Source organism: Pseudomonas sp. RA_5y_Pfl1_P24, assembly GCF_963970945.1.
In the GTDB taxonomy this organism is placed as follows: domain Bacteria; phylum Pseudomonadota; class Gammaproteobacteria; order Pseudomonadales; family Pseudomonadaceae; genus Aquipseudomonas; species Aquipseudomonas tritici.
Window position 1 is genome coordinate 399,146 of the sequence record NZ_CAXAOJ010000001.1, and the last position, 56,338, is coordinate 455,483.

A 56,338-nucleotide genomic window follows, 5' to 3' on the forward strand; every position below is an offset into this window, starting at 1 on the left:
CTTGCCAACCACCGAGGGAATAACCACCCCGGGCAATCCACTATTACGCCAGTTGAAAGGCTGGATGCTCGCGCAGCGCAGCCACGCAGTGGTCGACAAAACTGCGCACACGCATCGGCGCATTGCGACCTTCGCGATACACCACGTGCACCGGCAGCGACGGCGGTTCGTAGTCCGGCAACACCTGTCGCAGTTGGCCCTTGAGCAGATGGTCGTGAACCGGATAGCTCAGGCAGCGAATCAGCCCCGCCCCGTGCACGGCCGCATTGATCGCGCCCTGCACCGTGGCGCAGCTCAGGCGCGCGCGGGTCTTGAGCTGATAGCCATGGAAATTCCAATACACCTGATCGGCACTGGCAATCAGCCGATGTTGCTTGAGGTCATCCGGGTGCAGGGGTTCGCCGTTGGCCGCAAGGTAATCGGGACTGGCGCAAAGGATAGGACGCACCCGGCCCACCGGCCGTGCAATCAACGATGAGCTGGGCTGTTCGCCGACGAGGATCGCCACATCCAGTCCCTCTTCATGCAGGTTCGGGTAATAGTCATGGTAGTGAGCGACGAGGCGCACCTCGGGGTAGCGGTCCATGTAGTCGGCCAACACTGGCGCCATCACATAGCGGCTGAACAGGAATGGCAAAAACACTCGCAGATTGCCCTCGGCCTGCACATGCAACCCTTTGGCCGAGGCTTCGGCGGCGTCCACGGCGGTGAGCAGGCGCACGCAGTCTGCCAGGTAGGCGCTGCCAGCGTCGGTCAGGCTAACGCCGCGCGTACTGCGCTCAAGCAACGGCACGCGCAAACGCGCTTCCAGGCGTGCAATCGCCCGCACCAGGGTGGGCCCCGACACCCGCGCATCCCGCGCCGCCGACGCCAGGCTCGGTTGTCCGGCCAGCGCGGCGAACAGTTGCATATCGCGATAACGCGCCATCAGCTGCGCCGTTTCATCGCCGGGTTAAGGGCGGCGTCCTGGCTCAGGCGATGGCTGAGAAAGTCGACAAAGGTGTTGATCTTGGCAGGCACGCGGCCGCTTCTCTGGAACACCACCTGAATGGGCAAGGGTGCCGGTTCGAAGGCTTCCAGGACAATTTCCAGCTCCCCGGCGGCCACCGAGGCTGCGACTTGATAGGACAGTACCCGCGTCATGCCCCAGCCCAGCCTCGCCAGGTTGATCGCGGCATTGTTCGCCGAGACGACCATGCGCGGCTCAATAGGCACCGTCAGCGGCTGATCCGCGTCGACAAAATTCCACTCGCTCACCAATTGGCTGGACGACGACGTGGCAATCTTGGCGTCACGCACGTGCGACGGATGCCGGGGCCGCCCGTGCCGGTCGAGATAGGCCGGCGATGCACACACCACCCGACGAACTTCGCCGACCTTGATCGCCTGTTGCCCCGGCTCGTGCAGATGGCCAATACGCACCGCCACATCGACGCCTTCGTCGGTCATGTTGACCACGCGGTCGACCAGCAAGGCGTTGATGTTGACCAAGGGAAACCGGTCGAGGTACTCCCCCAGCACCGGCGCCACATACAGCTCGCCAAATAGCACCGGCGCGGTCACCGTCAGGTGGCCACAGGGGATGGAATAACTGCCCGCCGCCGCTTCCTCGGCTTCATTGAGTTCCGCCAGGATGCGCCGACAATCTTCCAGGTAACGCTGGCCGGCTTCGGTCAGGTGCAGGCTGCGGGTGGTGCGTGCCAGCAGTTGAGTGCCGATGCGCGCCTCCATCGCGGCGATGGCCCGGGTCACGCTCGGGGGTGAGGTTTTCAGGCGGCGCGCGGCGGCGGCAAAGCCCTCCTCCTCGGCCACCGCCAGGAACACCTGCATTTCATGAAATCGATCCATCGGTGGCCCTCTTGAACGTTACTGTGACTGCAAACCTACCGCCGTGCGCGGCATGCCGACAAAGCCCGGCAACGCCTCGATGCTGGCGAGCCAGGCACGCACATGAGGGTAGTCGGCCAGCGATACATTGCCTTCCGGCGCATGGGACACGTAGGTGTAGAAAGCGATATCGGCAATGGTCGGTTGCTCGCTGGCCAGGAAGCGGCTTTGGCTCAGTTGTGCTTCGATCAACTTCAGCAAAGCGTGGGATTTGGTAATGGCAGTGACAGTGTCGACCTCAGCACCAAACACCAGGGCCAAGCGTGCTGTGGCGGGCCCGGCGTGAAGTTGACCGGCGGCAACCGAGAGCCAGCGCTGCACGCGGGCCTGCCCCAAAGGGTCGCTCGGCAGCCATTTTCCTTTGCCGTATTGGGTCGCCAGGTAGAACAGGATTGCATTGGAATCGGCCAACACAGTGCCGCTGTCGTCAATAGCTGGCACCTGGCCGAAGCTGTTGACCGTGGCAATAAAGTCGGGGGCTTTGTGGGCGCCTTGCTTGAGGTCCACGAGGATATAGTCGGTGGGCAGCCCCAGCAGGGACAGCATCAGCTCGACCCGGTGGGAGTGGCCGGACAACGGGAAACCATAGAGTTTGATCATGAGAAGCTCCAACAGCGTGGGGTATCGACGCCCCGCATGTTCCACCGCCGCCCCGACCGCAGGAATCACCAGGATTTACAATCCAGCATTTCATCCGGCGAAACAATCACGCGCCGGATAATGCCACGATCAGGTTGAACAAGGTGGTCTTCACCGCGCTGTCCAGCTCGGTCCAAGCCAAACCAGTAATGGCCTGAAAGGCGCCCAGCTCCATAGGCCGCGACACGCAATTGGACGGCAGCGCCCGTGCCGCCTGCTGCGGCAGCACCCCAACACCCAGCCCTGCGGAGACCAGCGCGAGCATGGTGGTAAATTCGCCCAGCTCAGAAGCGATCTCCAGGGGCATGCCCACGGCCTGGATAAATTCGTCGTAGAAACCCGGCGCATAGCGTCGCGCGAGAATGTACACCGGCACCCGAAGCAGATCGGTGGGGTGGATCGACGGCTTCAACGCCAAGGGATGATCCATCGGCAACGCCACACAAAAATGCTCGTGCAACACCGCACGGGTCTGTACGCCGGGGTGACTGGCGGGCAGGCGCATCAGGCCGAAGTCCAGCAGGCCGTTCTTCAGCGCGGCAGCCTGGTCGGGGCCGGGCATGTCCTTGAGCTCCAGCTCGATACGCGGGTATCGCCGGTGCACCGTGCGAATCAATTCCGGCAACAACTGCGGCAGCACCGACGACACAAACCCCAGGCGCACCCGGCCGATTTCGCCGCGATTGGACGCCCGCGCCGCGTCCGCCGCACGCGCAGCCTGATGCAAAGTGGCCTGGGCCTCAGGCAGAAACACGCGGCCCGCATCGGTCAGGGTCACCGAATGGCGATTGCGATCCAGCAGGCGTACGCCCAGGCCACTTTCCAGCAATTTGATCTGCATGCTCAACGCCGGTTGCACAATCGACAGCTGCGCCGCCGCCCTGCCGAAATGCAGCTCTTGGGCGAGCACCACAAAGGCGCGCAAGTGCTTTAGCTCCATCAAGCTTCCCCGGTTATCACAGATGTTGATCACCCGATCATAAATGAACATTGGACCCACTGCCTGTACTGGAGTGAACTGAGGCCAACCAAGCAGGACATCACCGGGTTTTGCTGATAACAATAAGCGCGCCAGGAGCAACCGCCCCATGCACAACGTTTTAGACCACTTTCGCCTCGATGGCCGGCTTGCGCTGGTCACTGGCTCCAGCGCCGGTATCGGCCTGGCGATCGCCCGCGGCCTGGCCCAGGCCGGTGCGCGGGTGGTGCTCAACGGGCGCAACCGCAGTACCTTGCGCGACGCCGCCGCACTGTTGACGCTGGAAGGCCTCGAGGTGCACACACAGGCCTTTGATGTGACCGACAGCGCGGCCATCCAGGCCGCCGTAGCGAACATCGAAGAACGCCTCGGCCCGCTGGATATCCTGGTGAACAACGCTGGCATGCAACGCCGTGGCTCGCTGGAAGACTACAGCGAGCAGCACTGGCGCGAACTGATCAGCACCAACCTCGACAGCGCCTTTTTGGTCGGCCAGGCCGTGGCGCGGGCAATGATCCCGCGCAAGCGTGGGCGCATCATTAATATCTGCTCGGTGCAAAGTGAGTTGGGCCGCCCGGGTATTGCGCCGTACGCGGCGAGCAAGGGCGCGCTGAAAATGCTCACCAAGGGCATGGCCATCGATTGGGGCCCCCATGGGCTGACGGTCAACGGGATCGGGCCTGGGTATTTCAAGACCGAGCTGAACGCCAATCTGGTCGCCAATCCGCAATTCAGCGACTGGCTGGTGCAACGCACACCCAGCCGCCGCTGGGGTGAGGTGGACGAGCTGGCCGGCGCCGCCGTATTCCTCGCCAGTGACGCCGCCAGCTTCGTCAACGGTCATATTCTTTACGTCGACGGTGGCATCACCGCGTCGCTGTAACCCTGGAGAATTGTATGCACGCCATTGTCTGCCATGCCTCGAAAGACTTGCGAGTCGACCGCCTGGACGAACCACAGCCCCTCGCCCCCGCCCAACTGCGGGTACGCATCGCCCGGGGCGGTATCTGCGGCTCCGATTTGCACTACTACCAGCACGGCGGCTTCGGCACCGTGCGTCTGCGCGAGCCGATGGTGCTCGGCCATGAAGTGTCGGCGGTAATCGACGCGGTGGGCAGCGATGCCGGGTCGTTCAAGGTCGGGCAACGCGTTGCGGTGTCCCCGTCGCGCCCCTGCGGCGGTTGCCGTTACTGTCATCAAGGTTTGCCCAACCATTGCCTGAACATGCGCTTCTACGGCAGCGCCATGCCTTTCCCGCATATCCAGGGCGCGTTTCGCCAAAGCCTGGTGATCGAGACCCATCAGGCCCATCTGCTGGCCGATGAAGTCAGCCTGGCCGAAGGGGCGTTGGCCGAACCCTTGTCTGTGGGTTTGCACGCGATCCAACGGGCCGGCGCGGTGTTCGGCAAGCGCGTGCTGGTGACCGGCTGCGGTCCGATCGGCAACCTGTTGATCGGTAGCCTGCGCGCTGCTGGCGCCGCTGAAATTGTCGCTGTGGACCTGTCCACCAGCGCCCTCGCCTGCGCTGAAAAAATGGGGGCCACGCGCACCCACAACCTCGCTGGCGGTGCCGATGCGCTGAAACGCTACACCACTGAAAAAGGCTATTTCGACGTCATGTTCGAAGTCTCCGGCAGCGCCCAGGCCCTGCGCAACGGCCTGGAATGCATCGCGCCGCGAGGCGTGCTGGTCACCGTGGGCTTGGGCGGCGACGTGTCGCTGCCGCTCAATCTGCTGGTGAGCCGCGAGATCGACCTGCGCGGCACCTTCCGCTTCCACCCGGAGTTCGCCCAGGCGGTGGACTTGCTCAACCGCCGGATCATCGACGTGCGCCCGGTAATCTCCCATACGGTGCCATTTGAGCAGGCGCTACAGGCGTTTGAACTGGCGGCGGACAAGACGCAGGCGATGAAGGTGGTGTTGGATTTCGGCGTGCCTGATCCGGGAATGCAGCCCTCCCAACAACACTGAGCCCCTGCTCCCACAGTGTTCAGTGGCGTTCCCCACGCCATCAGCGCTCTTGCAAACGATCGCGCAAGAACCGATGGCTTGGGGAAAACAACCGGCGATACGTCAACAGCACCGCCCCCACCGTGCCCAACGCCGACGAGGCCGCAATCAAGAACATAATCACGATCTGATACCGCACCGCATCCACCGGGCTCTCTCCCGCCAGCACCTGCCCGGTCATCATGCCGGGCAGGCTGACGATGCCCACCACGGTCATCTGGTTCAGCGTCGGGATCATCCCCGCGCGCACCGCCTGACGGATGGCTTCCTGCGCCGCTTCCCAGCGTGAGCCGCCGAGGGCCAGGATCATTTCAATGGTGTTGCGCCCTGAGGTCAGCTCCTGGGTCATGCGTTCGATACCCAGCGATACGCCAGTCAGGGTGTTGCCGAGGATCATGCCGAGAATCGGGATCGCATACTGCGGCTCGTACCACGGATGAATACGGATCACCGCAAAGAGGCCCACCGCCGTTACCAGCCACGAACTGCCCCACACCGACAGGATGCTGTCGACACGCTGCCCCCGATAAGTCCGCTGCCCACGCCCCGCTGCCGAGAGACCGGCGATCAGGGTCATGGCGCACATCAACGGCAGCACCACGTACCAGTAGGCAAACTCGAACACCCAGCCCAGCAGGTAACCGATGGCCAGCAGTTGCACCACGGTCCGCACCGCCGCCCATAGCAACTGGCGCTCCAGGCCCAGGCGCAACAGCAACGAGAGCGCACCGTTAATCAGGATCAGCGAGGCGGCGATGCCCATGTCCAGCGCGGTGAGGTTTTGATAGTTCATGCCTGTGTCACTGCGCTCAACACGCCAGCACTCATCTGCAAGTGGATGTCGCTCATGCGCCGGGCCTGGTCGAGGTCGTGGGACACCCAGATAGAGGCCCGTGTGGGATCGCCGGCAAACCACGCATCGATCAACGCTTCCACCTCGCGCGAGGAAGCTGGATCAAGGGCGGCGGTGGGTTCGTCGAGCAACAGCACTTCGGGGTTGAGTTGTAAGGTGCGGATCAGCGAAACCACCTGGGATTCACCACCCGACAGGTCGACGGCGCGCTTGGCCAGAAAATCCGGGGCCTTGCCGGCGTGCCCGAGCAGTGTGGTGACCGCCGCCAGATCGAAGCTACGCTTGCGCGAGGTCTTGAGGCTGAAGGGAAAGCGCAGGTTGTCTTCCACCGTGCCGTCGAGCAGCGCCGGGCGTTGGGACAGGTAGCTGATATGGCAGCGGTAGTGGGGAATCTGCGCATTGCCGATTGGCTGGCCGTTCCACAGGATCTGCCCGGACGTGGGCGCATCCAGCAACGCCAGCGCGCGCAGGAACACACTTTTTCCGGAACCGGACGCGCCGGTGATCGACACGCGGTCGCTGGCGGTCAAGCTGAAATCGGTAGGCTGGAGCAAGGGCACTTGGCGGCGCTCGTCCATGCGCATGAGGGCGCGGGTTTCGATCAGTGCGCTCATGGACGCGGGGTTCCTTTTAAATCCTGATGGACGCAATGGTGAGGCAGACGCACGAAGTTTTCATGAAAAAATTCAAACTATCGCCACCCACGTCGTTCACACCATCACGTGCAACGTTCAGTAGGAGGCAACATGCAATACCGACAACTGGGCCATTCCGGCTTGCTGGTGTCCGAAATCATCCTGGGCACCGTGCCTTTTGGGGGCCGCGCAGAGTTTGAAAAATGCGGATCGGTGGACGTGCCCCAGGCCAAGCGCATGTTCGATATCGCGTTCGACGCGGGTGTGAACATGGTCGACACCGCCGATCTCTACTCCCACGGGCTGGCCGAAGAAGTGGTCGGTAAAGCCCTGGGCGACAAGCGCCACGACATCCTCCTGGCCACCAAGGGCCGCAGCCCCGTTGACAAGAACCCGAACAACTCCGGTTCCTCGCGCTATCACTTAATCCGTGCGTGTGAGGCCAGTTTAAAACGCTTGGGTACCGACCATATCGACCTTTACCAATTGCACAATTGGGACGGTATGACGCCCATCGAGGAAACCCTCGAAGCGCTGCGGTTGCTGGTGGGCTCGGGCAAAATCCGCTACTTCGGCACCAGCAACTTCACCGCCTGGCAGATGATGAAAACCCTGGGCAAAGCCGAGCTGCATGGCATGCTCAAGCCCATCACCCAGCAGATCTACTACACCCCGGAATCCCGCGAAGCCGAGTATGAGCTGCTGCCACTGGCGCTGGATCAGTCAGTGGGCACCCTGGTATGGGGCCCGATGGGCGAGGGTTTGCTGACCGGTTCCACCCGTCGCGGGCAAAAACCGCCCGCTAACACCCGTCAGGGCAGCGATTGGCCGGAACCCTATGTGCACGACCAGGAGCGCGCCCTGGACATTATTGAAACCCTCGCTGCTGTCGGTGATGAACACGGTGTCTCAGTTGCCCGCACGTGCCTGGCATGGCTCAAGGATCGACCGGGGATCACCTCGCTGATTGTCGGCGCGCGCACCGAAGAGCACCTGCGTGACAACCTTGCGGCGACTGAACTGAAACTCACCGAAGAGCAGTCTTTGCGCATCGAGGCGGTGACGCGTCGCCAGCCGCTGTACCCGTACTGGCATCGTTTCACCGCCGGGATCGACCGCTTTGATCCGGCGGAACAGCCGTTTCTGGCGGAGCATCAGAAGACCCTGGATGCGCGCACCGACAAGTAGCGCGGGCAGGTGACACACCTCAGAGCAAAAACTGTGGGAGCGGACCTGCTCGCTTCCACCGTTTGATCAGCGTGCCCTCGGGAATTTGCAATCGCGCCTTACACTGCCTATATTTCCCGCCTGGCGCTCTCTACGCCACCTTCCGCGGAAAGGGCTGCGCCCAAGACCCTGCAACACCCTCTTTTGTCTACGACTCCCAACCTTAAAGCGGAAAAGGTTTGTGCAAGGAGCTCGTATGCCCCACCACGTCAACACCGATGGCCGCCTCAACCTTGGGCAGCAGCGCAAGCGTGCCAAGGAACTGCTGCCGCGCCTGAGAATCCAGGATCCCACCGCCACCTTGTCCCAGGCTCAATGGCAGATCGCCAAGCAGTTGGGTTTCAGCAGTTGGCCCAAGCTCAAGGCCCACGTCGATGCGATCGACTTCGCCGCTCGCCACCCCGACTTCGCGGCCAGCGATGAAGCCCGTACCACGCACTGGCGCTGCGGCAATGACATCGCGCATAGCCTGCAAATAGCGGGGTTCAAGGGACACTTTCAAATGCTCACTGACCCACTGTGCATGGGGCCGGTCCGCGACGTGCCCAGCGAAGCATTCCGCGCCCTGCGCAGCAGGTTTATCAGCCAGGCCTTCGCCCTCGACGAAACGGAGGTAGCGCGCCGTGTCGCCGATGAATACGACCAGCTGCAAGCCTTGACCAGCGCCGATCACTGCGTGCTGTGGTGCGAGGCGGATGCCTACGACCAACTGTTCCTGATCCGCGCACTCGCAGGTCTTGAGCAGGCGCCGCGCAAGTTGGAGCTGATCGAAGTCGACCGGATCCCAGGTGTCGAACGTTTTATCGGCATCGGCCAATTGGCACCCGATGTGCTGGCCTGGCTTTGGCCGCAACGGCGTTTGATCGACGATGACGCGGTGCAATTGGCCAAACAGGCCTGGTCGGCGTATTGCGAACCGTCACCCGAAACCTTGGCGGAACTGGCCCACGGCACACATGCCGCCTTGCCGTTGCTGGCGCCCGCACTGTTGCGCCAGTTGCAGGAGCTGCCGGGCATCCGGGACGGTTTATCGCTCACCGAACGCCTGTCCCTGACCTACATTGCCGAAGCCGGGCCGGTGCCGTTTGGTCGGGTGTTCGCCGAGTTGATGGCCAAGCGCGAGCCGCTGCCGTTCCTGGGGGACATGATGTTCCATGCGCTGATGCGGCCGTTGATTGATGGCAAGCATCCGTTATTGACCGAGACAGAACCGGACCGGGACTGGCCTCGACGCGAATTAACGCTGACGCCATTGGGGCATCAGGTGCTGAGCGGCGACAGTTATTGGCTCGACCACGCCAGCCATGCGCGCTGGGTCGGCGGTGTGTGCTTGAGACCTGGCCGCCCCCATTGGGCGATAGACGGCGCCATGCCGAGCTGGCGTGGCTGACACATCGGTCAATGAGGCCCCCACAATGGAAGCCATCCCAGGCAAGCCAGCTCCCATAGGTTGAATTGGGCGATATTTCAGTGCCGCAGCAACTTGCGCAGCGGCACGCCGTCCTTGAGCACCGGCGACTTGATCACGATGTAGCTGAAGTACTTGGAAATCCCGATATTCTTGTCCAGCAAACTCTCGACCACTTCCTGATAGTGCTGGATGCTGCGCGTCATGAAGCGCACAAGGTAGTCGTAGCCGCCGCTGATCAGGTGGCATTCAAGCACTTCGTCGACCAGGCGGATATTGGATTCGAACTTGGCGAAATCCTCGCGTTTGTGGTCGCTGAGGGTGATCTCCGTGAATACCGTGACCGAATCGGTGATCTTGGCCAGGTTCAAATGCGCCTTGTAGCTGGAAATAAACCCGGCCGACTCCAATCGCTTGACCCGTTGCAGGCAGGGGCTGGCAGACAGGCCCACGGCGTCGGCAAGGCTGACATTGGTCATCCGGCCGTCCTTTTGCAGTTCAACCAGAATGCTGATGTCGATCCGGTCCAGCTTGACTTGCCCTTCCATTGCGTACCTCTTGACTGCCGTTTGTAAGACAATCTTCTAGCAAAATCAGCGCCGTAAAGACAGCTGATGCTGCGCCACCAGATCCGCCATGCTGTTGATGCAATAGTCCGCCGCGCAAGGCGAAGGCTGTTTGGCCCGGTGGCGGCCGATCAAACAGCGGTCCAGCGCGTGCTCTGCGCCGACCGACGGACGTGTCACGTGCAGGATCGGCTGTTCATCAAAGGCTTGAGGATTGTGCCATTGCGGGTCGTCGGCCAGGGAAATGAAATCTTCCGGTGCAATCCCCAGGCGCTCGCACAGCTTACCGCGATCCTCGGCATCGCGGTCGCCACGCACCAGCAGGCGATAAAACTTGCGCAGGTACAGCATCGCCCCCGGCGCATCCTCGAACAGCGACCAATTGCCCGCCGAACGCGCAAAGCTCATGCCCTCCTCCCAACTGGCATGCAGGCCCCACTTTTCAGCCAGATGGCGATGGGCGAAACACAAGACGCCACTGAAGCCTAGCTCAGCAAACCGCGGATAGAGCGCGGCAACGACCGCGTCGAATTCGGCCAGCACGGTCTCCCGGGTTGGCTGCCCACCACGGCTGTCGAGCAGCGGTTGCAACGCCGCCCACACCCCCGAATCCCGATCCACCAGCACTTCATCGCAGTCAATCAGCAACGCCCGATAATCTGTCAGCCCCATGGTGGGTCAAGCCTCCCTTGATGCATTTCGCCCCTAGCGGGCACAGCCTCAGTTCAAGACCCGTGCCAAGGCCGCGTCGAGAATCTGCAAGGCTTCGTCGACCTGCGCTTCGGTGGTCACCAACGGCGCGAGGAAGCGCAGTACGTTGCGGTGTACGCCGCACTTGATCACCAGCAAACCACCGGCGCGGGCGGCGTCGATCACCCGTTGATTGAGGTCGGCATCCGGGGTGCGCTCAGGGTCATTCTTGATGAACTCGATGGCCAGCATAAAACCGGTGCCGCGTACGTCGCCGATGTTCGCGAAGCGCGCCTGCAAACCGAGCAAACCCTGACGCAAACGCTCGCCCAGCACTTGGCTGCGTGCCAGCAACTGCTCGTGTTCAAACGCTTCGATGACCGCCAGCGCCGCCGCACAGGCCAGGGCGTTACCGCCATAGGTACCACCGAGGCCGCCGGGCAGCGGCGCATCCATGATATGCGCTTTGCCGACCACGCCGGACAACGGCAAGCCACCGGCCAGGCTCTTGGCCACGGTGACCAGGTCGGGCCTGATGCCGGCGTGCTGGAAACCGAACCAGGTGCCGGTGCGACCGAAGCCGGTCTGGATCTCGTCGAGGATCAACACAATGCCGTGCTTGTCGGCCAACGCGCGCAGCGCCTGCAGAAACTCCGGCGGCGCCGTGAGGAAACCGCCGTCGCCCTGCACGGGTTCAATTATGATCGCCGCGACACGCTCCGGTGCGACCTGGGTTGCCAGCAACTCATCCAGCGCCTTGAGCGCGACCTCGCTGGTCACCCCGCGATAAGCGTTCGGGTAGGGGGTGTGGAATACCTCCGGCGCAAACGGGCCGAAGTTTTGTTTGTAAGGCTGGCTCATCCCCGTGAGCGTAGTGCCCAGCAACGTACGGCCATGGAAGCCGCCACGAAAAGCGATCACAGCCGAACGATTGGTGTGGGCGCGGGCGATCTTCACCGCATTTTCCACCGCCTCGGCGCCGGAGGTGAAGAACGCAGCTTTATAGGCCTGCTCACCGCCAACCATTTCACACAACCGCTGGGCCAGGTCGAGATAAGGCTGGTAAGCCACGACCTGGAAACACGCGTGGGAAACTTTTTGCAATTGGGCCTGCACAGCCGCAACGACTTTAGGGTGGTTGTGGCCGATATTCAGCACGCCAATGCCGCCAACGAAGTCCAGGTAACGCTTGCCATCCACGTCCCACAACTCAGCGCCTTGGGCGCGGTCGATCACCAGCGGATGCGCGGTAACCAGCCCACGGGGCACGAACTGCTCGCGCTGACGGAGCAAATGAGGGGTTTCGTCGACTTTGCTATTCATGGCATTTCCCATCGTGAGTCCGGCAACCTGGAGGTGGTTGCGATGCTGTTCAGATTACGGCCTGCGGGCAACGCACTCAGCCGAACTTGCCCCGTGAGAAATTCGGATCGACTGTTTTGCCCCCGCCTTTCAACAGATCCTGCGCCGAGGTATGGGCGATGATGAGGCTTCCCTTTATCCAGCAGGAAATGCCCCATGGCCTTGCTCTACAAAGCTGATCCGGTGCGTGGCAAACAGTGGCAGGCGCTCTTTGCCAACCATGCCCCGGATATCGAATGGCGTGCCTGGCCAGACATCGGCAACCCCGAAGAGGTCGAGTACCTCGCCGCCTGGACAGCCCCGGATGATGTGGCGCAATTGCTGCCCAACCTCAAAGTGCTGTTCGCGCTGTCAGCCGGTGTCGATCAACTGGACCTGTCTCGCTTGCCGCCGGCGCTGCCGGTGGTGCGTCTGCTCGATCCGGGCATCACCCGTGGCATGTGCGAATACGCCAGTTGGGCCGTGCTCAGCCTGCACCGGGATATGTTGCGTTATCGCCAGCAACAGGTTGCGCGCTGCTGGCAGGCGCACCTGTTGCAACCGGCGGTGAATCGGCGGATTGGGGTGATGGGGTTGGGCGCCCAGGCCCAAGAGATTCTAGCGACGTTGGCGCCGCTGGGGTTTGCGTTGTCGGGATGGGCACGCAGCGCGCACCAGGTATCAGGGGTGGAGTGTTATGCAGGAGAAGCGCAACTGCCGGCGTTTCTCAGTCAGTGCGACATTCTGCTGTGTGTGCTGCCGCTGACCGAGCAGACGAAGGGCATCCTCGATCGGCGCTTGTTTGCGCAACTGCCACAGGGAGCGACGTTGATCAATATGGGTCGTGGAGGGCATCTGGTTGAAGAGGATTTGCTGGAGGCATTGGGCAGCGGCCGGTTGAGTGGCGCTGTGTTGGATGTGTTGCAGGAGGAGCCTGCACCGGCAAGTCATCCGTTTTGGGATCATCCGCAGATTGTGCTGACGCCGCATATTGCTGCGATGACTCAGCCGGCGAGTGCGTTTGCGGTGTTGTTGGAAAATATCCGCCGGTTTGAGCGCGGCGAACCCATGGTGGGTGAGGTAGATCGCTCACTGGGTTACTGATGTATGAAGATCAAAATGTGGGAGCGGCGGTGCGAGCAAGTCGAATCGTCGCACCGCCGCTCTCACATTTTTGAGCGTACTCTGCTTAGAAATCGAGCCTCTCAGTGATCGCCAGCCCGACATCCTGCGTCGAGCCCTGCCCGCCCAGGTCCGGCGTAATCGGCCCTTCGGCAATTACCTGTTCAATCGCCCGCAAAATCCCATCATGCGCCGCCCGATAGCGCTCATCCCCATTCCCCAGGAAATCCAGCATCAGCGCCCCCGACCAGATCATCGCAATCGGGTTGGCAATGTTATGCCCATAAATATCCGGTGCCGAGCCATGCACCGGCTCGAACAATGAGGGAAACCGCCGCTGCGGGTCCAGGTTCGCGGACGGCGCAATCCCGATCGTGCCCGCACACGCCGGCCCCAGGTCAGACAGGATGTCGCCAAATAGATTCGACGCCACTACCACGTCAAACCGGTCCGGCTGCAACACAAACCGCGCACACAGGATGTCGATGTGCTGCTTGTCCCATGTCACTTCGGGGTAGTTCGCTGCCATCAACGCCGTGCGCTCATCCCAGTACGGCATGCTGATGGAAATCCCGTTGGACTTGGTCGCCGCCGTCAACCGCTTGCGCGGGCGGGTCTGGGCCAGGTCGAAGGCAAACTTGAGGATGCGGTCGACCCCACGCCGGGTAAACACGGACTCCTGCAACACAAACTCATGCTCGGTGCTCTCGAACATCTTGCCGCCCACCGACGAATACTCGCCCTCGGTGTTCTCACGGATCACCACAAAATCAATATCCCCAGGCTCGCGCCCGGCCAGCGGGCACGGCACGCCGGGGAACAGCCGCACCGGGCGGATGTTCACATACTGGTCGAAATCGCGGCGAAATTTGAGTAGCGAGCCCCACAGGGAAATATGGTCCGGTACTTTTTCCGGCCAGCCGACCGCGCCGAAGTAGATGGCGTCAAAGTCCTTGAGTTGCTCAAACCAGTCCTCGGGCATCATCTGCCCGTGCGCCAGGTAGTAATCACAGTGCGCCCAATCAAGCACCTCAATGCTCAGGTTCAGGTCCCAGATCTTCGCAGCCTGTTCCAGTACCCGTAGCCCTTCGGGCAACACTTCCTTGCCAATGCCATCGCCGGCAATCGCGGCGATCCTGAATGCCTTGTTCATGAACCACTCCTCACTGACTGTCAATTCAAGCCGCCAATGTGGAAGGCTTTGACTTCAAGGTACTCGTCCAGGCCGTACTTGCTGCCCTCACGCCCCAACCCTGATTGCTTAACGCCGCCAAATGGCGCGACTTCCATCGAGATAATCCCGGTGTTGAGCCCGACCATGCCGAACTCAAGGGCCTCGCCAAAGCGCCACGAACGCTTCAAGTCCTGGGTGAAATAGTAGGCGCCCAGGCCGTACGGCGTCGCGTTGGCCAGCGCCAGCGCGTCGGCTTCATCGGTAAAGCGCATCAGCGGCGCCACCGGACCGAAGGTTTCTTCATTGGCCAGTAACATCCCGGCATGGGCATCCCCCAGCACCGTGGGCTGCACAAACGGGTTATCGCCAGCAGGGATCGCACCACACAACAATCGAGCGCCCTGGCTGAGGGCATCGTCGATATGCCGCGCCACTTTGTTTACCGCAGCGGGGTTGATCAGCGGTCCGATGGTCACGCCGTCTTCCAGGCCGTTACCCACCTTGAGCTTGCCCACCTCTTCCACCAGGCGCGCGGCGAAACGCTCGTAGATGCCGTCTTGCACGAGGATGCGGTTGGCGCAAACGCAGGTTTGCCCGGCGTTGCGGAATTTGCTGATCATCACGCCAGCCAACGCCTGTTCCAGGTCGGCGTCATCGAACACAACAAACGGCGCATTGCCGCCCAACTCCAGACTCAGGCGCTTGATGTGCTCGGCGCTCTGGCGCATCAACAAGCGGCCCACCGCCGTGGAGCCGGTGAACGAAATCTTGCGCACCGCCGGGTTGCCGGTCAGCTCTGCGCCGATGCCGGCGGGCAGCCCGGTGATCACATTGAACACCCCTGCAGGAAGGCCGACGCGCTCAGCCAGCACCGCCAGGGCCAGGGCCGACAGCGGTGTAAGGTCCGACGGCTTGACGATGATCGGGCACCCGGCCGCCAGCGCGGGTGCGCATTTGCGGGTGATCATCGCGTTGGGGAAATTCCACGGGGTGATGGCAGCGCATACACCCACCGGTTGCTTGAGGGTCAGCAGGCGGCGATCGCCACTGGGCGCCGGCATGGTTTCGCCGTAGACCCGGCGCGCTTCCTCGGCGAACCATTTGACGAAACCGGCACCGTAGCGCACCTCGCCGCGCGCTTCGTTGAGCGGCTTGCCCTGCTCGCTGGTCATGATCAGCGCGAGGTCGTCAAGGTTGTCGATCATCGCCTGGTACCAGCGCTCCAGCAGCGCCGCGCGCTCTGCCGCCGGGCGCGCACGCCAGGCGGGCCAGGCGCTTTCGGCGGCTTCGATGGCACGGCGGGTATCCACCGCATCCATCGCCGGGACCTGCGCGAGCAGGCCGCCAGTAGCGGGGTCGCGGACGTCCAGGGTGGCGCCGCTGTCGGCAGCAATCCATTGGCCATCCACGTAGGCGAATTCAGCCAGCAGGCTGGGGTCTTGCAAGCGATTCTTGAGCATGGTCGAGTCCTGATCCGAGACAGGTTCCAGTCTAGGGAGCTGCCACGGATGAGGATGCCGAAAGTGCAGTTACAGCAGCGTGCCGTGCTGAAATTCACCCCAGGACGGCAGGCTCTGCTAAGCCGTAAGCGAGCCCAGCAAGCCCTGCAAAAAGCGCTCGCCGGCGTCCATCTGGCTGATCTCGATAAACTCATCGGGCTTGTGCGCCTGCTCGATAGAGCCTGGCCCGCACACCACCACGGGCACATCCAGACGCTGCTTGAACAGGCCGCCCTCGGTGCCGAACGAGACCTTGGAGGTGCCGGTGTCGGGCGCGGCGAACTGTTTGAGGAAGCGCACCGCTTCGACGCTGGGATGCGTGTCGAGGCCAGGGTAGACGTTGACGGTTTCAATCTCGATGGCGGCCACGCTGGACAGCTTCTGCGCCTCACGCACGATCACTTCGGCACGCTCGCGCATCTGCTCAAGAAACTGATCCAGATCGTCAGCCGGCAAGTTGCGGACCTCGAAATCCAAGGTGCACAGGTTGGGCACGATGTTCAGCGCCTTGCCGCCGACAATCTGCCCGACATGTACCGTGCTGTAGGGCACGTCGTAGTCGCTGTCCTGGGCGCCCTGTTGTTGCAGGTGCTGCTGGCTCTCGCGAAGGGCGGCGATAAAGTCGCAGGCGACATGGATCGCGTTGACAGAACGCGGCGCCAGCGACGAATGCGCCTCCTGGCCCCGGCAAAAAGTGCGGTAGGACCCCTTGCCCTTGTGGCCGAGTACAAACTGCATAGTGGTCGGTTCACCAATCACGCACAAAAAGGGTCGCACCGGTGCCAGGTGCAACACGTCGAGCAAGCGCCGCACCCCAACGCAACCGATCTCTTCGTCATGGGACAGGGCCAGTTGCAGCGGGCGGTTCAGGTGATGGTCGGCGGCATCCAGCATGGCGTCGATGGCCAGGGCGATAAACCCCTTCATGTCGCAACTGCCCCGGCCATAGATGCGTCCGTCCTGCACGGTGGCGGCAAAGGCGGGAAAGGTCCACGCCTGCCCTGCTGCCGGCACCACGTCGGTGTGCCCGGACAGCAACACGCCAGGCTGATCCTTAGGCCCGGTGCTGGCGAACAGGTTGGCCTTCTTGCCGCTCTGGTCCTTGACGATCAACGACTCGATGCCTTTGCCCAGCAGCAGGCCGCGCACGTAGTCGATCAGGGCCATGTTCGATTCCGATGACACCGTGTCGAAGGCTATCAGTTGTTTGAGAATCTCGAGGACGCGGGGTTTCATAAGGCCTGGCTCCGTTGTTCGGCAGGTACCGCAAAGCGGGTGATGGAGAACGGCTCGATGGGCGTGCTGGTGCTACCGGTGCTGAGCAGTTCGGCCATCACATCCCCCACGCCAGGGCCGAGCTGGAAGCCGTGGCCGCAAAAACCGAAGGCATAGAACAGCCCGTCGACGGTGCCGCTGGGCCCCATTATCGGCAACGAATCCGGCAGATAGCCTTCGATGCCGCTCCACACGCGAACGATGTTCAGGTTGCCTACGCCTGGCAGCAGGCGGCGCATCTGGTTGACCTGATTGAGGATGCTGCGCGGTTCCACGTAGGCGCGGCGGTTAAGCATGTCGGGTTTGCTGCGGTAGCCGCCGCCGATGACGATGTTGCCACGCGGGATCTGGCGGAAGTAGATCACTTCCTCGGGAATCTTGGTGTACACGCCGATCACTGTTGGCAGCGCATAGGGCACCGGTTCAGTCACCGCCATTTGCGGGCCATGGGTGTCCAGTGGTACCGGCTCGCCAAACTGCGCCGAGAGTTTCTGGCCCCAGGCGCCGGCGGTGATCAGCAGTTGCGCGGCCTGGAACTGGCGGCCGTCGGTGGTGGTGAGATGGAAGTCGGCGCCGACTTTCTGCACCTCAGCCACTTCGGTGCGCTCTTCGATCTGCGCGCCCAGACGCTTGGCGGCACGGGCAAACGCCGGTGCAGCCAGACGTGGGTTGGCGTGGCCGTCATGGGGTGCGTAGGAGCCACCCTTAACGTCCGGGCCGAGGAAGCCGAAGCGTTGACGCAACTCGGCGCCACGATAGATTTTCAGGTCCAGTTGCGCAGCTTCCGGCGCGGCGGCATAGGCCTCCAACTCGGCGATTTCATCTTCGCGATAACACACGCGCATATGCCCGCTGGGGATGAACTCCAGGTCATCGTCGATCAGCTCCGGCAAGCGTTTCCACAAGGCCCAGGAGCGGTTGGCCAGGGCCAGTTGGCCGAGGAACCGCCCCTGCCGGCGCACATTGCCAAAATTGACGCCGCTGGCGTACTGACCGATCTGGTCACGCTCCAGCAGGATCACCGACTGCCCGCGACGCCGCAGGAAAAACGCGGTCGCCGAGCCCATCAGGCCTCCGCCGATAATCACCACATCGGCTTTTTGCACGCTCATGGCGAAACCTCCTCGGTGAGCATCGACAACGGTTTAACCGGTGCCTGGCCGCGCTGGCGGCCGACTTCCTGCACCTGCACACCGGCGGCGGCGGCGATCACTTCGGCGCCGGCCTGGGAGCAATAACGCCCCTGGCAACGGCCCATGCCCACGCGGCTGAACGCCTTGGCGCGGTTAACCTCGCAGGCGCCCTTCTCGCTCACCGTGCGGCGCAATTCACCGGCGCTGATCATTTCGCAGCGGCACACAATGGCGCTGTCCGGCAGCGCCTTGGCCTGTTCGCTGGGCCACGGGAACGCTTCGGCCAAGCCAAGGCGGAACTGATCCATCACGGCCAGGGCCTGCTGTTGTTCATCACGTAAACCTGCATTGATCGGTTTCTGCAGATCTTCCAGCAGCGCCAACGCCACCAGGCGCCCGGCGTGCTCGGCGGCATCCGCACCACGAATTTTCGAACCGTCGCCAGCCGCATACACGCCCTTTACCGACGTGCGCCCGGCCTCATCGGTCGCCAGCCACCACTGGCTGGACGCATGATCAAATGCCATGGCGCACCCGGCGAGGTCGCCCAGTTGGGTTTCCGGGCGCAGGTGGTAACCCAGCGCGACTGCATCGGCTTGCACCGTCTCAGTCCGTCCGCTGCCCGTGGTGAACCGCACGCCCATCACGCCATTGGCCGCATCGCCCATGACTTGCAGCGGCTTGATCCCCAGGTGCACTGCGACTTTGGCCCGATACAGTTGTGCAAGCAGCTTGATCCCGGTGAACAGCACTGCCGGGCGCGCCAGCAGTTTGGGCAAGGCTTTGAGGCGCAGGCTCAGCGGCGAAGTGTCGAGCACCGCTGCCACTTCGGCGCCGGCTTTGACGTATTGGCTCGCGACCAGGTACAGCAACGGCCCACTGCCCATGAACACCACGCGATGACCAATGGACACGGCCTGGTTTTTCAGCGCGATCTGCGCGCCGCCCAGGCTATAGGTGCCCGCCAAGTGCCAACCCTCAATGGGCATCAAGCGGTCGGTGGCGCCGGTGCAAAGAATCAGCGCGTCGTAATCCACTGTGCTGTGGCGGCCCTGGCTCACGCAGCACAACTGCCCCGGCGTGAGGTTCCACACCAGGGTGTCGGGGCGATAGTCGATGGCGTCGCGCAGGCGGTCGAAACTCTGGTGCAGGGCCTGGGCCTTGGCTGCTTCAGTGCCGTACAGCGTCGTGTAATCGCGGGTAAAGCCGTCTGGCTGGCGACGGTAGATCTGCCCGCCGTCGCGGCGATTTTCATCGATCACGATCGGCTGGATACCGGCCGCCAGCAAGGTTTGTGCGCAGCGAACACCGGCCGGCCCGGCGCCGACAATAATTACCCGTGCAGTGGCCATGTCGCCTCCGGTTGTGTGGTGACAATGTCCAGTCCGTCACGGACCTCATTGGAGCAAGCCCGCAGGCGTTCGCCGCTGCGGGTCCACACCCAGCAATCCTGGCACGCGCCCATCAGGCAGAAGCCGGCGCGGCGCCCGCTGTCGAATTCCGATTGGCGCAAGGCGTTGCCCTGGGTCAGCAGCGCGACCATCAAGGTATCGCCTTGCAAGGCTTCGACCGGTGCGCCATCCACGGTCAGGCTGACCGTCGGCCGGCCCTGTTCGGCCAGTCTCACAAAACGCCCTTTCATGCATACGCTCCCAAGGTCATGGTAATGACGCCCTGCTGGGTGTTCAGCAACTGGGCGCTGTCGTGGTGGCAGAGAATTTCACCGCCGTTGTCCAAGGTGCGCCGGTTCGGCGCGGAGCGGTTGCACAGGCCGTCGACCCGGACCGGGCAGCGACTGAGGAAGGTGCAGAGTTCCGGCACGTTGGCCCGCTCGCCAATCGGCGGCAGTGTCGCGCAGGTGGTGCCGCAGCTTTCCAGCCACCCCTGGCGCAATTCAGGCACCGAGTGAATCAACAGGTCGGTGTACGGATGGAACGGTGGCTCGGCAAACGACTGGCGATTGCCGGCCTGCACTTTATGGCCGCTGTACATCACCACGATGTCATCGCACAGCGCGCGCACGGTGGAGATGTCGTGGCTGATAAACAGGTAGGACACGCCCAGTTGCTGGCGCAGGTCGCGCAGCAGCTCGAGGATCGCGGCGCCGACCACGGTGTCGAGGGCCGAGGTGACTTCATCGCACAGGATCAGGTCAGGCTTGGCGGCGAGCGCGCGGGCCAGGTTGACCCGTTGTTTTTGCCCGCCGGAAAGTTCATTCGGCCGACGTTCAGCCAGGGTGCGCGGCAGGCGCACCAGGTCGAGCAATTCGCCGATACGCGCCTGTAGCGCTGGGCCTTTTAGGCCAAAATACATCTTCAACGGGCGGCTGAGGATGGTCGCCACGCTGTGCACCGGGTTGAGGGCGGTGTCGGCGTTCTGGAACACCATCTGGATGCGTCGAAATTGTTCCGGGGTGCGCTCAGACAGGCTGCCGCCCAGCGGCTGGCCGTCAAACGTCAGCCCTCCGATGGCCGGGGTCAACAGCCCCGCGACCACACGCGCCAGGGTGGATTTGCCGGAGCCCGACTCACCGATCACACCGATGGCCTGGCCGCGACGCACCGTCAGGTCGATGTCTTCCAGCACCCGAATCGCCGGCATGCCCTGCATGTTCTTGTTGCCGTAACCGGCGGTGAGGCCGCTGATGGTCAGCAGCGGTACGTCTTCGGCAATCCCGCAGGGCGGGCGAATAGTGGTATCCGGCCGCGCGGCGGCCAGCAAACTGCGTGTGTATTCATGGGCCGGGGTCTTGAGCAGCGGCGCGGTGGCGCTCTGCTCGAGGATTTGCCCACCGTTGAGCACCACAATCTGGTCGGCCATTTGCGCAACCACGGCCAGGTCGTGGGACACATACACCGCCGTCGCGCCACGCTCGCGCACCACGCGTTTGAATGCGCGCAGCACGTCGATCTGGGTGGTCACGTCCAGCGCTGTGGTCGGCTCGTCGAGCACCACCAGCAGCGGGTCGCTGATCAGCGCCATCGCCGCCATCACTCGCTGCAGTTGCCCGCCGGAAACCTGGTGCGGGTAACGCCGGCCGATGCGCTCGGGATTGGGCAGGGCAAGGTCACGAAACAAGCCGATGGCCTTGGCTTGCAACTCGGCCCGGGTGCCCAGGCCATGGATCAACGCGCCCTCTACCACTTGGTCGATGAGTTTTTTCGCCGGGTTGAACGCGGCGGCGGCGCTTTGGGCGATATAGGACACGCGGTTTCCACGCAGGCCCTGCAGCTTTTTTTCGCTCAGGGCGAGCATGTCGTGTTCACCCACCTGCACCACCCCGCCGGACAAGCGACAGCCACGCCGTGCATAGCCGAGCAACGCCAGGGCGATGGTGGTCTTGCCTGAGCCGGACTCGCCGATCAGTGCCAGCACTTCACCTTTTTCCAGGGAAAAGCTCACACCCTTGACGATCTCAATCTCACTGCCTTCGTCGCCAGCAACGACGCGCAGGTCTTCGACGCGAATCAATTGGGTCATTTCAGTGGCCTCCCGTGCGTCGACTGCGTCGTGATGACAGGTAGTCGATCAACAGATTCACACCGATGGTCAGTGTGCCAATGGCCAACGCTGGAATAATGATGGCCGGCGCGCCCTGATTGAGGCCGCCGATGTTTTCGCGCACCAGCGAGCCGAGGTCGGCGTCTGGCGGTTGCACGCCAAGGCCGAGAAAACTCATGCCACTGAGCAATAGCACGATGTAGCCGAAACGCAGCCCCAGGTCGGTCAGCACCGGGTTGAGCATATTCGGCAGGATTTCCATGCACGCCACGTACAAACGGCCTTCGCCGCGCGTACGCGCCACCTGCACATATTCCAGGGCTTCGATATTGACCGCCATACTGCGGGCAACACGGAACGAGCCGGGGATATAACTGATCACCGCCGTGCAGATCAGCAGCGTGACTGACGAGCCAAACGCCGAGACCATGATCAGTGCAAGCATTTTGCTTGGGATCGAAATGAAGGCGTCCATGATGCGGCTGATGATTTCGTCCAGCCACTTGGGCGACACCACCGACAGCAGCGCACACCCGGTGCCAAAGGTACTGGCCAACAACGCCGCCACCAACGCCAGCCCGACCGTGAATCGCGCGCCCACCAATACCCGGCTGAGCATGTCGCGGCCCAGGTAATCAGTGCCGAACGGATGAGTGAGGCTGAAGCCTTCGAAGATGTTATCGGACACCACTTCACCCACCGGGTGTGGCGCCAGCCAGGGGCCCAACAGCGCCACCAGCAACCAGGCGACGCACACAACGGCGCCCAAAAGGCCCAGCCACGACGGGCCGCTGGAAACCTTGGCGAGGGCCAGGGCGGAGGACAGGGGCTTGGATTTCGCAATGAGCGGGTTCATTGGTTTCTCAGCCTCGGATTGGACAGGATTGCGCACAGGTCGGCGAGCAGCACCAACGCCAGGTAGGCCGCGCAGAACAACATGGTGCACGCTTGCACCAGCGCCATGTCACGGTTGGTCACAGCATCGACCATCAAGCTGGCAATGCCGGGGTAGTTAAAGATGGTTTCGACGATCACCACCCCGCCCAACAGGTACGACAGGCTCAGGGCGATGGCATTGGCAATCGGCCCGATCGCATTGGGCAGGGCATGGCGCAGCACGATGCGTATGGGACTGACGCCTTTGAGCCGGGCCATCTCCACGTAGGGGCTGTCGAGTTGGTCGATCACGGCGGCGCGCGTCATGCGCGCCATTTGCGCGACGATCACGCAGCACAGGGTCATCACCGGCAAGGCATAGGTACGCATGAATTGCAGCGGTGAGGTGATGTCGCTGGCGTAGGACAGCGCCGACAACCAGCCGAGGTTGACCGCGAAAACCAGCACCGCCAGGGTCGCCACCAGAAACTCCGGCACCGCGACCATGGCCAGTGTGACAAAGCTCAGACAGCTGTCGATGCGCCCGCCCCGGCCCATCGCCGAGCCGATACCGAGTACCAACGCCACCGGCACCGAGACCAGTGCAGTGACGCCCGCCAGCATCAGGGTGTTAGGCACGCGACCGGCCATCAGTTCACCCACCGGCATCGCGTTGGAGACCGACACGCCCATGTCCCCGGTGAGCAGGCTCATCAACCAGTGCAGGTACCGCAACACACCGGGCTGGTCCAACCCCAGCTTCAGGCGCAGTGCCGCCACCTGTTCAGGGGTCGCGAACTGGCCGAGGGATTGTTGCGCCGCGTCCCCCGGCAGTACCGCCGTGATCGCAAACACGACCATGGACACGATCAACAAAGTCACGGCCCCGGCGCCGAAGCGCCGGGCGATCAACCACAGTGTATTGCTATTCATCGTACCGTCCTCCTCACGCGTCCAACCACACCTGCTCGGCAAACATGTAGCCCATGAAACCGCCCAACGGGTTGGTGCCGTAGCCTTTGACGCGCTGGTCCACGCCGTCAATGTTGCTGATGAACACCGGCACGCCGATACCGCAGTGGTCGTGCACCAGGGTCTGCATGTCGCCATACATTTTGGCGCGCTTGGCGTCATCGGTTTCGCCACGGGCCAGCATCAGCAGTTGGTCGAACTGATCGTTCTGCCAGCCGGATTCGTTCCACGGCGCCTTGGACTGGAAGAACTGCGAGAACATCACGTCGGCATTCGGCCGTGGGTTGATGTTGCCGAAGCTCAGCGGGTGCTTCATCCAGTGGTTGGACCAGTAGCCATCACTTGGCAGGCGGTTCACGTCGAGCTTGAGCCCGGCCTGTTTGGCCGATTGCTGCAACAGCACAGCAATGTCCACCGAGCCGGTGGCGGCAGGCGATGCCATGACGGGCATGGTGATGCTTTCCATGCCGGCTTTCTTCAGCAGGAACTTGGCTTTTTCCGGGTCGTAGACCGTCTGGGGCAAGTCGGTGTTGAAGTAACGCGAACCCGGCGCAATCGGGTGATCGTTGCCGACCACCGCAAACCCACGGAACACCGCGGACTTGACCTGCTCACGGTCGAGCAGCAGCTTCATGGCCTGAGTGAATTCCGGACTTTTGCCGGGCAACTGGTCCTGGCGAATGATCAAGTCAGTGTAGTTGCCCGACGGCGCATCCACGACCCGGTGTTTGGCACTGGCGGCGATGCGCGTGGTGGAACGCGGGTTGACCTCGTTGATCATATGCACATCGCCCGACAACAGCGCGTTGACCCGCGACGGTTCGTCGGCGATGGCGATGAATTCGATCTCGTCGAGGTACGGCAGGCCCGGTTTCCAGTAGTTTTTGTTGCGCACGGCAATCGAGCGCACACCCGGCTTAAACTCGCCGACGGTGAATGGCCCGGTGCCGATGCCTTTGTTGAACTCGGTGGTGCCTTCAGGAACGATCAACAAATGCGACACGGCGAGGATCGACGGCAGCTCGGCGTTTGGCGCGCTGAGGCGAATTTGCACTTCGTTCGGTCCACTGGCCTTGATCTCGGCGAACTGCTCCATCAGTGGCATGACCTTGGAACCGGTCAGCGGGTCCTTGTGGCGGCTGAGCGAGAACACCACGTCGGCGGCCGTCAGGGCCTTGCCGTTGTGGAAGGTCACGTCTTTGCGCAGGGTGATCGTCCACACGGTCGCGTCGGCATTGTCGATACGCTCGGCCAGTTCCAGTTGCGGCACCAGGTGCTTATCAAAGCGGGTCAGGCCGTTGTAGAACATGTAGTGGCGTGCGTAGTCGGTGGACAGCGCGCCCTTGGCCGGGTCGAGGGTATCGGCGGTGGAGCTGGACATGCCGGCGACACGGATCTTGCCACCGGGCTTGCCTTTGCCCTCAACGGCGGCTTCATCAGCGAACAACTTACCGGCACTGCCGAACAGGCTGCCCGCACCGACGGCGGCCACACCGGCAACGCCGAGCATTTGCAAAGCGTTGCGGCGTGACATGCCGCGATTGAGACTTTCAAACACCCGCAGGCTTTCCTGGCCGGAAATGAGCTCGGGTGTGTTTTTGTTGTCTGTCATAGCAAGGCTACCTGTCGATAATCGGAAGAATCGAGTGCTCACGGATGTCCGGAGCGTCCTGGAAACGCAAACGACGGTGACGCAACAACGGCAACTCAGTGCAAATAGTCCTGGAAACGGTAATAGGCGCCCACGAACGGCAGGAACCAGGGTTTGCCGAAATGCCCGGGAATCGCCGGCCATTCGAGTTCACGCCACGGGTTGGCCGCCGTGTTGCCAGCCATGACGTCGGCCATGACCTGGCCCATGTGCACCGACATCTGCACGCCATGGCCGCTGTAGCCCATGGAATGGAACACGCCGCCATGCTGGCCGGCGCGGGGCAGGCGGTCGGACGTCATGTCCACCAGCCCACCCCAGCAGTAGTCGATTTTTACCCCCGCCAACTGCGGGAACATGTTCAGCATCGCCGCTTGCAGCACCTTGCCGCTCTTGGCGTCGGAGACGCTGTCGGACATGGCAAACCGCGCACGCCCACCAAACAGCAGGCGGTTGTCCGGGGTCAGGCGAAAGTAGTTGCCGATCATGCGGCTGGTTACGTACGCGCGGTGCTGCGGCAACAATTGGTCGATCAACGCCTGAGGCAAGACTTCGGTAGCAATCACGAAGCTACCCACCGGCACGATGCGCCTGCGGTACCAGCCAAGGTCGCCATGCTGACAGGCGCCGGTGGCCAGCAAGACTTGCCCGGCGTGCAGCGACCCCTTGGTGGTATTGACCTGATAACCACCGGCCTGGGCCTTCCAATCCTTGACGGCCGTGTGCTCGTAAATCATCGCACCACGTCGCGCCGCCGCTTCGGCCAACCCGACGCCAAAGCGCCCGACATGCATCTGCACGCCATTGCGTTGCAGCAAACCGCCATGGAACTGCGCCGAGTTGACTTCGGCGTGGGTCTGTTCGGCGCTGAGCAGCTCGACATCGGCATCCACCTCCTGGCGGATCAACTCGCACGTGCGGGCCAGGCCTTCGTAATGCATGGGCTTGGCCGCCAGCTTGAGCTTGCCGTTGCGCACCAGGTCGCAGGCGATCCCTTCCTGCTCGACCAGCGCCACCACGCTCTGTACCGCGCTTTCATACGCCTGGTAATAAGCGCGCGCCTTGGCGGCACCTAGGCTGGCGTGCAGCCCGGCGTAATCCTGGGCCACGCCGGTGTTGCACTGCCCACCGTTACGCCCTGAGGCTTCACCGTTCACGCGCCCGGCGTCCAGCACCACGACGCTGGCGCCCTTGAGCGCCAACGCCCGCGCTGCCGCCAGGCCGGTAAACCCACCGCCGACCACAGCCACGTCGACCTGCTTGGGCAAGCCGCCCAACTGGGCACCGGTAAAGGCCGGTGCGGTGTCGAGCCAATAGGATTCACTGCCCATGTCTTACCCTCAAGGTGCGCGTTTACAGACCGACCAACGCCGGCAACCCACCGATATCGGTGATCTGCTGGTAACCATAGAACGCATTGGCGGGCACTTCGTGGCCACGGGCAACAAAGGCTTTGTTCTTGATCTTCATGTCATGGGCCGAGATCAGGTCATAACGGAAGCTGGAAGATACATGCAAGATGTCTTCCGGACCGCACCCGAGGTTGTCGAGCATGAATTCAAACGCTGCCAGCCGCGGCTTGTAGGCCTGGGCCTGTTGAGCCGTGAACACTTTATGGAACGGCGCGCCGAGCTTGTCGACGTTGGACATGATTTGACTGTCCATCGCATTGGAGAAGATCACCAGGGGAATCTTGTCGGCAATCTTCGACAGACCGGCTGGCACGTCCGCATGGGGGCCCCAGGTCGGCACTGCGTCGTAATACAGCTGGCCTTCTTCGCGGTAATCGATACCCCAGCGCTTGCAGGTACGGGCCAGGGCGGTCTTGAGAATTTCATCGTACGGACGCCAGTCGCCCATGACCTGGTCGAGGCGGTAGGCCGAGAAGTCCTTGACGAACTGGTCCATCTGCTCAGGGGTGATGCGGTCAGCGAACAGCTCGCGGGTCATGGTGCCCATATGAAAGTTAGTGAGCGTGCCGTAGCAGTCGAACGTAATGAATTTGGGACGAAGAAAGCTCATTGAGTGCGGTCCTGGAGTCAGTTGAATGTGACAAGCGTTCGCTGCCCTGGCGGCGCGTCGGCCTCGTTGCAGCACAGGTTCATTACACCACTGTGAAATCAGCATATGCCGTCTAAAACGACCTGTGCTCAATACAAACCACCGTTTTGGGGGTTGGGCTCAGCAGAGTTTGCGGTGCGCGCCAGGCTTGGGCAGAGCCTTTGTTTGTGCGCTTTTATGGGGATTTTGGGGTGGGGAGGCTTGGGGATGGGGGGTTGAGGCGGCAGAAAGTTTGGTTGGAGGATTGGGTGCATATCCGTTTCTGCGGTGACGGCTGATATTGGTTTCGCCCTTACGGCGAGTCACTTTGCAAAAGCGGCAAAGTAACCAAAGCGCTCTTGCCCCACCACTCGGCACCTCGCCTAGGCTCGGTGTGCCTGAGATCAAGATCACAAGCCAGATCAAAAGCAGGTGTGACATGCGCTGCCGATCTGCTTTTCTGTGGGAGCTGGCTTGCCTGCGATGCTGGCAACTCGGTACACCAGACTGACCCGGTTGATGCTATCGCAGGCAAGCCAGCTCCCACATTGAACCGAGTTCGACATACAAAACCGGTCGGCTGTCAGGCCGCCATAGATCAAAAGCTGGCCGATATCCAACTACTATGTGGAGATCTAAATGTGGGAGCGGCAGTGCGACGATTCGACTTGCTCGCGAAAGCGGTGGGCCAGTCAAAAATATAACAACTGACACGTCCTCTTCGCGAGCAAGCCCGCTCCCACAGTTTCGACCGAGTTCGACCAAACAATACGGTCGGCTTTCAGGCCGCCGCGCTTTTGATCCTGATCTGGGGCGAAGCGTTTTTGGTTACTTTTTGCGCTCTTCAAAAAGTGACCCGCTGTAAGAGCGGAACCAATAGTAGCCGTTACCTAAATAACGGATATGCACTCAATAATCCCCTCTAGCATTTGCTGCTGACCCCACACTGCAATTAAGTACTAACTATGGTCTCTCCCACCAACACACACCAAATCTACCGAATATTCCCGCCCCTCTTGCCAGCCCCCAACACAGGTGGGATACAAGCACCCAGCACCCCACCAACAACGCAAAAACGGAGCCTCGCCATGTCCGCCCTGCCACACCCCGCTTATACCTACCGCCCGATGACAGTGGCCGACCTCCCCGCCGCCCACGCCTTGTCAGTGCAACTCAAATGGCCCCACCGCCTGGAAGACTGGGCGATGTTGCAACGGGTCAGCGACGGCTTCGTGGTGATGGACGGCGAACGCCTGATCGGCAGCGCTTTCACCTGCCCCCAAGGCGATTACGCGACTATCGGCCTGGTGATCGTCAGCAATGACTACCAAGGCCAAGGCATCGGCCGTCGCCTGATGGAAAAAGCCCTCGCCGCATGCGATTCACGCACTCCCGTCCTCAACGCCACCCTCGCCGGCGCGCCGTTGTATGCCAGCCAGGGATTTGTCGAATTCGGACGCGTGCAACAGCATCAGGGCCAGGCGCTGGTACCCGCCCTGCCGGACCTGGCCGAAGGCGAAACCTGCCGCGCGCTTAACGCCGATGATCACACCATTCTGCTTGCCCTCGCCAACGCCGCCAGCGGCCTGGACCGCCGCGAAGTGCTGCGCGACCTGCAGGTCGAACACGCCGTGGGCATCGAGCGCGATGGCCAGCTACGCGGTTTCGCCCTGCTACGCCCGTTTGGCCGTGGCCGCTGCATCGGCCCGGTGGTGGCCGAGAACCTTGACCAGGCCAAGCACCTGATCGCGGCATTGCTGGCGCATGTGCCGGACGCCTTTGTGCGCATCGACATTCCCGTGGTCTGCGGCCTCAGCGACTGGCTCGAGAGCGCCGGCCTGAAAAACATCGACACCGTCGCACAGATGGCCCTGGGCACGCCGCCCAAGGCCAGCCAAGGTGTATACCCGTTTGCCCTGATCACCCAGGCGATCGGCTGACTTTCCTCCCGGAGCACTCCACATGTCATCTCCCCAAATCCTGCTGTTGGCTCACGCCGACGGCAGTCGCGTTGCCACGTCCTTCGATCACGCAGCGTTGAGCGCACGTGACCCCTTCGGCGACAGCCGCCAACTCGCCTGGCTGGGCGACGATGGCGTGTCCGCAGGCTTGGTGCAGTTCAGCGGCGAAGCCGTGATCGAAGACTTCCCCCACAGCGAGACGCTGGTGGTGCACGCCGGCCATGTGGTACTCAGCAGCGCAGGACAAACGCTGGAACTGGGTGTCGGCGCCAGCGCCGTGATCGGCCGTGGTACCCACCTCACCGTACAAGCGAGTGCCAACAGTGAATGGGCGTTCTGCGCCCTCGACCTGTCCGACGCACCTGCCTGCCCCGGCCTGACCTTCCTCGACCCGTACACCCTGCTCAACCCCTCGGCCGCCCCGGAGCCTGCGATCCTGATCGGCCCCGCGCCGCAGTGCCGCGCACTCAACCTGTTCGACGACGCGGCCACCGAATTGCGCATCGGTATCTGGGACTCAACGCCTTACGCCCGCCACGGCCGCCCGCACAAGTTGCACGAGTTGATGCACCTGCTCGAAGGCAGTGTCACGCTGCAGGATGACAAAGGTATCGACGTTACCGTCAACACCGGCGACACCGTATTCGTCGCCAAAAACGCACCCTGCGCCTGGACCAGTACGGTTTACGTACGCAAGGTGTATGCGGTGAAATAACCGAGATCAGCGCAAGCTGATCACACCTTCAACGCCTCTTCCAGAAACGCCACCAACGCCTGCACGCGCGGGCTGCGAAGCTTGCGCGACGGCACCAGCAGGTTGACTGGCGCGCTGTCAAAACTCCAATCGGCCAGTACCCGTACCAGGCTGCCGTTGGCGATGGCGTCGCTCACGTCCCACTGCGAACGCAGCACCAACCCCAGCCCTTGCTCGGCCCAGCGCCGGGCGACGCTGCCATCGTTGCTCAACAAGACGGGCTCGATGCGCAGCGTCTTGCGCCCCTGGCCCTTGCGCAGATGCCACAGCGTGACGTCTTCATCATTTTCACGAATGCAAATGCAGCGATGCGCCGTGAGCTCGTCCGGCGTCGACGGCACGCCCTGCGCTTGCAGATAAGCCGGGCTCGCGCATAACCAGCGTTCGTTCGGCGACAGTTGCCGGGCCGTCCACAGGCTGTCATTGAGGTGGCCGATATGAATCACTGCGTCGCTGTCATGCCGGTCAGGCCAGGGCGTCTCACGCAAATCCAAGTGCAGGCAAAGCTGCGGGTGCAAACGTATGAAGCGCGCCAGCAACGGCGCGAGTCGCTGCCGGCCAAAGCCAAACGGAGCCGCCAGCCGCAACGTGCCCACCAGCCTCTCGTCCTTTTGCCTGAACGACTCCGGGAGCGCCTCGAGTTGTTCCAGCAGCAGCGCGCTTTCACGCGAAAACCGCTCGCCATCGGCCGTCAGGCTGAGACGTCGCGCATCGCGATTGGCCAGGGTCAGCCCCAGCAGCGTCTCCAACTTACGCAGGCGCATGGAGAGCGCTGGCGGCGAGACGTTCAGCGCCCTGGCCGCTGCACTCAGCGACTCCGAACGTGCAAGCGTCACGGCGAGACGCAGGTCTTCGATGGAGATCATTCAATTTTACTTAATGATTGATGAGCCTGGATTGAACCACACCTTAAGGATGCCTGAGTAGAGTGTTGCCGTACCCAGCCATCCGAGTCCTCTCATGCCCACGCCGATTGCCTCTCTCGACACGCCAGCAGCGCTCATTGATGTCCCGCGAATGCAGCGCAATATCCAGCGTATTCAGCAACGCATGGACAGCCTAGGCGTTCGCTTGCGCCCCCACATCAAAACCAGCAAGTGCCTGCCCGTGATCGAGGCGCAGCTCGCTGCGGGTGCCAGCGGCGTCACGGTTTCCACCTTGAAAGAAGCGGAGCATTGCTTCACCCAAGGCATCCGCGATGTGTTCTACGCCGTTGCCATTGCACCAGGCAAATTACCCCAGGGGTTGGCACTGCGGCGCAACGGTTGCGACCTGAGCGTGCTCACCGACAGCGTCCAAGGTGCCCAGGCCATCGTCGCGTTCGCCCAGCAACACGATGAACGCTTCGACGTGTGGATTGAAATCGACTGCGACGGCCATCGCTCCGGCCTGGCCGCTGAAGACCCTGCGCTTATCGATGTCGCGTCCATCCTCAGCAGCGGCGGTATGCGCCTGCGCGGTGTGATGACCCACGCCGGTTCCAGTTACGAGCTGGACACCCTTGAAGCCCTGCAAGCGCTGGCCGAACAGGAACGCGACCTCTGCGTGCGCGCCGCCGAGAGCATCCGCGCAGCCGGGTTGGCGTGCCCGGAAGTCAGCATCGGCTCCACGCCCACAGCGCTCTCGGCGCTCAACCTCGACGGCGTCACCGAAGTGCGCGCAGGCGTCTATGTGTTCTTCGACCTGGTCATGCACAACATTGGCGTATGCCGGGCAGACGAGTTGGCGTTGAGCGTGCTGACCACGGTGATCGGCCATCAGCCGGACAAGGGCTGGATCATCACCGACGCCGGCTGGATGGCCATGAGTCGTGACCGCGGCACGCAGCGTCAGCGCCAGGACTTTGGCTATGGGCAAGTGTGTACCGAAGCGGGCGACTGGATCGATGGGGCGCTGGTCACGGGCGCCAACCAGGAACATGGCATCATCACCCTGGGCGCCGCCAACAGCGGCGAGATTGCCGCGCGCTTCCCCATCGGCAGTCGCCTGCGCATCCTGCCCAACCATGCCTGCGCCACCGGCGCGCAGTTCCCGGACTATCACGCCCTCGACGCCGACGGCGCGGTGCACACATGGAGTCGACTGCATGGCTGGTAATCTCAAGGTGATTCATGCGGCAGACGCGGCAGCGCCGGGCGGGCACTATTCGCAGGCGGTGGCCCACGCCGGCGTGGTGTACGTGTCCGGGCAATTGCCGGTACGCGCCAATGGCGAACACAGCGCCGATCAACCGTTTGAGATTCAGGCGTCGATTGCCCTCGACAACCTGATGGCGATCCTCAGGGAAGCCAGACTGAGCCCCCGCGACCTGCTCAAAGTGACGGTGTATGTGGTCGGGATAGAACATTGGCCGGCGTTTGACCGCATTTATGCACACTATTTGGGCGACCACCGGCCAGCCCGCGCCGTGGTACCTGTCCCAGTGCTGCATCATGGTTACCTGATCGAAATCGAAGCCGTGGCCCGAGGCGCACAAGAGGAGCCTTCATGAACGCGCAAAAAAGCGATGTTTTGATCATTGGCGGCGGCATCATGGGCGCCTCATCGGCGTTTTTCCTGAGCCGGCGCGGCCGTGCGGTCACGCTGCTGGAGCGCGACCAGATTGGCCAGTACGCCAGCGGCGTCAACTTCGGCAACGTTCGTCGCCAGGGGCGTTATCTGGGGCAGCTTGAATTGGCCAACCGTTCCTGGGCGCTGTGGAAGCGCCTGCCGGAACTGATCGACGATGACCTCGAATTCATCCCCAGTGGCCACATGCGCGTGTGTTACCGCGAAGACGAAATCGCCGAGTTGGAGGCCTATGCCGCCGCACCGGAAGCCGCGCAACTGGACTTGAAAATCTATCGCGGCGCCGAGCTGCATCAACGCTTCGGCTTCCTTGGCCCGGAGGTCAAGGGCGGCTCCTACGCGCCCCACGACGGTCACGCCAACCCACGCCTGGCCGCCCCGGCGTTTGCCCGTGCGGCGCGTCGCCTCGGGGCGCGAATCGAGGAAAGAACCGAAGTGGCCGATGTGCAGAAGGTCAACGGCCTGTTCCACGTCACCACCACCGATGGGCAGTTGTTCGTCGCAGAGCAATTGCTGATTACCGCCGGCGCCTGGGCGGCCCGGTTGTCCGAGCAATTCGGTGAGCCGGTGCCGCTGGAACCCAACGGCCCGCAGATGTCCGTCACTGAACCGGTGCCCTACGCGTTGCCGACCGTGATTGGCGTGTTCACCAAAATCAAGGAAGAGGTGATCTACTTCCGGCAGATCCCACGCGGCAACATCATCATCGGCGGTGGTAACCGTTGCGCCCCGGATATGGTCAACCGACGGGCGTTTTTCAAGCCGGAAAGCTTGCTTAACCAGATGCGGCAGATGCGCCGACTTTTACCGGGCGCCGAGAAGCTCAACATCATCCGCGTGTGGAGCGGCATCGAGAGCTACACACCGGACTCGCTGCCGGTGATGGGCCCGAGCGGCATGGTGGACGGGCTGTTTTATGCGTTTGGTTTCTGCGGCCATGGCTTCCAGCTCGGCCCTGGCGTCGGCGATGTCATGGCCGAATTGATCAGCACCGGCAGTACCAGCACCTCGATCAGTCCCTTCGATATCCGCCGGTTCACACAGCCATCAATGACAGCGCAGCTGTCCACAAGCCTTCTCAGTACAGGAAAACTCATATGACCCACGCCTACACGTATCGCAAGGCTACCGCGGCAGACATGCCCGCCGCCCACGCGCTCTCCGTGCACCTCAAATGGCCGCACCGCGAGGAAGACTGGGCCATGGTGCAGCGCACGTCGGAAGGCTTTGTCGCTGAGCATGAGGGTCAATTGGTGGGCGTGGCGTTCGCGTGCCACCAGGGTGCCTATTCCTCCATCGGCCTGGTGATTGTGAGCGATCAACATCAAGGCAAAGGCATCGGCCGCCAGTTGATGCAGCGGTGCCTGGACGCGGCAGCCCCGCGCACGCCGATCCTCAATGCCACCGAGTCAGGCGCGCCGTTGTATGCAAGCATGGGGTTCGTTGATTTCGCGCGCATTCAGCAACACCAAGGGGTGCCGCAGACGCCGGCGCCCTTTGCACAATGTCGTGCGTTAAACCTGGCCGATTACCCTCAGGTGATTGAATTGGCCAATGCCGGCAGTGGACTGGACCGTACTGCAGTCCTCAACGACCTACTGCCAACGGCCGAGCACGTCGTCGGCATCGATGTAGACGGGCACCTGAAAGGTTGCGCCCTGCTCCGTCGCTTTGGTCGCGGCCATATCATTGGCCCAGTGGTCGCACAGGATCTGGACCAGGCCCGACAGTTGATCAGCCACCTGCTGCAGTTGATTCCAGGCGCTTTTGTGCGCTTCGACATTCTCAGCGAGTGTGGGTTGGCTGACTGGCTGGAAAACCTGGGACTGCCCTGCGTTGATCGGGCGCCGAGGATGGTACTGGGCGTGCCGCCGCAATCGCGCGACGGGATCAAGCAGTTTGCGCTGGTGACTCAAGCAATCGGCTAGGGCTCAGCATGATGCAAGGCCAGCCCGCCGGATACAGCAGATTATTCCTTGCTGGCTTGAACAACGGCATCTTTTGCCTGGGCCGTTTTGTTAGCGTATCCAGACGCCAGGCCCCCGCTGTTCGCAGCGCTTATCACCGCTCCAAGGAGCTCGTTGGATGACCACACTCTCTTCGAATAACGACAGCGTTGATCTGCCAACGTCTCAGCAGTTTTACATCAACGGCTGTTGGACGCCCCCTGCCGTCCCGGCCAGTTTGCCGGTGGTCAACCCGGCCACTGAAGAGGTGGTGGCCGAGGTGGCGCGCGGCTCGGCCGAAGATGTCGATCGCGCAGTCGCGGCGGCGCGTGCAGCGTTCCCCGCGTGGTCGGCGCGCTCCGTCGAGTCACGCGCGCAAATCCTCGGAAAAATCCATGCGTTGATCCTTGAGCGCAAGGAAGCGCTGGCGCAGGCGCTTTCTCTGGAGATGGGCGCTGCCATCAGTTTTGCGCGAGCCATGCAGGTGCCGCTGGCGGCCGAACACGTTCGTGTTGCACGTGACCTGCTGTCCAGCTACCGCTTTCGGACGGTGGAAGGCGGCACTGCGATTGAACGCGAACCCATCGGGGTGTGCGGTCTCATCACGCCGTGGAATTGGCCGCTGTATCAAGTCACCGCAAAAGTTGCCCCGGCCATCGCCGCCGGGTGCACCGTGGTCTTGAAACCCAGCGAACTGTCCCCCCTGAGCGCCCTGCTTTTTGCACAACTGCTGCACGACGCAGGCTTACCACCCGGCGTGTTCAACCTGGTCAACGGCAGCGGTCCGGAGGTGGGTGCAGCCATCGCGGCGCACCCCGACATCGACATGATCTCAATCACCGGTTCAAACCGCGCCGGCGCACTGGTTGCACAGGCTGCCGCGCCTACGGTGAAACGTGTCACACAGGAATTGGGCGGCAAGTCGCCGAATCTGCTGTTGCCTGACACAGACTTCGCCAAGGCTGTGCCGCTCGGCGTGCTGTCGGCGTTTCGCAACGTCGGGCAATCGTGCAGCGCGCCGACCCGGATGATTGTGCCCAGAAACCGCCTGGTAGAGGTCGAAGCACTGGCCGCGCAGACTGCCAATGCACTCATCGTGGGTGACCCACAATTAGAAGACACGCAACTGGGCCCCATTGCCAACCGTGCACAATTCGATCGCGTGCAAGCGATGATCGAGGCTGGCCTCGACGAGGGTGCAAAATTGCTGTGCGGTGGGCCGGGTCGTGTGCCGGGTTTTGCAAAGGGCTTCTATACCCGACCGACCGTGTTCTCTGAGGTGGCCACTGCCATGCGCATCGCTCAAGAGGAAATATTCGGCCCGGTGCTCTGCATCATTGCGTATGACACAGTCGATGAAGCCGTGGCTATCGCCAACGACACGGTTTACGGGCTGGGCGCCCACGTTCAGGGGCAAGACCTTGAGCTTGCGCGGGCGGTCGCCTCGCGCATTCGCGCCGGGCAAGTGCACCTGAACTACCCGGCCTGGAACCCCATGGCGCCCTTCGGCGGTTATAAGCGCTCGGGGAATGGGCGCGAGTACGGTATCTATGGTTTTGAGGAATACCTGGAAACCAAAGCCATCGTTGGCTTCGGCTGATACACGTTACCGACTGGCGAGCGTCAAGTCCGGGAGTGGCAGTGCTGCTCCCGGCTCAATGGCATGCCGCGCCGGGGCGCGACAACAGCCACATCGAACAACCCGCCTGCCTAGCGACGTGCGCTAACCGCCGACGCATCGTTAGACACGATCACTTCCACACGGCGATTCAACTGGCGTGACGGCGCGCTGAGGTTATCGGCGACCGGGTACTGCTTGCCATAGCCCATCACTGCAATACGTTCAGCCCCGACGCCGAGGCGTTGCAGGCCACGGGCAACCGCTTGGGCACGGCGCTCGGACAAGCTCTGGTTGTAAGCATCGCCACCGGTGCTGTCGGTGAAACCTTCAACGCGTACCTGGCGCTCCGGGTTCTGCAACAGGAAGTTCGCCAGCGCCTGGAAGTCCCGTTGGCTGCCGGGTTTCAATTCAGCCTTGCCGGTATCGAACAGCACATCGCCAAAGGTGACGACCTGGCCACGTTCGGTAGGCTGCGCTTTCATCGCCTGCAAGGCCTTGAGCTGCGCAGTGCGAACGTCGAGCTGCACCTGGGTACGGTCGACCGCGATGTTGTCGAGTTGAGCATCGGTTTTGCGACCGACGATGGTCTGCTCGGCGAGGGCGATTTTCTGCGTCGCGAGGTACGCGAGCTGATCGATCTGCGGGTCAGTACGGCTGTGCAGGGACAGTTGGTTGGCGCGGTCCAGTGCGTTGGAGGCGATGCGCGTTTCAACCGCCGCCAGGGTGCTGGACTCAGGCTTTTGCTGCAGGCTGGAGAACTGGCTGCGTGCTTGCAGCAGTTGCGGGTTTTCCGGTGGGGTAGCGCAGCCGGCCAAGGCCAGGCCCAGGGTCGAAAGAACAGGAATGACGAGAGTGGCACGCATGGCAAGATCCTCAGTGGGTAGTCGCGGGGGCGTTGAGCATTTCCTGTTTGAGCACCTGGATGCCCTCCCGCGCCTGCTTCAAGACTTGTTGTTTACGCACCGCAGTGGCCTTGGCTTCGGCCAGGCCGGCATCGGCTTCGATCTGATCGGCCAAGGCGTCGACCTGGATGTAATTTTTTTCGCCGATGGCTTGCTCCATGCGTGCCAGTTTGTCCTGGGCAGTTTTCATCTCCAGCGGGGCGAACTGGGTCGCTTGCGCTGCCAGGGCGCGCCCAACCGAATCACGCGCCAGGGAGATTTTTGCCGCAGGCGGCTGCGGCGTAGCACAGCCTGCCAATGCACCGGCGACGATCACGGCCCAGGCCGAGCGGCGCAGGCGTTTGCTCACACTGGTCATCTTCATGTGTTGACTCCTAAGCATGTTCTTATGGCTGCAGGACCGATGGAGCGGCCCTTGCCGTCTCGCTTGCGATCAAACGAGCGCGCCATCCTAGGAGGAAAAGTACGGACTGGAAGAATGAAAAATCCCACCTATCTGTAGGATTTTTCTCAGAAAAATAACGGGAGCCAAGTGCATATTTTGCCCCGTCGATCAATCCGTTGTTCTGTGATTGAAACAATAAGGCCATACGCAAATGAAAATTCGGCGCGCGGGCAATCCCGCGCCCGTATTTTTAGCGTGTTAGGCGTGACTTATTGAGCTGGCCGAAGCAACTGCATCTGCTGCCGATAATCATCCGTGACCTGCCGCGCCTGGCTGCTGCTGGTGATCACCCTCGGCGTGATCAACACGATCAGCTCGGTACGGTCCTTGGACTTGCTGGTATTCCCAAACAACCAGCGCAACCCCGGAATCTTTCCAAGATAAGGCACCGCACTGACACTCTGCGCGTTGTCCTGTTTGATCAGCCCGCCCAGCAACACCGTCTGCCCACTCTGCACCGCGACTTGGGTCGACACCGAGCGCGTTGAAATACGCGGGTTGGTTTGTGTGTCATTACTGGTCGACGGGTCCTGGGCATCACTGACCTGCTGCTGGATATCCATGTACACCAGACCACCCGGATTGATCCGCGGCACGACGTCGAGGATCACCCCGGTCTGCACATATTCAACGCTGCTCAAGGTGGTGTCGGAGGTGCCGGTGTTGACCGTGGTCTGGCTGATGGGAATGTTGTCGCCCACCTGAATCTGCGCCGGCTGGTTGTTCATCACCACCAGCGACGGCGCCGACAGCACTTGGGTGCGGCCGTTGGTTTCGAGGGCGTGCAAGGCGACTTGCAGGTTGGAGCTGACGAAGGAGTAGAACAACGAGTCCGCTGCCCCCAGGCCCGCGCCGCCACCGCCAAGGGCGCCCTGGCTGCCGGCAGTGTTGCCCACGGTGGTGCTGGTGGAATTGCCGGCCAGGCGGCCCAGGTACCACTGCACGCCAAGGTCCAGTTCGCCGGTGAGTTTGACTTCGAGGATGCGCGTCTCGATCTGTACTTGCAGCGGCGGGTTGTCGAGGCGTTTGATCGCCGATTCGATCTCTTTCCACTGCACCGGGCGCGTGCGCACCAGCAGTTGGTTACTGCTTTTCTGCGCGGTGATGCGGGTGCCGGCGTCGAGGCTTTTGGCCGGAGCGTCTTCGCTCATGCCCTGCTCGGCGCTGTCCTGCTCGGCTTGCGGTTCCTGATCCTCGTCATCCGCGGCGGGCTGGCTGTTATTCAGGGTGTTACTCAGGCCGCCAGGCGTGCTGCCGGACGTGCTGTTAGTGCCCGGCGAAGACAGGGTCGCCGTGCGTAAACCGGGGGCAACTTTGGCCGGGGTGTCATCCTTGATCGCGCCCGTGCCGTAGATCTGTCGCAGGTACTTGGCGAGGTCGGTGGCCTTCATATTGCGCACATCGTAGACGTACATCTGCGGCTCGTTGCCGCCGCCTTCATCGATGGTGTGAATCCAGTCGCCCACTTCACTGAGGTACTGCGGCTGTGAAGAGATCGCGACCACCGAGTTGGTGCGCTCTATCGGCAGGAACCGCACCATGCCCGCCAGAGGCATGCCGCTGTCGGGGCCGAACATCTTTTGCAACTCGGGCATCAACTCGGCCACCGAAGCACGCTGCAGGCCGAACACGCCCACCGACATGCCCTTGAGCCAGTCCACATCAAAGGTGTCGATGGTGTCCTGGTAATTGGCCAATTCCTCTGGAGTACCGGCCAGGCTCAGCACATTGCGCGCCGGGTCGACCAGCAAGAATGCATTCTCGCGGGCGAACGGCTTGAGCAGTTTCTGCATCTCGGTGGCCGAGATGTAACGAAGCGGAAACAGCCGCGCCGACAGGCCGCTGGAGGGTTGAGACACGCGCATCTCTGGCACCAGCTTGCCCGCCACCGCCTGGTTGGCGGGCAGGATCACATAGCGGTTGCCTTGCTTGATCATCGCGTTGTCGGTCCACGACAACAGGGTTTCCAGAATCGACAAGGCCTGCTGCTTGTTCACCGGTTTGGAGGTGGAAAAGCTGACGTTGCCTTTCACACCCTGGGCGATGCTGTAGTTTTCGTGCAGCAGGTCGCCCATCACGCTGTTGATCACCGCCTCGATCGGCTGGTCGGCGAAGTTGAACACGATGTCACCGCTGCCTTGCTCCTTGATTGCCGGCGCTGCTGCCGGCGCGCGCACGAACTGCTGATTGCCGCGAATCAACTGGCGTTGAGGGGGTGTCTTCGCCTGGGGTTGGCCGCTGTCGACCGGGGGCTGTTCGCTGGCCGGGTCCACTGGCGGGCGTTGCGAACCGGTGCCTTGCATCGCCTCATGCAACAGGGCTTCGTCCGGGTCGAGATGCTCAGGAAATGTCCCGCAGCCACCTATGGAAACGGCGGTAGCCAGGCAAAACACGGTGGTGCGCAAAGCGCCGGGGAAGGAATCGATCAAGGGGCGGACTCGTGAGGAAGGGTAATCGGGGGTGTCGTGGACGGCGCGGGCAAACGCGGCGCGCGCAGGCTCAGGGTCTGCGTGCGGCCGTCAAGCACAAAGCGCGCTTCGCGGGGTGTCAGTTGTTCCAGGCGCCAGCCGTTGGGCAGGGTCTGGTCCTGGTGGACTTTCAGCGGCGGGCCGTCGCTGCGTTTGAGCAGTGCAACGCGCAGGTTGCCCTTCAGGACGATGCCGGTCAGCGTCAGGCTCGCCAAGCTGGAGACGGCGGCCTGGCCGACCGCACGATCAGGGCTGCGGTCGGGGCTGAACAAAGGGGCTTGCCAGGTGCCGGCGAGGCTTTCCAGGGTCGCACTCGGGGCCACCAGCGCGTTGGCCGAGGTGTTGGCGCGCGCATCGGGATCAGGCGTCGGCAACCACTGCGGCGCATCGCCAATGCTGCTGAGGATGCCAACCATCAACAGGCCCAGCAGCGCGGCCACGCAGAGCAATAGCCATTCCAGAGGACGCAATGCAGGGATCATCGGCGCACCTGCTGTGCGGCGGGCGGCTGCAGGTAGCCGCGAACCAGCAAATGTACAATCAGCTGGCCGGCACCGCCACTGGCGGGTGCGTTGGGCGGGCGGCGGATACTCATCTCATCGACAAACAGGAACGGCCGCTGGTACTCCAGTTCATGCAGGATCGCGGTCAAGGGTTCGATGGCGCAGTTGAGGGTCAGGCTGACTTTGACCTGGCGATACGGCTCGGCGTCATCCTGCTCCGGGGTGATGGGCATGCGCTGGGTCAGGCTGCAGCCGCCACCGAGGCCGGCGCGGCTGTTGATCAGGTCGGCGATGCGTTGCATCAGGTCGGCCGCGACTGCGCTGGGGTCATCGCCGGGCAACAGGCTGGTGCTGCTGGCCGGGTCCTGCCGTGCGAGCTCAAGCTGTTGGCGCAGGCCATCGCCCTGGCGCAACACACCGGCGTAGCGTTGTTGTTGCTCACGTAGCTGCTCGGCCTCCTCGCCCATGTCGCGCAAGGGGCCGGCGAACCAGCTGTCGATCAACAGCCAATAACCCACGCCAAGCACCAGGGCCAGGCCGATCAGGGCGGCGCCACGGCGTTCACGGGGTGTCAGTGGTCGGCGCATCGGCGGCCTCCTGGTGCAGGTGGGCGCGCAAGGAAAACTGATCCTTGCCGGTTTGCGCATCGGGTTGAATCACCCCTTCGAACTGGGCGTTTTCCAGGCTGTGGCAGCCCTTGATCCGCGTGATCAAGGCACTGGCCTTGGCGCTTTGCCCGGAGAAGGACACGTCGGCGCCATCATTGACCTCCAACTGGTCGATCCAGGTGTCGGATGGCAGGCAAGCGGTCAGCTCGTTGAGCAGCGCCGACAACGGCGGTTGGGCTGCCTTGCGGCGGATCAGGTACTGCGCCGCACCACGAGTAGTGAGCAGTTGCTGGCGCAGGGCGTGGACCTCGGCAACCTGGGCTTTCTGCTCGCGCACGCTGTGCTGCATGGCATCGAGCACGCGCTGGCGATCGTTGAGCCACAGCAGCATCGCGGCAATCAGTAAGGCTCCGCACAGCCACGGCAGGCTGCGCTGCAAGCCTTTGCCTTGTGGGCGCTGGCGCGGTCGCAAGGGTGCCGGCAGCAAGTCGATGCCCATGGGTGTGCCTGCGCCAGTGTCCACATCCACCGCATGGGGGTGCAATCCGAGGGCCGCACACTCGTTGAGAATCGGGTCCAGGCGCTCGCGCAGGATCGCCACCAGCGTGACGTGCACGTGCGTGGGTGTGCGGCGTTCCTGGCGCACGACAAAGTACAGTTGGGCGGCGTCAAACGGAGTAAAGCGGTCTAGCTCATAGCCGACCACCGTGGCCAGGTTGCGCGCCGCCGCCGGGGGCAATTGCAGGGTTTGCACCAGCACCGCATCGGGTGCCAGCAGCAACACCTGGCGCGCTTCGCCAGCGGGTTTTGCCACGGGTGCGGTCAACGGCCAGCGATAGCGGTGCTCGGGAATGTCTTGCAGCGACAGCCACGCCGGCAGGCAGCCACGCAGTTCCTTGAGCCACAGGCGCCAGCCCAGTTGCATCAGGCTGCCGCGCCAGCGTTGGGTGATGGGCTCCGTCAGCCATTGAAGCCGTGCGGTTAAGGGTTCGTTCATTCTTGCCAACGTAGGACTCGATAAGGTTGTGCGCTGCCTTGCGCGGGGCTCAATAACACCGTGGCTTGCAACCGGGCGTGGTAGCCGCCGGGCCGTTGCGCACGGCTGCTGACCACCAGCACTTCGCCGGGGTCGGCCCCTATCGCGCTCTGGCGCGGCAGGTTCAGCGCGCGGCGCATCAAGGCACTGGCGAACGCCGGATCGGGCCGATCCAGGCCGCTCCACAGGCTGATCTCGGGCACCAGTGCGCTGTACAGGGCCTGGGTCATGCCCGGCAGTTGCCGCAGTTCTTCGACTACCCGAAACGGCGCCAGGCCCTGGTTGCGCCGCACTTCCAAGTCCCTGGCGAGCTGGCTGGCCTGGGCTTGGGTGGCGCCGCAGGCCAGGGCCAGACGGGCGAAGTCGGCGACCTCGGCGCTGTTCAAGTACAACTTTCCGCGCTCGCTGTGCAGGCTCACGTGCAGCTGTGCATCGTCAAACGCCAGCGGGATTTCTCGCCCGTCGGCCACCCACTGCTTACGTTGCATCGGGTCGGCCAGCCCTTGCATCGCAAGCGCCACGCCTGCCTCGGCGGCCAACACGGCCTGCGTGTGCTGGCGATGCCAGGCGGCCTGGCGCGTTTCCAGTTGCACCCAGCCGGCCAGGCCGCCCAGCAACAGGCTGAGCAACGCCAGCACCCACAGCACCAGCAACAGGGCCACGCCACGCTGATGCCTGATCATTCCGGTGCCCCGCCCGACAGGTTCAAACGCAACGCAACCACCTGGGTCACCCAGGGCACCGGTCCATTCACACGGGCCTCGATGCGCACCGCATAAGGCAAGCGCTTGGTCCACGGCCACTCGCTGATCCAGCCGGTGGCCTGGCCCTTGGGCGACAGGCCGCGGTAGCTGAATTGCAGGTTCTCGACCCCCTTCAATAACACCTGCGGCTCACTGCGTGAGGCCGGCACGCTGACGTGCGCCGCAGACTCAAACTGCGCGAACGCCACCTGTAAATCGCGCTGCGCCTCGGCGCCGGCCAACTGCAAGGTGAAGCGCTGGATCCCGCCACCAAGCACGCCGGGCAAGGTGGCGACAAACTGCATGCGCTGCGGGCCACCGGCGAAAAACCCATCGGTCTGGCTGTCGTCCTCGGTCACGTCCAAGGGCAACGCCTCGCTAATGGAGGTACGCAAAAACTGCTGCGCGGCGCGCATTTCATCCAGGCTGACCGTGTAGCGCTGCGCCTTGAGCACCGCACGATTGGCCCCCAGCAACGCGCCGCCGACGAGCACCAGCAAGACGCCCAGCAAGCTCAGCACGATCATGATCTCGAGCAAGGTGAAGCCCTGCTGACGCGGCGTCACAGGCCGGCCTTGTCGCGGGCTGCGCGCAGTTTCAAGGTACTGAAACTGGCGTGGCGCGGGCCTTCACGGACGCTGAGGTCGAGCCGAAACAGCTGTGGCTGGCCGATACGGGTGGGCTGCTGGGCAATACGCAATTGCCAGGCGACGCCGTCCAGATCGCCGTAGCGCACACCGCTGGCCAACGGCCCAGCGGCTTCCTGGTCCAGCACGCTGACGGCGGCGTGGGTGAGTCGGTCGCTGTGCGCAACCTGCAACAGCGACCGCGCGCTCTGGCCGAACGCAACCAGCAGCACGCTGCTGCAGATCGCCATGAGCGTCAGCGCGGCGAGCATCTCCAGCAACGTGAAACCGCCCTGGTGCTTCATGGCAGCGCCTTGGACTGCACGCTGCCGGTCAGCCAGCCGATATCGATGCGCCAACGCCGGCTGCCATTGGCCAGCAGCAGGTTTCCGCCGGTGGAGCTGCCATCGGGGTAGAACTCCACAGCAGAGCCTGCGTGCTCGGCGGTGTGCAGGGTCACTTGCAGGTCGGCCGGCCAGTGTTTCAACGGTCGACCCGGCGCCTGGAAGCTCAACGCGGGCAGGTCGAACAGCGTTTTTTCGGTACTGCCGCTGACAATCGCCCGCGCCCGCGTGGCGCGCAGCGCCTCGACCATCTGCCCCACGGCCTGACGCTCTTTCGCCGCACGCAGGCCTTGTTGCAGGCCAACCCCCACCAACCCGGCCGCGATGCTGATCAAAACGATCACCACCAGCATTTCCAGCAGAGTAAAGCCGCGTTGGGGGCTGATCATGGTCGCGGGTTATTCCCAGTTGCCCAGGTCGGCGCTGTAGCCTTCGCCGCCGGGTTGGCCGTCCTGGCCATAGAAGATCAGGTCAAAGGCGCCATGTTCACCGGGGAAGCGGTAGCCGAAGGCATGGCCGAACGGGTCTTTGAGGTCTGACGGCTTGGCGTACGGCCCTGCCCAGCCGGCGCTGTTGCCGGGTTTGTCGACCAATTGCTGCAGGGTCTTGGGCGGCGAGCCGACGTCCAGGCCATAGCTTTCGATCTTCATGCTCAGGCTGGCGAGTTGCGCCTTGCCCGCGCCGTATTTGCCCTTGTCCACATTGCCGCCGACCTGGCGCACCACGATGGTCGCGACGATGCCCAGCAGCACGATCACCGCGAGCATTTCCAGCAAGGTAAAACCGCCCTGGCGGCGGGCGGGTTTGAATCGGGTATGGCGCATAGGTGCAGTCCTCAAGGGTTCATATATTGCTGGTCAAGCTCATCAGCGGCAGCATGATCGCCAGCATGATCACCGCCACCAGCACCGCCATGACCACGGTCAGGGACGGCACGAGGGCGGCCAGCAGGCGGTCGATGCCGCGCTTGGCTTCGACGTCGAACACGTCGGCGACCTTGAGCAGCATGCTGTCGAGTTCACCGGCCTGTTCGCCGACTTCAATCATTTGCAAGGCCAGATCGGGCAGCAGCGGCTCGCTGCCGAAGGCACTCGCCAGGGTGCCGCCGCCCTTCACCGACTCGGCAGCCTGGGCGACTTGCGCTTGCAGCGCACGGTTGGTGCAAACCTGCCGGGCGATCACCAAGGCTTGCAGCAGGGCCACACCGTTGCTGAGCAAGGTGCCAAGGGTGCGGGCCAGTCGCGCGGCTTCGACCCGTTGCAGCAGCGGGCCGATGATGCGAATGCCCAACACGCGGCGGTCGTATTTTTCGCGGCGCTGCGGGTCGCGCAGGCGGGCGGCGAGTGTCCAGATCGTCACGATCAAACCGGCCAACACCGCCAGGCCATAGGCACCGAGGAATTGGCCAAGCGCCAGAATCACTTCAGTGATCAGTGGAATCGGCACGCCCAGGTCCTTGAAGATCGGCACGAACTGCGGCACCACGTAGGTCAGCAACAGGGCCAGCGAACCGAGCACGCCCACGACCAGGAAGGCCGGGTAGATCAAGGCGTTGATCACCTCGCCCCTGAGCAACTGGCTACGCTCCAGGTAATCGCTGAGCTGGCGCAGGGTGTCCTCCAGCGCGCCGCCCGCCTCACCCGCACGCACCATACTCAGGTACAACGGCGAGAACTGGCCGCCCTCCTCCTCCAGCGCCTTGGATAACGGTTGGCCGGCCTTGACGTGTTCGCGGATGCGCTCGATCAATGCACGGGTCTGCGGCTGGCCAGGCTGCTTGAGCAGGATGCCCAACGAGCGCTCCAACGGTTGGCCGGCGCCCAACAGCGTGGCCAGTTGCTGGGTGAAACTGACCAGTGCCGCGCCGTTCAACTGGCCACGGCCAAAGGCCTTGCGCAGCCCCTGGCCCCCCGCCGCATCGACCTGCAACAGCAGCAAGCCGCGCTTGTGCAAGGCGGCGACGGCAGCGGCATGGTCCTTGGCTTCGAGGGTGCCGTTTTGCGCCTGGCCCTGGCTGTCGAGGGCGCGGTATTTGAACAGGCTCACGCGCCCTCCCCACGAGTGACGCGCAGCACTTCTTCCAGCGAGGTGACACCCGCCACGGCCTGGCGCAGGCCCTCTTCGTGCAAGGTCCGCAGGCCGCCACGGCGGGCGGCCTGTTCGAGGGTGGCGGCGTCGGCCTGGCGCATCAACAGGCTGCGCAGTTCGTCGTTCATCACCAGCAGTTCGGTGATTGCACTGCGGCCGTGGTAGCCACCACCCGCTGCATCGGCGCGGGGGCGATAGAGCATGATCGGGCGCTGCTCAGTAAACCGATCCAGGCCATGTTCGGCGATCAACTCCGCGGGTGCTTCGAAGGCTTCGCGCGTGGCCGGGTCCAGGCGCCGCACCAGACGCTGGGCCAGGATGCCATTGACCGTCGACGCGATCAGGTAGCTCTCGACGCCCATATCCAGCAGCCGCGTAATACTCGCCGCCGCGCTATTCGTGTGCAGGGTCGACAGCACCAAGTGGCCGGTGAGGGACGACTGGATCGCGATGCGGCAGGTTTCCAGGTCGCGGATTTCACCGATCATGATCACGTCCGGGTCCTGACGCACGATGGAGCGCAGCGCGCCGGCAAAGTCCAGGCCGATGGCGGGTTTGACCTGGATCTGGTTGATGCCTTCAAGCTGGTATTCCACCGGGTCTTCGACCGTGATGATCTTGCGCTCGGCGGTATTGAGGCGCGACAGCGCGGTGTACAACGTGGTGGTCTTGCCCGAGCCTGTGGGCCCGGTGACGAGCAGGATGCCGTGGGGCCGTTCGAGCACTTCCAGGAAGGTTTCCAGACGTTGGCCATCGAAGCCCAGGCTCTGGAAATCGAACTGCACGGTCTGCCGGTCGAGCAGGCGCATGACCACCGACTCGCCAAAACTGGTGGGCACCGTGGACACGCGCAAGTCCAGCTCCTTGCCCTGGATACGCAGCATGATGCGCCCGTCCTGCGGCAGGCGCCGCTCGGCAATGTCCAGACGCGCCATGATCTTCACCCGCGAAATCACCGCCGCAGAGGAACTCGACGGCGGCGCTTCGGCTTCGTGCAGCACGCCGTCGATGCGATAGCGCACCTTCAACTGGTTTTCGAACGGCTCGATATGAATGTCCGAGGCGCGCTGTTCCACCGCGCGCTGCAGGATCAGGTTGACCAGGCGAATCACCGGCGCCTCGGAGGCCATGTCCTTGAGGTGTTCGATGTCTTCCAGTGCACCGCCCTGCTCATCGAGGTTTTCGATCAGGGTGCCCATGGCTGAGCGGCCCTGGCCGTAGTAGCGCTCGATCAGCGTCTCGACTTCATTGCGCGGACCCACGGCCAACCACACCGGCACACCACAGGCATAGGCCACAGCCTGGAACGGGTACACCAGCGATGGGTTCGCCGCCAGAACCCTCAGGCCGCCCTGGCTCCAGCCCGCGGGCACCACCTGGTAGTGGCGCATGAAACGCTCGGTCAGTTGCGGCAATGGGTCCAGCAGCGGCGGCGCGGCATCCGCCAGCAGCAGCGGTGCGCCGAGCAAGTCTGCCCAGGCGCGGGCCAATTCCGCTTCGGAGACCAGTCCCAGGCGCGTCAACAAGCCGAGCAACTCGCCGTCGCCGCCCTCCTGGGACAGGCGCCGGGCGCGCTCCAGGTCGACGGTTTTCAAGCCGGCCTGTTGCATCAGCCACGCGCACACCTGTTCGGTGTTCGGGATATGCAGCTGGCAGGCATTGATGGGCGTTGAAAGGCTGGGCTGGGACATGGGTAAAAATCTGAGGGGCGATGTGCTAAAGGGCTGTGTAAACCCCTTGTGGCAGCGGGCTTGCCCGCGATGGCAGTGGATCAGGGCCGAATGTGCCGGCTGATACACCGCTATCGCGAGCAAGCCCGCTCCCACAGGGTCCGCGTTTTCCGGTCAGTTGGACGTTTTCGGCGCGGTCGTCTGGCTGCTGTTCAGCGGCCGACCACCCTTGGTGGTTTCAGCCTTCTGTTTTTTTGCCGCCTTGGCGTCGTGGGCCTGGGTCAGCACCGTGGAATCGGTGGCCCCGGATGTCGCATCAGCGTCCGTGGACTCAACCGCCATCGCCGCGCCACTCAGCGCGACGCTCAGTGCAACACCGGCACCCAGCAGGAAAATCTTCATTAACTTTCTCCAGATCAAAAACAGCAGATAGCCCAAGTGGCGCCTTGAACTCGATCAAGACCCTACACCAAAGCAGTGTGTATTACAGCCTGTATAAGACATGGCACTTTAGAACTACCGAGCAATGCCATTAGTTAGCCATGCCACGACATATTTTATTAAACCAATCGACAGGTAGGTTTAAGGCAAGTTCCAAAGCGTAAGAAATTATTTCTTATTTAACGCAAAAATTAGCTTTCGTTTGACTTATTACCGCAAGAATTGCCTTAATTATACGGTTTTATCGGTTCGAAATGCCATATCGTGATATCGCCTAGACACTACCCACAACAATAACCAATACAATTATTACACTTATAAAACTGCGTAATTCGCCAAATAGTTGCAATTAGCCATCGGTTAAAAATTGCGATCACGGGCAACTATTGCCCAGAAAAAAGTGACGAGCGTGCACAGCAACCCGCACTTCTCGGCGCGCCATGTTTACTGAACAGTTGTCGGAGACCCCATGAATAAACGCAAAATGATCGGTGCACAGTCGGCATTCGCCCTGCTGGCACTCGCCGTGTCCCAGGTGCACGCGGCGACCAGCCCTGCCCTGGATGAAGGGCGTGTGAGCCGGGCGGAAAAAGCCGCAGACAAAACCCTGGCCAAGATGACCCTGGAAGAAAAACTCGCCTACATCGGCGGCACCGGTGGCTGGGATGTCAAGCCGCTGACCCAGTACGGTATCCCGCAGATTCATGGCGCCGATGGCGGCGTGGGTGTGCGCTACACCAGCGAAGGCAATGCACAGGGCGTGGTCTATCCGTCCGGGCCAAACCTGGCCGCCAGCTGGAACCCGCGTCGCGCCATCGACCTGGGTCGTGCCCTGGGCTATGACACTGCGAGCGGCGGTTATCAGTTCGTCACCGGCCCCGGCGTGAACCTGTACCGCATGCCGTACAGCGGCCGCGCATTCGAGTATTTATCCGGTGAAGACCCGTTCCTCGGCGCCAGCCTGGGACCAGCGTTGATCAACGGTATTCAGTCACGCGGGGTGTGGGCCAATGCCAAGCATTTCGCCGCCAACGACCAGGAAAGCAACCGCTTCCACCTCAATGAAATCATCAGCGAACGCGTCCTGCGCGAGATGACCCTGCCACCCTTCGAGTCCGCCTCGAAAAACAGCAAGGTGGCGATGATGATGTGTGCGTTCCAGCAGGTAAACGGCGAGTTCGCCTGCCAGAACAAGCACCTGATGCGCGACATTCTGAAAACCGAATGGGGCTACCCGGGCTTTGTACAGAGTGACTACAACGCTGTGGTCAGCGGTTTGCCGGCGGCACAGGCCGGCACCGACCTGGACATGATGGGCTACCAGATGAACAGCACCATCCTCAAGCCGTTTCTGGACAGCGGTGAGCTGAGCAGCGCGACCATCGATGACAAGGTGCGCCGCATTCTCAAGCAAATCTACCTGTACAAGTTCGACAGCAAGGCACCGCTGACCCGCCACAACATGAACAGCGCCACCAGCAATCGCGTCGCGCTGAACGCCGCCCGTGAAGGCATCGTACTGCTGAAAAACCAGAACAATCTACTGCCGCTGGACGCGAAAAAGGTCAAGCGCATCGCCGTGGTCGGCACCCTGGCCAAGTACGCACCACCCACCGGTTTTGGCAGCGCCAACGTGATGGCCGCTAACTACATCAGTGAGCTGAGCGGCCTGCAGCAACTGGCGCCGGGGGCCAAGGTCGAGTTTATCGACGGGCTGTCCCTGGACCCGACGACCTCAAGCTGGACCCATGCCGACAGCAATGGCAACAGCGTCAAAGGCTTGAAAACCGAGTTCTTCAGCAACGCCAACTGGTCCGGTGACCCGGCCGCCAGCCGCACTGACACGCATGTCGACCTGGACTGGTCCACCGACAGCCTGCCGGTGAGTGGCGACACCGCCGCCACTTCGATTCGCTACAGCGGCCAGATCACCCCGGCCGTCAGCGGCGAACAGGTGTTCAAGATCCGCGCCGACGGTGCGGTGCGCCTCTACGTCAACGGCAAGAAAGTCCTCGATAACGGCGACGGCAAGCCGCTGCCAAACAACAACATCCCGCCGACCATCCCGGTGTTTGCCAAGGTCAACCTAGAGGCCGGCAAAGCCGTCGATATCAAGCTGGAGTACTCGCGTCGCAACGGCTACCTCTCGACCATGGGCGGCCTGGTCGGCGTGCAAATGAGCTGGGCCTCGCTGGTCGCGCCCAAAGACTTGGCGCAGTACGACGCCGTGCTGGTGGCCGCCGGTAACAGCAACGAATACGAGGGTGAAGGCTTCGACCACAGCTTCGATTTGCCGGAGTACCAGAACCTGCTGATCCAGAGCATCGCCAAGGTCAACCCGAATACCGTGGTGACCCTGCACGGCGGTACTGGCTTGAAGATGAGCGACTGGATCGACCAGGTGCCGGCGGCCCTGCATGCATTTTACCCAGGGCAGAACGGTGGCCAGGCCTTGGCGGAGATCCTGCTGGGCAAGGTCAACCCGTCGGCCAAGTTGCCGATCAGCATCGAACGTAACATCGAAGACAACCCGATCTACGCGACCTTTCCAACATTCGACAACCAGGAAACCCTGGCCGAAATGAGCTACAAGGATGACCTGTTCCTGGGCTATCGCGGCTATGAGAAAAAAGGCATCAAGCCGCTCTACCCGTTCGGTTACGGCTTGTCGTACACCACCTTCGGCTACAGCAACATCAGCGTGACCCCTGGGGTGGCGGTGGCCGGTGCACCGATCAAGGTGTCTTTCGACCTTGCCAACACCGGCAAGGTGGCAGGCGCCGAAGTCGCCGAGTTGTACGTTGGCCAGAACAACCCGAAAGTGGAGCGCGCCATCAAGGAACTCAAGGGCTACAAGAAGGTGTTCTTGAAGCCTGGCGAGAGCAAGCGCGTAACCATCGAGCTCAACGACCGCTCGCTGGCCTACTACGACGTGGCGAGCAAGCAATGGGTGGTGGATGCGGACAGTTTCAACCTGTCGGTGGGGGCGTCGTCCCAGGATATTCGCCTGAACGCCAAGCTGGTCAACCCGTTCCGTCAGGAACTGTCGACCACTACCAGCAACCCGTTGCCGCGCTCGGCGCTCAATTCAACGCTGCGAGAGTCGACGGTGAAGACCGGTGGCGTGCTGCATCAGAATGAAGGTGACAGCGGCACCAGTGATGGTGATGGCTATGACATGAGTGATGACACTACCCAGGGCAGTGCCACCGGTAACTAACAGATAAGAGGAGTGCTTTCTGTGGGAGCGGGCTTGCCCGCGATGGCGGAGTTTCAGTCGGTACATTTGCTGCCTGACTCACCACTATCGCAGGCAAGCCAGCTCCCACATTTGGATCTTCATACATCAGGCGGATGAGACTCAGGTTCTGATGGCCGCTTCGACCCGCGCAATGTAGGTATCGAAACGCGCCACCAGGTCCACCCGCTCGGGAAAGCGCAGCCATTGGACCTGCAACCCATCCATCATGGCCAGAATCTCTTCCACCAGCCCGGCGATGTCCACATCACTGCGCACCTCCCCCGCCGCCACCAGGTCGTCAAACTGTCCCTGCATCCGCTGATGAATCGCCGCATAGCGCGCCTGGAACCACGTCCACGCCGGGTGGGTGTCCAGCAAGCTTTCGGCATTCAGAATCGTAAACGCCCGCACCACCCCCGGCGCCGTGGCGTTCGAGCGGTTGATGGCACGCAGGCTACCGAGCAAGCCATTGAGGGTTTTTTCGGCCCGCACTTCGTCGGCAATCCGTTGATTGACCTCGTCGCGACGCTGCAACACGCCCATCAATAGCGAAATTTTGCTGGGGAAGTGGTGCAACAGACCGGCCACTGAAATACCGACGATCGCTGCGACTTGGGCCATCGAGGCGCCGCTGTAACCCTCCAGGGAAAACACCTGCAAGGCTGCGTCCAGCAGCTCTTTGCGGCGTTTTTCACCTTTGGGTGCGCGACGGGTCTTGGGGGCGGATTCTTTCATGAGGACGTCCTTGTGGGCAGGCTTGCACCGTATCCAAATCGGCCCTGAGCCGCAAATAAAGCTCGGGGGCTTTCCCGTTCGATCAAGCGGCAGTCCAACAGGTTCCAGCGCTTACCCGCAGCCCGCGTGAAGACAGCCTCAACGTGTTGACCCCCTTTATGGGCCTGCCCTCCGACGTGGCTGCGCGGTATATGGATAACCGCCCGCCGTCACCGAGTCTGCCGATTGACGAGTAGATCATCCAGGCGCAGCAAGCCACGGCGGATTTGTTTTATCAGAATCCGTTGTTGCCCAAGGCAATTGACCTCAGCAAAGTGGTATGGATATCTGAGTCCAACTGAGATCAAACATGTGGCGGGCTTGCTCGCGAAGAGGACGTGTCAGCTGATGCATCCAGCGACTGACCCACCGCATTCGCGAGCAAGCCCGCACACATTTTTAACCGCTTCAGGCGCAATTGCGGGTGCTTTTTTCTACCACGCACATGGGCGTGCCGGACACCGGTTCATTGATGATCTGCACCTGCACCTCAAACACCTGCCGCATTAGCTCGGCACTGATCACTTCCCCCGGCGCGCCGTCGGCCACCAGCTTGCCGACGTGCATCACCGCCAGGTGGTCGGCATAACGGCAAGCTTGGTTGATATCGTGCAGCACGGTAATCACCGTCTTCCCTTCAGCGGCCAGTTCGCCCATCAGGTCGAGCAGTTCAACCTGGTGGCTGATGTCGAGGTAGGTCGTGGGCTCATCCAGCAACACCACCGGCGCGTTCTGCGCCAACACCATGGCCAGCCAGGCACGTTGGCGTTGACCACCGGATAGATCCGCCAGGGCGCGGTCGGCCAGGGTGTCCAGTTCCAGACGCTGCATGGCCTGGGTCACATGGGATTGATCGCTGCCGCTGAGGCGTCCCCACAATGAGTTATGCGGGCTGCGGCCATAAGCGACCAACTGGCGCACGCTGACGCCCTCCGGCACCGGCAACACTTGCGGCAGAAACGCAATCTGCCGCGCTAATTGGCGTGCGGACAGGCTGGCATAGGCTTGGCCCTCCAACGTCAGTTCGCCCTGGGTCGGCTTGAGGATGCGCGCAAACGCCTTGAGCAAGGTGGACTTGCCGCAGCCGTTCGGCCCGATCAGCGCAGTGACCTTTCCGGTGGGTGGCGTGAAGGACAACCCTTGCACGATGCGTGTCGCGCCGTAGCCAATATCGAGTTGATGTGCTTGAAGAATACTCATGTCATCAGCCCTTGAACCGTGCCAGCAACCAAAGAAAATACGGCGCGCCAATCACCGCCGTGAGCACCCCGGCGGGAATTTCGCTGGGCGCGATCAACGTGCGTCCCAACGTGTCGGCCAGCACCAGTAACAGTGCACCGATCAGCATCGACGCCGCCAGCAGATACTGGTGATGCCCACCCACCAACCGCCGCGCCATATGCGGTGCGACCAGGCCGATAAACCCAATCGGCCCGATCACGCCCACGCCCAGGCTGGTCAGCAACACCGCGCAGGCCATTGCCAGCCAGCGCGTGCGGTTCAGTGCAGTGCCGAGGCTGTGGGCGGCCTCATCGCCGAGGGCGATCAGGTTCAGCGGCTTGGCCAGGCACAGGCCCACGGGGATCAGTACCAGGAACGGCAGCAACAGCGTCACATGGTGCCAATTGCGGCTCCACAGGCTACCGGTCAGCGCGAGCAGTGCGGTGTTGATATCCAGCGGGTGGGACAGGATCAGAAACTCGGTAACGCTGGATAAGGTCACCGCAATCGCCACCCCGGACAACGCAAAGCGCACCCCGGAAAAACTCACCCCGGTGTTGTACAGCGCCAGCAGCAACGCGCCAGCCGCCCCGCCCAAACAGCCCACCAGCGGGAGCCAGGCAATTGGCAAGTGCGGCCAGCTGATGATCGCCACGGTCAGCGCCAGCCCCGCGCCCTGGGTCACGCCGAGAATTTCCGGCGAAGCCAACGGGTTGCGGATCACGCCCTGCACAATCGCCCCGGCCAGGCCAAAGGCTGCACCTGCGAAGATCGCGATCAGGCTGCGTGGCAGGCGGTGGTTCCATACTTCGAAGTCGAGTGCATCGTGGGCCAGCAGGCGGTCCAGCACGGTGTCGAGCGTGAGCCACAGGGTGCCGGCGCTGAGGCTGACCAAGGTTGCCAGCAGCAACAAGCCGAGCAGCAACCATAGGCGCAATCGTGGCCGGATCATAAGGCGCGCCTGGCAAGAAAGAGAAAGAACGGTGCGCCGATCAACGCAGTGACCACGCCAGCCGGCGTTTCCACCGGGAAGGCCACTGCGCGACTGAGCAGGTCAGCCCCCAGCACGATCACCGCGCCCAACGCTGCGCTCAGCGGGATCAGCCAGCGGTAGTCATTACCGAGGAACTGGCGAAGAATATTCGGCGCGATCAACCCGACAAAACCGATCGGCCCCACGGCGCAGACACTCGCCCCCACCAGCAACAGGCTGGCGATAAATACCTGCAAACGCAGGTTGGCGATGCCCACACCCAACGAGCGTGCGGCGTCTTCGCCGAGGTTGATCAGGTTCAGGCGCGGTGCACACCAGAGCGCCCACAGCCCGCCAATCAAGGTGCACGGCCAGAGCAACTGCACTTGCGCGGCGCCGACATTGGCCAGGGAGCCGGCCAGCCAGTTGAGCACGCTTTGCGCCTGGGCCTCGACCAGAATCACCGTGAGCCGGGTCAGTGCCGCGCACAATGCCGCTACCGCAACGCCGGCCAAGACCAGGCGGCCCTGGGCCGTGGTCGGCGACCAGGCGCCGCCAAGGCTGAATACCGTGATCCAGGCCAACGCGCCGCCCAGACAGGTCATCAACAATGCACCACCGGCAAACGGCGGTGCGACCAGGCCGGTGGAAAACAGGGCCAAGCCCAACGCCGCGCCCGCTGTCACACCAAACAAGGACGGCGAGGCCAGACGGTTGCGCGTAATGCCCTGCATCAGCGCGCCGGCCAGGCCCAGGCAGGCACCGACCAACGCGGCACACACGGCACGCGGCACGCGCAACTGGGCGACGATATAAGCCATGTTGCCCCCTACCCGGCCTTGATGGACCAGCCCATTCCAGGCGTCCGCCGCCGTGAGCGTGAACGGCGACGCGCTGTACAGCGAGAGCCAGAACAACAACGCGCCCAGCCCTACAATGCCTGTCGCCGCAAAACTGCGTTGCACGCTTACTGGCTCAACACGGCTTTGCCGCCTTTAAGAATCGCCAACGCATCTTCGGCGATCTGCTCCGAGGCCAGCACGCCACGGTTGCGCGCCCAGCTGTCGCCATCGACTTCGGCTACCTGCTTGTTACGCACGGCGCTGAGCACTTGCCACAACGGCTGCTTGCTCCAGCTGTCGACGATGCTGGGGCGACGGTAATGGCCTACCAGCAACCAGCCCGGGTCGAGGGCGAGCAGTTGCTCCAGGCTGACAAATTCGGTGGGCGCGGCGTTGGCGCGTACCGATGGGACTTTCAGGCCGATGGCCTGCAACACGCTGCCCGCGTAGGAGTCGGGGCCGTGCACGGAGAAGCTGTCTTCACGGGCGACGCCGAACAGCACGCTGGCGCCAGCGGGAATCTGTTGCGCGATGGCGTTGAGGTTTTCACGGTTCTTCTGGATACGCGCTTCCATCTGCGCGCTCTTGCCCAGCGCCTTGCCGATCAGCTCGGCAGATTTAAGGCTGCCTTGGTAATCCTCACCACGCGAGGGCAGCAACAGCGTCGGCGCGATGCTCGCCAAGTCGCTATACAACGCCTGGTGGCGATTGAGGTCTGCGACGATCAGGTCGGGCTTGAGCCGGGCGATTTCCTCGATGCTCGGCTGCGAGCGCAGGCCTACGGACTTCCACTTACCGATAGCCTGGCGCACACGGGGCAACACGCGGTTGGCGTCACCATCATCGGCGGCGCCAACGGGCGTTACGTCAACGGCAGCCAAACTGTCGAGAAAGGAAAACTCCAGCACCACCACACGCTTGGGCGCATCCGGCAGATGCACCGCGTGCTGGCCGTCATTGAGGTCGATCGGGGCGGCGCTCAGCAGGCTTGAAGAGAACGCCAAGAGGCAGGCGGCAAAGGTGGGGATGGAGCGCAACATTCGCATGACAAGGACCTCGGCGTTGGAACACCCCAGCTAGACCTG

Annotated in this window: 54 protein-coding genes and 1 pseudogene; 14 read left to right on the plus strand and 41 right to left on the minus strand. The window is 62.7% G+C overall.

The window, feature by feature from the left end; all coding sequences use genetic code 11:
- Positions 1-43: 43 nt before the first annotated feature.
- The 4 genes from AACY30_RS01835 to AACY30_RS01850 form a co-directional block, all read right to left on the minus strand.
- A complete protein-coding gene (locus tag AACY30_RS01835) occupies positions 44-928 on the minus strand; it encodes a LysR substrate-binding domain-containing protein (RefSeq protein WP_339539535.1) in 885 nt (294 codons plus the stop codon).
- Positions 928-1,848, minus strand: coding sequence for a LysR family transcriptional regulator (locus AACY30_RS01840; RefSeq protein WP_339539536.1), 921 nt, complete (start codon positions 1,846-1,848; stop codon positions 928-930). The genes AACY30_RS01835 and AACY30_RS01840 overlap by 1 nt, the downstream gene beginning before the upstream one ends.
- 18 nt (positions 1,849-1,866) lie before the next feature.
- Positions 1,867-2,487 (minus strand): glutathione S-transferase family protein, encoded by a 621-nt coding sequence (locus tag AACY30_RS01845; protein WP_339539538.1) that lies wholly within the window; start codon positions 2,485-2,487, stop codon positions 1,867-1,869.
- 106 nt (positions 2,488-2,593) lie between these two features.
- Positions 2,594-3,466, minus strand: a complete 873-nt coding sequence (locus AACY30_RS01850) for a LysR family transcriptional regulator (RefSeq protein WP_339539539.1) — start codon at positions 3,464-3,466, stop codon at positions 2,594-2,596.
- A gap of 148 nt (positions 3,467-3,614) precedes the next feature.
- Between AACY30_RS01850 and AACY30_RS01855 the strand changes: the two genes are divergently transcribed.
- Entirely contained in the window at positions 3,615-4,388 is a 774-nt protein-coding gene (locus AACY30_RS01855; RefSeq protein WP_339467606.1) for a glucose 1-dehydrogenase, read from the plus strand.
- A gap of 14 nt (positions 4,389-4,402) precedes the next feature.
- Positions 4,403-5,476: an L-idonate 5-dehydrogenase gene (locus AACY30_RS01860; protein WP_339467608.1), complete on the plus strand. Its 1,074-nt coding sequence runs from the start codon at positions 4,403-4,405 to the stop codon at positions 5,474-5,476.
- A gap of 40 nt (positions 5,477-5,516) precedes the next feature.
- Here AACY30_RS01860 and AACY30_RS01865 read toward each other — a convergent pair whose 3' ends face one another.
- Both AACY30_RS01865 and AACY30_RS01870 read right to left on the minus strand, forming a co-directional pair.
- Positions 5,517-6,308: an ABC transporter permease gene (locus tag AACY30_RS01865; RefSeq protein WP_339539541.1), complete on the minus strand. Its 792-nt coding sequence runs from the start codon at positions 6,306-6,308 to the stop codon at positions 5,517-5,519.
- Positions 6,305-6,982, minus strand: a complete 678-nt coding sequence (locus AACY30_RS01870) for an ABC transporter ATP-binding protein (protein ID WP_339467611.1) — start codon at positions 6,980-6,982, stop codon at positions 6,305-6,307. Before AACY30_RS01870 ends, AACY30_RS01865 begins: the two co-directional genes overlap by 4 nt.
- A gap of 132 nt (positions 6,983-7,114) precedes the next feature.
- Between AACY30_RS01870 and AACY30_RS01875 the strand changes: the two genes are divergently transcribed.
- A complete protein-coding gene (locus tag AACY30_RS01875; RefSeq protein ID WP_049712509.1) occupies positions 7,115-8,191 on the plus strand; it encodes an aldo/keto reductase in 1,077 nt (358 codons plus the stop codon).
- A gap of 235 nt (positions 8,192-8,426) precedes the next feature.
- Positions 8,427-9,620, plus strand: a complete 1,194-nt coding sequence (locus AACY30_RS01880; RefSeq protein WP_339467613.1) for a DUF1835 domain-containing protein — start codon at positions 8,427-8,429, stop codon at positions 9,618-9,620.
- A gap of 77 nt (positions 9,621-9,697) precedes the next feature.
- Here AACY30_RS01880 and AACY30_RS01885 read toward each other — a convergent pair whose 3' ends face one another.
- From AACY30_RS01885 to gabT, 3 genes are read right to left on the minus strand one after another with little or no spacing between them, the layout of a single operon-like run.
- A complete protein-coding gene (locus AACY30_RS01885) occupies positions 9,698-10,186 on the minus strand; it encodes an Lrp/AsnC family transcriptional regulator (protein WP_339467616.1) in 489 nt (162 codons plus the stop codon).
- Positions 10,187-10,231: 45 nt separating this feature from the next.
- Positions 10,232-10,876: a 2-haloalkanoic acid dehalogenase gene (locus AACY30_RS01890; protein ID WP_339467618.1), complete on the minus strand. Its 645-nt coding sequence runs from the start codon at positions 10,874-10,876 to the stop codon at positions 10,232-10,234.
- Between the two features lie 48 nt (positions 10,877-10,924).
- On the minus strand, positions 10,925-12,217 hold the full coding sequence (gene gabT / locus AACY30_RS01895) for a 4-aminobutyrate--2-oxoglutarate transaminase (RefSeq protein ID WP_339467620.1): 1,293 nt from the start codon (positions 12,215-12,217) through the stop codon (positions 10,925-10,927).
- 195 nt (positions 12,218-12,412) lie between these two features.
- Between gabT and AACY30_RS01900 the strand changes: the two genes are divergently transcribed.
- Complete coding sequence (locus AACY30_RS01900) at positions 12,413-13,339, plus strand: 2-hydroxyacid dehydrogenase (protein WP_339467622.1); 927 nt, start codon at positions 12,413-12,415, stop codon at positions 13,337-13,339.
- Positions 13,340-13,424: 85 nt separating this feature from the next.
- On the opposite strand, the gene AACY30_RS01905 is transcribed toward AACY30_RS01900, so the two are convergent.
- The 12 genes from AACY30_RS01905 to AACY30_RS01960 form a co-directional block, all read right to left on the minus strand.
- Complete coding sequence (locus AACY30_RS01905; protein ID WP_339539543.1) at positions 13,425-14,510, minus strand: tartrate dehydrogenase; 1,086 nt, start codon at positions 14,508-14,510, stop codon at positions 13,425-13,427.
- A gap of 20 nt (positions 14,511-14,530) precedes the next feature.
- Positions 14,531-15,991: an NAD-dependent succinate-semialdehyde dehydrogenase gene (locus tag AACY30_RS01910; RefSeq protein ID WP_339539544.1), complete on the minus strand. Its 1,461-nt coding sequence runs from the start codon at positions 15,989-15,991 to the stop codon at positions 14,531-14,533.
- 117 nt (positions 15,992-16,108) lie between these two features.
- Positions 16,109-17,266, minus strand: a complete 1,158-nt coding sequence (gene argE / locus AACY30_RS01915) for an acetylornithine deacetylase (protein WP_339539546.1) — start codon at positions 17,264-17,266, stop codon at positions 16,109-16,111.
- Positions 17,263-18,417, minus strand: a complete 1,155-nt coding sequence (locus AACY30_RS01920; protein ID WP_339539548.1) for an NAD(P)/FAD-dependent oxidoreductase — start codon at positions 18,415-18,417, stop codon at positions 17,263-17,265. The genes argE and AACY30_RS01920 overlap by 4 nt, the downstream gene beginning before the upstream one ends.
- Entirely contained in the window at positions 18,414-19,790 is a 1,377-nt protein-coding gene (locus AACY30_RS01925) for an FAD/NAD(P)-dependent oxidoreductase (protein WP_339467633.1), read from the minus strand. Before AACY30_RS01925 ends, AACY30_RS01920 begins: the two co-directional genes overlap by 4 nt.
- On the minus strand, positions 19,772-20,080 hold the full coding sequence (locus AACY30_RS01930) for a (2Fe-2S)-binding protein (protein ID WP_065875926.1): 309 nt from the start codon (positions 20,078-20,080) through the stop codon (positions 19,772-19,774). Before AACY30_RS01930 ends, AACY30_RS01925 begins: the two co-directional genes overlap by 19 nt.
- A complete protein-coding gene (locus AACY30_RS01935; protein WP_339539550.1) occupies positions 20,077-21,918 on the minus strand; it encodes an ABC transporter ATP-binding protein in 1,842 nt (613 codons plus the stop codon). The genes AACY30_RS01930 and AACY30_RS01935 overlap by 4 nt, the downstream gene beginning before the upstream one ends.
- Before the next feature lies 1 nt (position 21,919).
- Positions 21,920-22,795, minus strand: coding sequence for an ABC transporter permease (locus tag AACY30_RS01940; RefSeq protein ID WP_339467638.1), 876 nt, complete (start codon positions 22,793-22,795; stop codon positions 21,920-21,922).
- The gene (locus AACY30_RS01945; protein ID WP_339467641.1) at positions 22,792-23,748 is read right to left on the minus strand and encodes an ABC transporter permease; all 957 of its coding nucleotides are present in this window, start codon (positions 23,746-23,748) and stop codon (positions 22,792-22,794) included. Before AACY30_RS01945 ends, AACY30_RS01940 begins: the two co-directional genes overlap by 4 nt.
- Before the next feature lie 13 nt (positions 23,749-23,761).
- Positions 23,762-25,399, minus strand: coding sequence for an ABC transporter substrate-binding protein (locus AACY30_RS01950; RefSeq protein WP_339467643.1), 1,638 nt, complete (start codon positions 25,397-25,399; stop codon positions 23,762-23,764).
- Between the two features lie 95 nt (positions 25,400-25,494).
- A complete protein-coding gene (locus AACY30_RS01955; protein WP_339539552.1) occupies positions 25,495-26,769 on the minus strand; it encodes an NAD(P)/FAD-dependent oxidoreductase in 1,275 nt (424 codons plus the stop codon).
- Between the two features lie 22 nt (positions 26,770-26,791).
- Positions 26,792-27,460 (minus strand): haloacid dehalogenase type II, encoded by a 669-nt coding sequence (locus AACY30_RS01960; RefSeq protein ID WP_339467647.1) that lies wholly within the window; start codon positions 27,458-27,460, stop codon positions 26,792-26,794.
- A gap of 1,106 nt (positions 27,461-28,566) precedes the next feature.
- Between AACY30_RS01960 and AACY30_RS01965 the strand changes: the two genes are divergently transcribed.
- Together AACY30_RS01965 and AACY30_RS01970 are read left to right on the plus strand one after the other, a co-directional pair.
- Positions 28,567-29,418 (plus strand): GNAT family N-acetyltransferase, encoded by an 852-nt coding sequence (locus AACY30_RS01965; protein WP_339467649.1) that lies wholly within the window; start codon positions 28,567-28,569, stop codon positions 29,416-29,418.
- A gap of 22 nt (positions 29,419-29,440) precedes the next feature.
- Complete coding sequence (locus AACY30_RS01970) at positions 29,441-30,154, plus strand: cupin domain-containing protein (protein ID WP_339467651.1); 714 nt, start codon at positions 29,441-29,443, stop codon at positions 30,152-30,154.
- A gap of 20 nt (positions 30,155-30,174) precedes the next feature.
- Here AACY30_RS01970 and AACY30_RS01975 read toward each other — a convergent pair whose 3' ends face one another.
- A complete protein-coding gene (locus AACY30_RS01975; RefSeq protein ID WP_339467654.1) occupies positions 30,175-31,059 on the minus strand; it encodes a LysR family transcriptional regulator in 885 nt (294 codons plus the stop codon).
- A 94-nt stretch (positions 31,060-31,153) separates the two neighbouring features.
- Between AACY30_RS01975 and AACY30_RS01980 the strand changes: the two genes are divergently transcribed.
- The 5 genes from AACY30_RS01980 to AACY30_RS02000 all read left to right on the plus strand — a co-directional run bounded on the left by AACY30_RS01980 (position 31,154) and on the right by AACY30_RS02000 (position 36,307).
- Positions 31,154-32,290 carry a DSD1 family PLP-dependent enzyme gene (locus AACY30_RS01980; RefSeq protein WP_339539554.1) on the plus strand — a complete coding sequence of 379 codons (1,137 nt, stop codon included), beginning with the start codon at positions 31,154-31,156 and terminating at the stop codon, positions 32,288-32,290.
- Positions 32,280-32,684: a RidA family protein gene (locus AACY30_RS01985; RefSeq protein WP_339467659.1), complete on the plus strand. Its 405-nt coding sequence runs from the start codon at positions 32,280-32,282 to the stop codon at positions 32,682-32,684. The genes AACY30_RS01980 and AACY30_RS01985 overlap by 11 nt, the downstream gene beginning before the upstream one ends.
- A complete protein-coding gene (locus AACY30_RS01990; RefSeq protein ID WP_339467661.1) occupies positions 32,681-33,862 on the plus strand; it encodes an NAD(P)/FAD-dependent oxidoreductase in 1,182 nt (393 codons plus the stop codon). Before AACY30_RS01985 ends, AACY30_RS01990 begins: the two co-directional genes overlap by 4 nt.
- A complete protein-coding gene (locus AACY30_RS01995) occupies positions 33,859-34,689 on the plus strand; it encodes a GNAT family N-acetyltransferase (protein ID WP_339539556.1) in 831 nt (276 codons plus the stop codon). Before AACY30_RS01990 ends, AACY30_RS01995 begins: the two co-directional genes overlap by 4 nt.
- Before the next feature lie 157 nt (positions 34,690-34,846).
- Complete coding sequence (locus tag AACY30_RS02000; RefSeq protein WP_339539558.1) at positions 34,847-36,307, plus strand: aldehyde dehydrogenase family protein; 1,461 nt, start codon at positions 34,847-34,849, stop codon at positions 36,305-36,307.
- 110 nt (positions 36,308-36,417) lie between these two features.
- On the opposite strand, the gene AACY30_RS02005 is transcribed toward AACY30_RS02000, so the two are convergent.
- The 14 genes from AACY30_RS02005 to AACY30_RS02070 form a co-directional block, all read right to left on the minus strand.
- Positions 36,418-37,191 (minus strand): OmpA family protein, encoded by a 774-nt coding sequence (locus AACY30_RS02005; protein WP_339539559.1) that lies wholly within the window; start codon positions 37,189-37,191, stop codon positions 36,418-36,420.
- 10 nt (positions 37,192-37,201) lie between these two features.
- Positions 37,202-37,594 (minus strand): DUF4398 domain-containing protein, encoded by a 393-nt coding sequence (locus AACY30_RS02010; RefSeq protein ID WP_339420951.1) that lies wholly within the window; start codon positions 37,592-37,594, stop codon positions 37,202-37,204.
- 290 nt (positions 37,595-37,884) lie between these two features.
- Complete coding sequence (gene gspD, locus AACY30_RS02015) at positions 37,885-40,104, minus strand: type II secretion system secretin GspD (RefSeq protein ID WP_339539561.1); 2,220 nt, start codon at positions 40,102-40,104, stop codon at positions 37,885-37,887.
- On the minus strand, positions 40,101-40,625 hold the full coding sequence (locus tag AACY30_RS02020; protein ID WP_339539563.1) for a hypothetical protein: 525 nt from the start codon (positions 40,623-40,625) through the stop codon (positions 40,101-40,103). The genes gspD and AACY30_RS02020 overlap by 4 nt, the downstream gene beginning before the upstream one ends.
- Positions 40,622-41,233, minus strand: a complete 612-nt coding sequence (gene gspM / locus AACY30_RS02025; protein ID WP_339420954.1) for a type II secretion system protein GspM — start codon at positions 41,231-41,233, stop codon at positions 40,622-40,624. Before gspM ends, AACY30_RS02020 begins: the two co-directional genes overlap by 4 nt.
- Complete coding sequence (locus AACY30_RS02030) at positions 41,208-42,251, minus strand: type II secretion system protein GspL (protein ID WP_339467672.1); 1,044 nt, start codon at positions 42,249-42,251, stop codon at positions 41,208-41,210. Before AACY30_RS02030 ends, gspM begins: the two co-directional genes overlap by 26 nt.
- Positions 42,248-42,973 carry a type II secretion system minor pseudopilin GspK gene (locus AACY30_RS02035; RefSeq protein WP_339420956.1) on the minus strand — a complete coding sequence of 242 codons (726 nt, stop codon included), beginning with the start codon at positions 42,971-42,973 and terminating at the stop codon, positions 42,248-42,250. The genes AACY30_RS02030 and AACY30_RS02035 overlap by 4 nt, the downstream gene beginning before the upstream one ends.
- Positions 42,970-43,599, minus strand: coding sequence for a prepilin-type N-terminal cleavage/methylation domain-containing protein (locus AACY30_RS02040; protein ID WP_339539564.1), 630 nt, complete (start codon positions 43,597-43,599; stop codon positions 42,970-42,972). The genes AACY30_RS02035 and AACY30_RS02040 overlap by 4 nt, the downstream gene beginning before the upstream one ends.
- On the minus strand, positions 43,596-43,964 hold the full coding sequence (locus tag AACY30_RS02045; protein WP_339467678.1) for a type II secretion system protein: 369 nt from the start codon (positions 43,962-43,964) through the stop codon (positions 43,596-43,598). The genes AACY30_RS02040 and AACY30_RS02045 overlap by 4 nt, the downstream gene beginning before the upstream one ends.
- Positions 43,961-44,392 carry a type II secretion system protein gene (locus tag AACY30_RS02050; protein WP_339467680.1) on the minus strand — a complete coding sequence of 144 codons (432 nt, stop codon included), beginning with the start codon at positions 44,390-44,392 and terminating at the stop codon, positions 43,961-43,963. Before AACY30_RS02050 ends, AACY30_RS02045 begins: the two co-directional genes overlap by 4 nt.
- A gap of 9 nt (positions 44,393-44,401) precedes the next feature.
- Positions 44,402-44,827, minus strand: coding sequence for a type II secretion system major pseudopilin GspG (gene gspG, locus AACY30_RS02055; protein ID WP_024076412.1), 426 nt, complete (start codon positions 44,825-44,827; stop codon positions 44,402-44,404).
- A gap of 19 nt (positions 44,828-44,846) precedes the next feature.
- Positions 44,847-46,049, minus strand: a complete 1,203-nt coding sequence (gene gspF, locus AACY30_RS02060) for a type II secretion system inner membrane protein GspF (protein WP_339539566.1) — start codon at positions 46,047-46,049, stop codon at positions 44,847-44,849.
- Positions 46,046-47,782, minus strand: a complete 1,737-nt coding sequence (gene gspE, locus AACY30_RS02065) for a type II secretion system ATPase GspE (protein ID WP_339539568.1) — start codon at positions 47,780-47,782, stop codon at positions 46,046-46,048. Before gspE ends, gspF begins: the two co-directional genes overlap by 4 nt.
- Positions 47,783-47,935: 153 nt before the next feature.
- Positions 47,936-48,163 carry a hypothetical protein gene (locus AACY30_RS02070; protein WP_339539569.1) on the minus strand — a complete coding sequence of 76 codons (228 nt, stop codon included), beginning with the start codon at positions 48,161-48,163 and terminating at the stop codon, positions 47,936-47,938.
- Between the two features lie 508 nt (positions 48,164-48,671).
- Between AACY30_RS02070 and AACY30_RS02075 the strand changes: the two genes are divergently transcribed.
- Positions 48,672-51,422, plus strand: coding sequence for a beta-glucosidase (locus tag AACY30_RS02075; RefSeq protein ID WP_339467688.1), 2,751 nt, complete (start codon positions 48,672-48,674; stop codon positions 51,420-51,422).
- A 141-nt stretch (positions 51,423-51,563) separates the two neighbouring features.
- On the opposite strand, the gene AACY30_RS02080 is transcribed toward AACY30_RS02075, so the two are convergent.
- The gene (locus AACY30_RS02080) at positions 51,564-52,178 is read right to left on the minus strand and encodes a TetR/AcrR family transcriptional regulator (RefSeq protein WP_339467691.1); all 615 of its coding nucleotides are present in this window, start codon (positions 52,176-52,178) and stop codon (positions 51,564-51,566) included.
- Positions 52,179-52,282: 104 nt separating this feature from the next.
- Between AACY30_RS02080 and AACY30_RS02085 the strand changes: the two are divergent.
- A pseudogene (locus tag AACY30_RS02085) lies at positions 52,283-52,519 on the plus strand (aliphatic sulfonate ABC transporter substrate-binding protein); the annotation flags it as partial.
- 106 nt (positions 52,520-52,625) lie between these two features.
- Here the strand turns inward: AACY30_RS02085 and fecE are convergent.
- From fecE to AACY30_RS02105, 4 genes are read right to left on the minus strand one after another with little or no spacing between them, the layout of a single operon-like run.
- Positions 52,626-53,417, minus strand: coding sequence for a Fe(3+) dicitrate ABC transporter ATP-binding protein FecE (fecE, locus tag AACY30_RS02090; RefSeq protein WP_339467693.1), 792 nt, complete (start codon positions 53,415-53,417; stop codon positions 52,626-52,628).
- Positions 53,418-53,421: 4 nt separating this feature from the next.
- Complete coding sequence (locus tag AACY30_RS02095) at positions 53,422-54,390, minus strand: iron chelate uptake ABC transporter family permease subunit (RefSeq protein WP_339539570.1); 969 nt, start codon at positions 54,388-54,390, stop codon at positions 53,422-53,424.
- On the minus strand, positions 54,387-55,376 hold the full coding sequence (gene fecC / locus AACY30_RS02100) for an iron-dicitrate ABC transporter permease FecC (RefSeq protein ID WP_339467697.1): 990 nt from the start codon (positions 55,374-55,376) through the stop codon (positions 54,387-54,389). The genes AACY30_RS02095 and fecC overlap by 4 nt, the downstream gene beginning before the upstream one ends.
- 2 nt (positions 55,377-55,378) lie before the next feature.
- Positions 55,379-56,293: a Fe(3+) dicitrate ABC transporter substrate-binding protein gene (locus AACY30_RS02105; protein ID WP_445261410.1), complete on the minus strand. Its 915-nt coding sequence runs from the start codon at positions 56,291-56,293 to the stop codon at positions 55,379-55,381.
- Positions 56,294-56,338: the final 45 nt, after the last annotated feature.

Bases quoted from the DNA above. Each gene is read 5' to 3' on its own strand.
- AACY30_RS01995 (WP_339539556.1), top strand. From the start codon at position 33,859: ATGACCCACGCCTACACGTATCGCAAGGCTACCGCGGCAGACATGCCC.
- AACY30_RS02000 (WP_339539558.1), top strand. From the start codon at position 34,847: ATGACCACACTCTCTTCGAATAACGACAGCGTTGATCTGCCAACGTCT.
- AACY30_RS02050 (WP_339467680.1), bottom strand. From the start codon at position 44,392: ATGATCAGCCCCCAACGCGGCTTTACTCTGCTGGAAATGCTGGTGGTG.
- gspE (WP_339539568.1), bottom strand. From the start codon at position 47,782: ATGTCCCAGCCCAGCCTTTCAACGCCCATCAATGCCTGCCAGCTGCAT.
- AACY30_RS01980 (WP_339539554.1), top strand. From the start codon at position 31,154: ATGCCCACGCCGATTGCCTCTCTCGACACGCCAGCAGCGCTCATTGAT.
- AACY30_RS02070 (WP_339539569.1), bottom strand. From the start codon at position 48,163: ATGAAGATTTTCCTGCTGGGTGCCGGTGTTGCACTGAGCGTCGCGCTG.
- AACY30_RS02020 (WP_339539563.1), bottom strand. From the start codon at position 40,625: ATGATCCCTGCATTGCGTCCTCTGGAATGGCTATTGCTCTGCGTGGCC.
- AACY30_RS01965 (WP_339467649.1), top strand. From the start codon at position 28,567: ATGTCCGCCCTGCCACACCCCGCTTATACCTACCGCCCGATGACAGTG.
- AACY30_RS01910 (WP_339539544.1), bottom strand. From the start codon at position 15,991: ATGCTCAAGAATCGCTTGCAAGACCCCAGCCTGCTGGCTGAATTCGCC.
- AACY30_RS01905 (WP_339539543.1), bottom strand. From the start codon at position 14,510: ATGAACAAGGCATTCAGGATCGCCGCGATTGCCGGCGATGGCATTGGC.
- AACY30_RS02095 (WP_339539570.1), bottom strand. From the start codon at position 54,390: ATGATCCGGCCACGATTGCGCCTATGGTTGCTGCTCGGCTTGTTGCTG.
- AACY30_RS01925 (WP_339467633.1), bottom strand. From the start codon at position 19,790: ATGGCCACTGCACGGGTAATTATTGTCGGCGCCGGGCCGGCCGGTGTT.
- AACY30_RS01860 (WP_339467608.1), top strand. From the start codon at position 4,403: ATGCACGCCATTGTCTGCCATGCCTCGAAAGACTTGCGAGTCGACCGC.
- AACY30_RS01855 (WP_339467606.1), top strand. From the start codon at position 3,615: ATGCACAACGTTTTAGACCACTTTCGCCTCGATGGCCGGCTTGCGCTG.
- gabT (WP_339467620.1), bottom strand. From the start codon at position 12,217: ATGAATAGCAAAGTCGACGAAACCCCTCATTTGCTCCGTCAGCGCGAG.
- AACY30_RS02005 (WP_339539559.1), bottom strand. From the start codon at position 37,191: ATGCGTGCCACTCTCGTCATTCCTGTTCTTTCGACCCTGGGCCTGGCC.
- AACY30_RS01945 (WP_339467641.1), bottom strand. From the start codon at position 23,748: ATGAATAGCAATACACTGTGGTTGATCGCCCGGCGCTTCGGCGCCGGG.
- AACY30_RS02105 (WP_445261410.1), bottom strand. From the start codon at position 56,293: ATGTTGCGCTCCATCCCCACCTTTGCCGCCTGCCTCTTGGCGTTCTCT.
- AACY30_RS01930 (WP_065875926.1), bottom strand. From the start codon at position 20,080: ATGAAAGGGCGTTTTGTGAGACTGGCCGAACAGGGCCGGCCGACGGTC.
- AACY30_RS01950 (WP_339467643.1), bottom strand. From the start codon at position 25,399: ATGACAGACAACAAAAACACACCCGAGCTCATTTCCGGCCAGGAAAGC.
- AACY30_RS01890 (WP_339467618.1), bottom strand. From the start codon at position 10,876: ATGGGGCTGACAGATTATCGGGCGTTGCTGATTGACTGCGATGAAGTG.
- AACY30_RS01865 (WP_339539541.1), bottom strand. From the start codon at position 6,308: ATGAACTATCAAAACCTCACCGCGCTGGACATGGGCATCGCCGCCTCG.
- fecE (WP_339467693.1), bottom strand. From the start codon at position 53,417: ATGAGTATTCTTCAAGCACATCAACTCGATATTGGCTACGGCGCGACA.
- gspM (WP_339420954.1), bottom strand. From the start codon at position 41,233: ATGCGCCGACCACTGACACCCCGTGAACGCCGTGGCGCCGCCCTGATC.
- AACY30_RS02075 (WP_339467688.1), top strand. From the start codon at position 48,672: ATGAATAAACGCAAAATGATCGGTGCACAGTCGGCATTCGCCCTGCTG.
- argE (WP_339539546.1), bottom strand. From the start codon at position 17,266: ATGAAACCCCGCGTCCTCGAGATTCTCAAACAACTGATAGCCTTCGAC.
- AACY30_RS01960 (WP_339467647.1), bottom strand. From the start codon at position 27,460: ATGAGCTTTCTTCGTCCCAAATTCATTACGTTCGACTGCTACGGCACG.
- AACY30_RS01975 (WP_339467654.1), bottom strand. From the start codon at position 31,059: ATGATCTCCATCGAAGACCTGCGTCTCGCCGTGACGCTTGCACGTTCG.
- AACY30_RS01970 (WP_339467651.1), top strand. From the start codon at position 29,441: ATGTCATCTCCCCAAATCCTGCTGTTGGCTCACGCCGACGGCAGTCGC.
- AACY30_RS01935 (WP_339539550.1), bottom strand. From the start codon at position 21,918: ATGACCCAATTGATTCGCGTCGAAGACCTGCGCGTCGTTGCTGGCGAC.
- AACY30_RS01845 (WP_339539538.1), bottom strand. From the start codon at position 2,487: ATGATCAAACTCTATGGTTTCCCGTTGTCCGGCCACTCCCACCGGGTC.
- AACY30_RS02030 (WP_339467672.1), bottom strand. From the start codon at position 42,251: ATGAACGAACCCTTAACCGCACGGCTTCAATGGCTGACGGAGCCCATC.
- AACY30_RS01900 (WP_339467622.1), top strand. From the start codon at position 12,413: ATGGCCTTGCTCTACAAAGCTGATCCGGTGCGTGGCAAACAGTGGCAG.
- AACY30_RS02010 (WP_339420951.1), bottom strand. From the start codon at position 37,594: ATGAAGATGACCAGTGTGAGCAAACGCCTGCGCCGCTCGGCCTGGGCC.
- AACY30_RS01920 (WP_339539548.1), bottom strand. From the start codon at position 18,417: ATGAGCGTGCAAAAAGCCGATGTGGTGATTATCGGCGGAGGCCTGATG.
- AACY30_RS01850 (WP_339539539.1), bottom strand. From the start codon at position 3,466: ATGGAGCTAAAGCACTTGCGCGCCTTTGTGGTGCTCGCCCAAGAGCTG.
- AACY30_RS01840 (WP_339539536.1), bottom strand. From the start codon at position 1,848: ATGGATCGATTTCATGAAATGCAGGTGTTCCTGGCGGTGGCCGAGGAG.
- AACY30_RS02045 (WP_339467678.1), bottom strand. From the start codon at position 43,964: ATGAAGCACCAGGGCGGTTTCACGTTGCTGGAGATGCTCGCCGCGCTG.
- gspG (WP_024076412.1), bottom strand. From the start codon at position 44,827: ATGCGCCATACCCGATTCAAACCCGCCCGCCGCCAGGGCGGTTTTACC.
- AACY30_RS01885 (WP_339467616.1), bottom strand. From the start codon at position 10,186: ATGGAAGGGCAAGTCAAGCTGGACCGGATCGACATCAGCATTCTGGTT.
- AACY30_RS01880 (WP_339467613.1), top strand. From the start codon at position 8,427: ATGCCCCACCACGTCAACACCGATGGCCGCCTCAACCTTGGGCAGCAG.
- AACY30_RS01940 (WP_339467638.1), bottom strand. From the start codon at position 22,795: ATGAACCCGCTCATTGCGAAATCCAAGCCCCTGTCCTCCGCCCTGGCC.
- AACY30_RS02080 (WP_339467691.1), bottom strand. From the start codon at position 52,178: ATGAAAGAATCCGCCCCCAAGACCCGTCGCGCACCCAAAGGTGAAAAA.
- AACY30_RS02035 (WP_339420956.1), bottom strand. From the start codon at position 42,973: ATGATCAGGCATCAGCGTGGCGTGGCCCTGTTGCTGGTGCTGTGGGTG.
- AACY30_RS01990 (WP_339467661.1), top strand. From the start codon at position 32,681: ATGAACGCGCAAAAAAGCGATGTTTTGATCATTGGCGGCGGCATCATG.
- AACY30_RS01955 (WP_339539552.1), bottom strand. From the start codon at position 26,769: ATGGGCAGTGAATCCTATTGGCTCGACACCGCACCGGCCTTTACCGGT.
- AACY30_RS01985 (WP_339467659.1), top strand. From the start codon at position 32,280: ATGGCTGGTAATCTCAAGGTGATTCATGCGGCAGACGCGGCAGCGCCG.
- AACY30_RS01835 (WP_339539535.1), bottom strand. From the start codon at position 928: ATGGCGCGTTATCGCGATATGCAACTGTTCGCCGCGCTGGCCGGACAA.
- AACY30_RS01875 (WP_049712509.1), top strand. From the start codon at position 7,115: ATGCAATACCGACAACTGGGCCATTCCGGCTTGCTGGTGTCCGAAATC.
- AACY30_RS01870 (WP_339467611.1), bottom strand. From the start codon at position 6,982: ATGAGCGCACTGATCGAAACCCGCGCCCTCATGCGCATGGACGAGCGC.